Here is a 48,862-nt window from a genome sequence, read left to right on the forward strand (position 1 = left end):
TTCGCGTCATCGCGGCTTCGCGTGAACCCAGACGGTTCAGGCCGCCACCATCCCCAGCGCGTCCATCGCCCGCGCTGCGATACCGATCGAGCGCTTGCGCGCCTCATGGTCGAAGATCGAGCTGACCACCATCACCTCATCGACCCTGGTCCGCTCGACGAAGGCGGCGAGCTGGCGCTCCACGGTCGCGGGCGAGCCGATCGCCGAACAGGACAGGACGTGGTCGAGGATCGCCGACCCCTGCGCGCCCAGGCTGTCGCGATAGCCGGGGACGGGTGGGGGCAGCTTGCCCGGGCGGCCGGTGCGCAGCGCGACAAAGGCCTGTTGCTGCGAGCTGGCGAGCAGTTCGGCGTCCGCATCGGTGTCGGCGGCGAAGACGTTAAAGCCCGCCATCGCATGAGGCTTGTCGAGCACCGCCGACGGCCGGAAGTCGCGGCGGTAGATGGCCAGCGCATCGTCCAGCGCATCGGGCGCGAAGTGCGACGCAAAGGCATAAGGCAGGCCCAAAGCGGCGGCGAGCTGCGCGCCATAAAGGCTCGACCCGAGAATCCACATTTGCGGACGCGCGCCCGCGCCCGGCGTGGCGACGATGCCCGTCTGGCCATCATCGGCGAAATAGCTTTGCAGCTCCATCACGTCGCGCGGGAAGGCGTTGGGGTCGCTGTCCAGCGTCCGGCGCAGCGCGCGCGCGACGCGCTGGTCCGACCCCGGCGCACGGCCGAGGCCCAGGTCGATACGCCCGGGGAACAGCGCGTCGAGCGTCCCGAACTGCTCGGCGATGGTCAGCGGCGCATGGTTGGGCAGCATGATGCCGCCCGCGCCGATGCGAATGGTCTTGGTCGCCTGCCCGACATGCGCCAGCACGACGGCGGTCGCGGCAGAGGCGATGCCCGCCATGCCGTGATGCTCGGCGGTCCAGTAACGCTGATAGCCGACCGCCTCGGCATGGGCGGCAAGGTCGGCGGCGTTCGCCAGCGCCTGGGCCACGGTGCCGCCTTCGATGACGGGCACCAGATCGAGCAGGGAATAACGTGTCATGCCAGAGAGATGGGGACGCCCATCTCCGCTCGCCAGCCAAATCCGGGTATCAGAAGGTCAAGCCATACTTCATCGCCACGCCGCGTTCGGGCGGCAGGGCCGCGATATGCCCCGGATCGCGCCGCCAGAAGAGATGCGTCGACAGCTCGCCTGCACCGACCATTACCCCGTGCCGTGCCTCGACCAGCAATTCGCGGCCTCCGGGGGCCAGCGACAGCCGGTCGGTGGTCCAGCCGTCGACCGACGAACGGGTATAATCCCAATGCGTCGGGAAACGCAGGTCGAGCCCGCCGCTGTCCACCCGCAGCGGCTGCGACACGCGCAGGTCGAACCGGTCGTGACCGAACAGGCCGTTCTTGCCCGCCTCGACCGACCAGGACCGGCTTTGCAACAGGCCGCCGCCCAGGTCGCCCTGCGCCCGCGTCCAACCGCTGCGCCAACGGGCGCCCAGGGTCCAGCCCCCCGAGTTCCGCCAGCGCGCGGCGGCATCAGCGAACCAGCTGACGCCCCGCGCCTGGCCCAGCGCACCGCCGAACCAGCCGCCCAGCACGGTCGAACGCTCCGCCAGCCGGGTCATGCCCAACGTCGCGGCGACATCGCCGATCCGCCGGTCGAGCGTCACCGCGCTCTGGTCGTAACGCGGTGGCGCGGTGCCGGGCATGGTGGCGGCGAAACGCCCGCTCTCGGCCATCACGCTCACGCCGATCCTGCCGACCATGTGCCGCATCGCGACCGAGGCGGTGGCGGCGCGGTCGACGCCGAAGCCCGGATCGGTCAGCAGAAAGGCCGCGCCCGCCTGTCCGGTCCAGCCCGCGACCATCGCATCGCCGCCGCTGGCGAAACCGACGCCGATGGCGGTGGCGGGGGTCAGGCTCTGGGTGACGCTGCCTGCGACGATTCGGCGGCCCGGTGCGGCTGCGTCGGCGGGCAGGGTAGAGCGCAGCCGTGCCTCGCTGGGCATCTGCATCGCACTGGTCAGCGCGACCGAGCGGGTGCCGTCGCTGACCACCGCGCCCTCGATCCGGCCGAGCAGCGCGGGCGATAGCATCGCGCGCGGCGATGCCCGGGCGATCGTGCCGGACAGGTCGAGCGTATAGGCGCGGGCATAACCGTCGAGCGCGACCAGCCCCACGCGCCCCGTCCGTGCATCGCCCATGGCGGGGGACAGTCGCGCATTGATGCCCATGGCGATCGCGTTGCCGGTCCCCGCCACGCTCATCGCGCCGACCGGCTGGAACGCGGCGGTCAGGTCCAGCGTGCCGCGCCCGTACACATCGTCGATACCGGTCGCACCGGTATCGCGCGCGGTGCGCAGCAACAGGTCGGCGATCTGCGCGCCGGTCAGGTTGGGAAAGGCCTGGGCGAGCAGGGCGGCCGCGCCGCTGATCTGGGGCGCGGCGAAGGACGTGCCCGACCAGAGATAGCGCGCGCCGGTCTCATCGGGGGCCTCCACCCGCTCGCCCAGCGCGCTGAGATAATGCGCGGCCGACTGTCCGGCGCGGTTGCTGAACGACGAGATGGTGCCCGTCTGTCCGACCGATCCGGCGATGATCACCTGTCCGCGCGCGACGGCGGCATCGTTGGCGATCTGCGCCATCAGCGTGGGGTTGGATTCGCTTTCGTTTCCGGCCGCGATCACGATGATCATGCCCGCCGCCGTCGCCCGTCCGATCGCGGCCAGCAGCGCGGCGGGCGGCGTGTCGTTGGAGCCCAGCGAGATGTTGACGATCCGCGCGCCCGCCACGCGGGCGGTGTCCAGTCCGCGCGCGATCGCGTCGGAGGAAAAGGAGCAGCTGCCGCCCAGCCCGTTGCCCGAGGTACTGCCGGTGCAACTGCCCGGCTGGTCGGCGCGCAGGATCAACAGCGTCGAGTCGAAGGCGACACCCTGTGCCAGGTCGCCACCCCGCCCGCCTGCGGCGGTGAAGGCGACGGCGGTGCCGTGCCCGTCCTCGTCGCCCGTGCCCCGCGAACCTGCGACATCGGCCGAGGCGCTGGACACCCGGCCGTTGAACAGGCCGGTGCGCGTGTCCAGACCCGAATCGATGATGCCCAGCGTGACGCCCGCGCCCGTCGCCCCGCGCTGATAGGCGGCCAGCGCGTTCATTGCCACCGCGCCCTTGGTCGCCCGGTATCCGGCGGTGTCGTAATTCTGGCTGGGCGTCGCGCTGCTCGTCGGAGAGGGCGTGGGCGTCGGGGTCGTTCCCGTGGAGGGCGGCGTCGGCGTCGACTGGATACCGCCGCCCGCCCCGCCACAGGCGCTCAGCGTGACACCGGCACAGGCCATCATCAGTCCGATACGGACGATGCGTCCCGCTCCCCCTGTCCCACGCCCGATCAACCCGTCCCCCTATCCCGCTTCTATCCTTGTCATAGAGGGGGTTGTGGCGGCTGCGAAAGCGCGATTTGATCAGGCTCTGACCGGCTTCGGGACGGTCGACCGATGGTAGAATCGGGGTGTGTGGGCCTGCTGCCCGGGCTTGCGACGGGCAGCCCCCGCGCCTACACGCTGGCCGCGATGCTGCCCGCTCTTGCCCATATCGACGCCTGGATCTTCGATCTGGACAATACGCTCTATCCGGCGAGCGCCAATCTGTTCGCGCATATCGACCGGCGCATGACCGCTTTCATCGGCGACCTGCTGGGCGTCGACCGCGACGAGGCGTTCCGCATCCAGAAGAGCTATTTCCACGCGCACGGCACCACGCTGGCCGGGCTGATGGCCGAGCATCAGGTCGATCCTGCCGCCTTTCTCGACTATGTCCACGATATCGAGATGGACGTGCTGGAAGAGGACGCGCCGCTCGCCGCCGCCATCGCGAAGCTGCCGGGGCGCAAGCTGGTCTTCACCAATGGCGACAAGCCCTATGCGTTGAAGGTGCTCGACCGGCTGGGCCTGGGCGGGCAGTTCGAGGCGGTGCACGACATCCATGCGATGGGCTTGGTGCCCAAGCCGCAGCCGTCCGCCTATGCGGGGCTCTGTTCGGCGTTCGACATCGATCCGACCCGCGCGATCTTCTTCGAGGACATGGCGCGCAACCTGGCACCGGCCAAGGCGATCGGGATGACGACCGTATGGGTCGACAACGGCTCCGAACAGGGGCCGGAGGGCGCCCGCGAGCATATCGATTACACCGTCCACGCGCTGACGCCGTGGCTGATCAGCATATTGGAGGAATGACCATGAGCCAGGACCTCGCCGCCACCATCGACGCCGCCTGGGACAACCGGGCCGAACTGACCTTCGCGACGCAAGGGTCGGAGCGGATCGCCGTCGACCGCGCGCTGGCGCTGCTCGACCGGGGCGAGGCGCGCGTCGCCGAGCCGGACGGGAAGGGCGGCTGGACCGTCAACCAGTGGCTGAAGAAGGCGGTCCTCCTGTCGTTCCGCCTGAACGACAATGTGCTGATCGACAATGGCCCGGGCGCAGGCCACTGGTTCGACAAGGTGCCGTCGAAGTTCAGCGGCTGGTCGGAAGCCGACTTCCGCGCCGCCGGTTTCCGCGCGGTCCCGGGCTCGGTCGTGCGGCGCGGCGCGCATGTCGCCAAGGGCGCGATCCTGATGCCGAGCTTCGTGAACATCGGCGCCTATGTCGGTGAGGGCACGATGGTCGACACCTGGGCGACGGTGGGCAGCTGCGCGCAGATCGGCAAGAACGTCCACCTGTCCGGCGGTGCCGGCATCGGCGGCGTGCTCGAGCCGCTGCAGGCCGATCCGGTCATCATCGAGGACGGCGCCTTCATTGGCGCGCGCGCCGAGGTAGCCGAGGGCGTGCGCGTCGGCGAGGGCGCGGTGCTGTCGATGGGTGTGTATCTGGGTGCCTCGACCAAGATCATCGACCGTGAGACGGGCGAAGTCTTCCGGGGCCATGTGCCGCCCTATTCGGTGGTGGTGCCCGGCACGACGCCATCGGTCGACGGCAAGCCGGGCCTCTACTGCGCGGTGATCGTCAAGCGCGTCGACGCACAGACCCGCTCGAAGACCAGCATCAACGACCTGCTGCGCGATTGATTCTTGGCACGCCCCTCCCGCAAGCGGGAGGGGATGGGGGAGGGCAGGGCCACGGGCGATGGTCTCTGCGAGATTCCGAGCCCTCCCCAAACCCCTCCCGTTTACGGGAGGGGCTTACAGTTCGTGGAACGGTATCCCTACAACCCCATCCGTTTCGCCAGCCACCGCGCGGCGGCCTCCGGGCTTTCCTTCGCCGCATCGTCGCGGTCCACCCGGTAGTTTGCCTCGCGCATCGCCTCGACCGGAATCCGGTTCAGCATCGGCCGTAACGCCGCCACGAACTTGGCATCCCCCGCGCGATCCTTCGCCAGCAACAGCACCGCGTCATACCCCGGGATCGCCCGCTTCGGATCGCTCAGCACCGTCAGCTTGTCCGCCGCGATCCGCCCGTCGGAGGAAAAGGCCGAGATCACATCCGCCCGTCCGCTGCCCAGCGCCCGGTACATGAAGGTCGGACTGTAGGGCGTCATGCCGGCGAACCGCAGGCCATAGGCATCACGCACCGCCGCCCATTCGGGTCGGTCGAGAAACTCTAAGTCGCTGCCCAGCTTCAATCGCGGTGCGACCTGCGCCAGATCGGTGAGCGACGTTACGCCCAGTCGCCGCGCCAGCGGTGCCTTCATCGCAAAGGCATAGGCATTCTCGAACCCCAGCGGCCCCAGCATCGCCACGTCGCGCGTCGCCGCCCAATCCTTGAGCGCAGCCAGCATCGCCGCGCGAGGCGGGGAGTCATGCCGGTGCATCGCGGTGGTCCACAGCGTGCCCGCATAATCGACATAGACATCGACCCGGCCCCCGGCCGTCGCCTCGAACGCCACGGTCGAGCCCAGCCCGTCGCGGTAACTGACATCGTAACCCGCTTGGCTGAGCCGGTCGCCGATCAGGCGCGCGAGGATATATTGCTCGGAAAAATTCTTCGCGCCGATCACCACCTGCGGCCGCGCCTCGCCGCCGCGTGGCCAGAGCGGCTGCGTCGCCAGCGCACAGCCCAGCGCCAGTGCGACCAGCCCACCGATCCACAGGGCCTTCCGCCGCGTCGCCAGCCCGCGCTCGATCAGCCCGATCAGCGCATCGACCGTGAGCGCCAGCAGGGCGGCGGCGAAACAGCCCGCCAGCACCAGCGCCCAGGCCTGGGTCTGGAGCCCGGCGAAGATCAGGTCGCCCAGGCTCGGCTGGCCCACCGTCGTCGATAGCGTGGCCGCGCCGATCGTCCAGACCGCCGCCGTGCGGATGCCCGCCGCCAGCACCGGCGCGACCAGCGGTGCCTCGACCAGCCGCAGCTTTTGGGTCCGCGTCATGCCCACCGCATCGGCGGCCTGAAGGACGGCCGGGTCGAGGCCCAGCAGTCCCGTCACCCCGTTCCGCAGGATCGGCAGCAGCGCATAAAGCGTCAGCGCCAGCAGCGAGGGCAGGAAGCCCAAAGCCGGTATCCCACCTCCGACCCATCCCGACAGGGTGAGCAGCACCGGATAGAAGAGCGCCAGCAGCGCCAACGCCGGAATCGTCTGGATCAGGCTCGCGCATCCCAGCGCCACCCGCGACAAGCCCGGCCGCCGCGCGCAGGCAAAGGCCAGCGGCACCGCGATGACGATGCCGAGCAGCAGCGCAGCCATGCTGACCAGCACATGCTGGGCGAGCAGCGGCGGTACGCGGGCAAGGGCGTCGAGGAAGGCGCTCACCGGGCCAGCGCCGCCAGCCGCTCGGCCTGATGCCGGGGGACCGCCATCAGTGCCTGCGCGGCCTCACCGCCTTGCCCCGCGACCAGTTCGGCGGGGGTGGCATCGGCGACGATCCGTCCTGCTTCCATCACCAGTACACGGCTGGCAGTCAGCAGCGCTTCGGCCATGTCGTGCGTGACCAGCAGCGTGGTCAGGCCCAGCCGCTCGTGCAGTTCGACCAGCCGCCCCGCCACCGCATCGCGGGTGACCGGATCGAGCGCGCCCAGCGCCTCGTCGAGCAGCAGGATCGGCGGTTCGGTGGCGAGCGCACGGGCGATGGCCACCCGCTGGCGCTGGCCGCCCGACAGCGCCTCCGGCATCCGCTCGGCGACGTCGCGCGGCAGGTCGACCAGATCGAGGAGCTCGGCCACCCTACCTCCGACCTCTCGCCCGGCGATGCGCAGCCCGATCGCGATGTTCGCTGCGACCGTCATGTGCGGGAACAGGCCGTGTTGTTGAAAGACATAGCCGATCCGGCGGCGCAGTTCGTGAGCGGGCTCGGCGGTGATGTCCTGGCCGTCGATCAGGACACGGCCCTGATCGGGCTGTTCCAGCCGGTTGATCATGCGCAGCAGGGTCGATTTGCCCGAGCCCGATGCGCCGACCAGCGCGACGAAGTGGCCCTTTGCGATGGTCAGCGACACATCCTCCACCGCCGCGACCGTGGCATAGCGGCGGCTTATGCGATCGAGCGCGATCATGGGAACGTCGTGATTCACGCGTCCCCAACGCCGGATGGTCGCATTCCGCCTCACACCGTCATGTTTCGGGGCTATGCCTTGTCCGCGCCAGAGGATAAGGCGCGTAAAACACGTTCAACAAGGCGGCCGAAATGACCGCCAGGAGAGTAAGATGACCCAGACCGCCAGCCAGGTTCTCGACCGCGTCCTCGTCCTCGAAATGGTACGCGTGACCGAGGCGGCGGCGATCGCGGCCTCCACACTGGTCGGGCGCGGTGACGAGAAGGCGGCGGACGCGGCTGCGGTCGAGGCGATGCGCGCCGCGCTCAACGAACTCGACATGGACGGCACCGTGGTGATCGGCGAGGGTGAGCGCGACGAAGCTCCGATGCTGTTCATCGGCGAGAAGGTTGGCACCGGCAATGGGCCCGAGATCGACATCGCGCTCGATCCGCTGGAGGGCACGACGATCTGCGCCAAGGCGGGGCCGAACAGCCTGGCGGTGCTGGCGATCGCGGAAAAGGGCCATCTGCTGAACGCGCCCGACGTCTATATGGACAAGATCGCGGTCGGCCCGGGCTATCCGGCGGGTGTGATCGACCTGAATCGCAGCCCCAGCGACAATATCCGCGCCATCGCCGAGGCCAAGGGGGTGAAGCCCGGCGATATCACCGTCTGCGTGCTCGACCGGCCGCGGCACGAGGCGCTGATCGCCGAGTTGCGGGCGCTGGGTTGCGGCGTGGTGCTGATCGGCGACGGCGACGTGGCGGGGGTGATCGCCACCACCGACCCGGAGACGACGATCGACGCCTATATGGGGTCGGGCGGTGCGCCGGAGGGCGTGCTGGCCTGTGCCGCGCTGCGTTGCGTGGGCGGGCAGTTCAAGGGGCGGCTGCTGTTCCGCAACGATGCCGAGCGGGCCCGCGCGCACAAATGGGGCGTGACCGACCTCGACAAGCAATATGACCTGACCGAGTTGGCGCAGGGCGACTGTATCTTCGCCGCGACCGGGGTGACCGACGGCTCGCTGCTGGCGGGGGTGAAGCGCCATGCGAAGGTGATGACTACCGAGAGCGTCGTGATGCGCGCCTCGTCGGGCACGGTCCGCTGGGTGAAGGGGCAGCATCGCCTGTGATCCCGGCGCCGGTCCTTGCCGGGCTTCTGCTGCTCGCCGCGCTGGGGGGCGTGTGGTGGTTCCAGAAGGGCGATCTGGGTGAGTATCGACGCTTCTGCGCGCTGGACGACAGCCATTCGCGCCGGATGCGGTTCCGGCTTTGGCTGGCCCGGTCGGCGCTGGCGTTTCTGTTGCCGGTGCTGGTCGGGCTGGCGCTGCTCGGCCGGGTGGGGGCCTGGGCGGTGATGCCGGGCGAGTTCGCGGCGGCGGCGGGCGTGATGCCGTCGATCTTCGACGATGATGGCGCGCTGTCGTCGTTGCTGATCGGTGGTGCTACGGGTGGGCTGGTCGCCGGGGCGCTGATCGCCCGTTTTCGGCGGCGCAAGCCGATCGGCAATGTTTCGGCGCTGCTGCCACGCGAGCGGCGCGAGGTGAAATATGCGCTGGCGCTGAGCGTGACGGCCGGGGTGACCGAGGAGGCGTTCTTCCGCCTCTATCTGCCGCTGCTGGTCGCGATGCTGACCGGGCAGGCGTGGATCGGCTTTGCCGCGTCGCTGATCCTGTTCGGGGCGATGCACCGTTATCAGGGCTGGGCCGGGGTACTGGCCACCACCGCGCTGGGGGCGGTGATGACCGGCCTTTACCTGATGACTGGCAGCCTGTGGGTGGTGATGCTGGTCCACACGCTGGTCGACGTAAACGGGCTGGTCGTCCTGCCGTTGACCAATGGGGTGCTCAAGAAGTGATCTCTTTCCCCGGCGAAGGCCGGGGCCCAGTTCCTGCAAATCCGCGTGTGCCGAGACGTTGAGGGGGAGGCAGATGCCCGACATCCTAGATAGCGCACTGCAACTGGGCCCCGGCCTTCGCCGGGGAGTCGGGCGTAAAGAAGACGTCAGTTCTTCAGTCGCCAGCCGGTGCGGAAGATCCAGCCGATCCAGGCCAGGCACGCCAGCAGGAACAGCGCCGTCACGCCCAGGCTGACCCCCGGCGTCACGTCCGAGGTGCCGAAGAAGGTCCAGCGGAAGCCGTTGATCAGATACACGACCGGGTTGAACAGCGTCACCGTCCGCCACGGCTCGGGCAGGATCTTCACCGAGTAGAAGGCACCGCCCAGAAAGGTGAGGGGGGTGACGATCAGCAGCGGGATCACCTGCAACTGTTCGAACCCCCGCGCCCAGATGCCGATCGCGAAGCCAAACAGCGAGAAGGTGGTCGCGACCAGCAACAGGTAGAAGACCATCGCGACCGGGTGCAGGATCGACAGGTCGACGAACAGATAGGCGGTGGCGAGGATGACGAGCCCGATCACCATCGACTTGCTCGCCGCGGCGCCGACATAGCCGAGCACCGTCTCGATCGGCGACAGCGGTGCGGACAATATCTCGTACATGGTCCCGGTGAATTTGGGCATGTAGATGCCCAGGCTGGCGTTCAGGATGCTCTCCGAGAAGATGGAGAGCAGCATGAGGCCCGGCACGATGAACGCACCATAGGGCACGCCCGAGACCTGGTTCATCGCCGATCCGATCGCGGTGCCGAACACCACGAAATAGAGCGTCGTGGTGATGACCGGCACCATCAGGCTGGTCCACACCGTCCGCCGGAACCGCGCCATCTCGAAACGATAGATCGACCAGATGCCATGCAGGTTCATGCGCGTGTCCCCTCGACCAGATCGACGAAGATATCCTCCAGCGAGGATTTATAGGTTTCCAGATCGTTGAACCCGATATCCAGATCGCCCAGCTTGCGCAGCAGCGAGGGGATGCCGGTCCGCTCCGCGCGCGCGTCAAAGATGTAGCGCAGGCGCTTGCCCTCATCCTCCAGCGACAGGTTCCATTCGGCCAGTTCGGACGGGATCGTCGCCATCGGCTCGGCCAGGGTCAGCACCATCTCGCGCTTGCCGAGCTTCTTCATCATCTCGGCCTTTTCCTCGACCAGGAGCAGCTGGCCCTTGGCGATCACGCCCACCCGATCGGCCATCTCCTCGGCCTCCTCGATATAGTGCGTGGTCAGGATGATGGTGACGCCCCGCTCGCGCAAGGCATGGACCAGTTTCCACATGTCGCGGCGCAGCTCGACATCGACACCCGCCGTCGGTTCGTCGAGGAAGAGGAGATCGGGTTCGTGGGACAGCGCCTTGGCGATCAGCACGCGGCGCTTCATGCCGCCCGACAGTTCCATCAGCTTGGCATGACGCTTGTCCCACAGCGACAGGTCGCGCAGCACCTGTTCGATATAGGCCGGGTTGGGCGCACGACCGAACAGGCCCCGGCTGAAATTCACCGTGTCGATGACCCGCTCGAACATGTCCACGGACAGTTCCTGCGGCACCAGCCCGACCTTGCGCCGCGCGGTCTTATAGTCGCGCAGGGCGTCATGCCCGTCGACCCGGATGGTCCCGGCCGAGGGCGTGACGATGCCGCACACGATCGAGATCAGCGTCGTTTTCCCTGCGCCATTCGGCCCCAGCAACGCGAAGATTTCGCCGCGCCGGATGGTCAGGTCGACCGGCTGAAGCGCGGTGACGCCGCCCTTATAGGTCTTCGTCACGCCCTCGACGGACAGGATCGGGTCGGTCATGCGGCAGTCCCCCGTATTTGGCCCCCGTAGGAAGACCGCCGCTTTATCAACCGTTTCGGGCGGCGGCGATGGCCTTTTGCAACTCTTCGAGCGGCAACGCACCCGACAGGATACGGTTGCCGACGATCCAGCTGGGCGTACCGGTCAGGCCCAGCCGCCCGGCGGCTTCCAGGTTGCGGCGGATTTCGGCATCGGCCTGGGGCTGGAACGCCGCCATCTTGCTGATGTCGACGCCCGCCTTGGCGGCGGCGGCGGCGATGGTCGCGTCGCTGACCGGACCGCCCGCATACAGCGCGTCGTGGAAGGCGGCGAACTTGCCCTGCGAGGCGGCGAGCAGGCTGGCGCGCGCCGCCGCCTTGCTCGACGGCGCCAGGATCGGCAGCTCGCGATAGACGATACGCAGCTTGGGATCGGCCTGGGTCAGTTGCTTGAGCAGGGGCAGGCTGGCGCGGCAATAGCCGCAATTATAGTCGTAGAATTCGACCAGCGTGACATCGCCCTTGGGGTTGCCGGTATAGGCATTGCCGAACGGCTTGGTCAGGTCGCCGCCGATCGCCGCCACCGCCTTGCCCTGTTCGCGATCCTGCAACCGCTGCATGGCCTCGGGGATCACTTCCGGGTGGCCGAGCAGATAGGCGCGCACGCTGTCGCCCGATGCGCCGCCGGGCGTGACCATCGGGGCCAGCGCCAGCGCGGTGCCGCCGCCGACCAGGCCGCCCAGGACCGCGACGGCGGCCAATGTTTTCATGCCCATTAGCGGTGCTTCTTCTTCTTGGAACTGGCGGAGTCGGCAGAGGTCATGGCGATATCCTGCGCCCGAATCCATTCGGACGTATTGGGGGTGAGATTGGCCATCGCATAGCGGGCACTCTGGATGGCGGTACGGTCGTCGCCCATCATGCTCGCCCGCTCGGCGGTGGCGAGCGCGGCGCGTGGCGTGTCGCCCAGCTGTTCATAGGCGGTGCCCAGTTGGACCCAGGCAAAGGGATTGTCCTCGTCGCGCTGGACCGCGACCTTCAAGATCTTCACCGCCTCGGGCAGGTTGCGCTTATCCTCGGTCGCGATCAGCGCATGGCCGAAGGTGGTGGCGATCAGCGCGTTCTGGCCCGACCCCATGGTCGCGGCGCGTAAAGGCGCGAGCGCCTCCTGCGGCTTGCCCGACTCGAGCAGGATCTGCCCCTCGATCTCCTGGAAATACGGGTCCTTGGGATCGCGCGCGATCAGGGCAGCGGCCTCCGCCTCGGCTTTGTCGGGATAGCCGCCCTTATGATAGGCATAGGCGCGCGCGTAATGCGCGTACACGCTCTGGTCGCTGTCGGGATATTTGTTGAGCGTCTGCTCGGGCGGCGAGACATAGCCGAGCAGCTTGGCCTTCACGCGCAGAAAGCGTTCCTGGAGCTTGGCGTCGACCGGCTTGTTCCACGCGGGCGAGGCCTTCAGATCGTCGGTCAGCGACTGGATACGCACCGCCGACAGTGGATGGGTCTGCGCGAACGGATCGATGTTCGTATAGCCGTAGCGATATTCCTGGTTCTGCAGCTTCTTGAAGAAGCTCAGCATGCCCTTGCCGGTGACCCCGGCGGTGGTCAGATAGCGGGCGCCCGCCGCGTCGGCGGCCGATTCCTGGTTGCGACTGAACGCCAGGACGTTGCTCATCGCCGCCTGCTGGCCCGCTGCCATCATGCCCATGCCCGCCGCGCCGCCACCCAGGGCCACGGTGGCCAGCCCCAGCACCATCGACAGCAGCTGCATCTTCATCGCAGGCTTCATGGCCTGTTCGCTCAGCACCACATGGCCGTCGGCGATATGGCCCAGCTCGTGCGCGACGACGCCTTGCACCTCGTTCACATTCTCAGCCGCCTGGAGCAGGCCCGAATGGACATAGACGATCTGCCCGCCCGCGACGAAGGCGTTGATCGAATCGTCGTTGATCAGGACGATCTTCACATCGTGCGGATTTAGCCCAGCCGCCTTGATGATTGGCGCGGACATGTCGGCGAACAGCGCCTCGGTCTCTGCATCGCGCAGGATCGACTGCGCGGCGGCCGGCTGCGCCCAGAGGACGGCCGTGGCGGCGAAGGCTGCGATCAGACGCTTCATGATACCTCTATCGTCGGGTCGGCTTCGCGACACAACCGGCTTTGCAGTTCAGGACAGGATGGGCAGGCTGTGCCACGACATGGCTGAACGCCGGGCGAACGGGAGGGGGCGCACATGATGATGGGGACGTTCGACAGGCCGCCGGTGTTCCCGATGCCGGACCTGCCGCGCTGCGTGGTGCCGGGCGAAGGGCCGGTGGTCGGCCGGATGGTGGATCTGCCCCCCTCGGTACGGGCCGCATTGGTGGGCAGCGTCGGGCACCCCATTGCTGAGGCGGGCGGCCCATTCAATCCGTCCGATATCGTGCGCGATGGAACGCCCCGTTCGCGCTTCCTGCGGGCCTATCGCGTGCGCGATCGCTGGATCGTGTGGATCGAACAGGGCGGAATTGGGCATGGCTTTCGCGTGTTGGCCTTTCGCGATGGAGCGCATCGCACAAGCGTGGGCCTGCCGGTCTCCCATAAGCCCGGACAGAGCCTGTGTGCGGCATCGCGGGTGCTCGTGGCGGATCGTCGCAAGAGCGGCTGAGCTTCATTCGCCCCGTTCCGGCGACCGCGTTCCTGGGCGGTGAGGGGCATGATGGTCGAAGCCGGTAAACCTCTTGGGCGGTGACACCCCTCCGTCCGACCTGACGGCCTGCCATCTCCCCTGCCAGGGGAGGAACGGGGCGGAGCGGGCTATCCACGAGATTATTCCCGAAAACGCAAAACGCCCTCCTTCCGCTGGGGAAGGAGGGCGTTCTCACATCGGCTGTAACGGGTGTCAGGCGCCGAAGGTGCGCTGCCACCAGCCGCGACGCGGGGTTTCGGTCGAGCCGCTTTCCTCGGTCGCTTCCTCCGCAGGGGCGGGTTCGGCGGCGGGGGTTTCCTCGACGACCGGCTCTGCCGCTGCCTTCGGCGCGGGCTTCTTGCGAACGCGCTTGGGCTTGGCCGGAGCTTCCGCCTCGGCTTCGGCCGCAGGGGTTGCTTCCTCGGCGGCCGGTTCGGCGACGACCTTCGGTGCGGCCTTCTTGCGAACGCGCTTCGGCTTGGCCGGAGCCTCGGCCTCAACTGCAGGAGCTTCGGCAGCGGGCGCTTCCTCGGTCACCGGCGTCTCGACCGTCTCGGTCACGACCGGCGCGGCCTTGCGAGCGCGCGGACGGCGGCGGGTCTTGGGCGCTTCGGCTTCGGCTTCGACCTCGGCGATGACCAGCGGTGTGGTGACCGGCGCGGCGTCGCCCGCCTCGATCGGTTCGGCGATGGTCAGCGGCTCATCCGCCGCGTCGTCCGAAGCGTCCTCGGCCGCAGCCTCGATCGCGTCGTTCGTGCCGCCCTCGTTCCGGCGACCGCCACGGCGACCGCGACGTCCGCGACGGCGGCGACCGCCTTCGCGCGGCTCCGATTCGGTCGCGTCGACCGGCTCGGCGGCCTCGTCCTCAGCTTGCTCGTCGGCGTCCTCGGCGTCCGCCTCTTCGGCGTGCTCGGCATGGTCCTCGCCTTCGCCATGCTCGCCCTCGGCACCACCACGGTTGCGGCGGCCACGGCGGCGACGACGGCGCTTGCGGCCACCACCTTCGCCTTCTTCGCGCGACTCGCGGGGAGCAGCGGCTTCGGTCGCGGCCTCTTCGGCCTCTTCCTCGTCCTCTTCTTCCTCGATCTCGTCGATCAGATCGTCCTCATCCTCCTCGACGGGCAGCAGCATGTCGATCTTGGGCGCATAGGCGGGCGGCGGGCCCGAGGCCTCGACGGTCATGCGCGCCCCCTCTTCCTCGCGGTCGGGGATGATCTCGACGGTCACGCCATAGCGATCTTCGATCTCGGCGATGTCGGCACGCTTGCGGTTCAGGACGTAGACGGCCGCTTCCTGGCTGGCGCGCAGCGTCAGGATCGAGCCGCGACCGCGTGCGGCCTCGTCCTCGATCAGGCGTAGCGCCGACAGGCCCGACGACGAAGCGGTGCGGACCAGGCCGGTGCCCTCGCAATGCGGGCAGGGGCGGGTGGACGCTTCCAGAACGCCGGTGCGCAGGCGCTGGCGGCTCATTTCCATCAGGCCGAAGGACGAGATGCGGCCGACCTGGATGCGGGCGCGATCGTTCTTCAGCGCCTCCTTCATCGCCTTCTCGACCTTCCGGACATTGGAGTTGTTGTCCATGTCGATGAAGTCGATGACGACGAGGCCCGCCATGTCGCGCAGACGCAGCTGGCGCGCGATTTCCTGCGCGGCTTCCAGGTTGGTCGCGGTCGCGGTCTGCTCGATATTATGCTCGCGGGTCGAACGGCCCGAGTTAATGTCGATCGATACGAGCGCTTCGGTCGGGTTGATGACCAGATAGCCGCCCGACTTCAGCTGGACCACCGGATTGTACATCGCGGCCAGCTGGTCCTCGACATGCGCGCGCTGGAACAGCGGCACGGCATCGGCATATTGCTTCACCCGGCGGGCGTGCGCAGGCATCAGCAGGCGCATGAAGTCCTTCGCCTGGCGATAGCCTTCCTCGCCCTCGACGATCACTTCCTCGATCTCGCGATTATAGATGTCGCGGATCGCGCGCTTGATCAGGTCGCTGTCGCCATAGATCAGCGCAGGCGCCGACGAGTGCAGCGTCTTTTCGCGGATGCCGTCCCACAGGCGGGCGAGATAGTCGAAGTCGCGCTTGATCTCGGTCTTGGTCCGCTGAAGACCCGCGGTGCGGACGATGCAGCCCATGGTAGAGGGCAGCTGCATGTCGGCCATGATCGACTTCAGCCGCTTGCGGTCGGCCGCGTTCGAGATCTTCCGGCTGATGCCGCCGCCATGCGACGTGTTGGGCATCAGCACGCAGTAGCGGCCCGCCAGCGACAGGTACGTGGTCAGCGCCGCGCCCTTGTTGCCGCGCTCTTCCTTGACGATCTGGACCAGCAGCACCTGGCGGCGATGGATGACGTCCTGGATCTTGTAGCGACGGCGCAGATTCTGGCGACGCTGGCGCAGCGCCTCGACCTGGTCGTCGTTGACGGTCGACTTGCGCGGGCGCGGCGCGGCCTCGCCATCCTCGTCGTCATGATGGTCGTCGGCGTGGTCGTCATGATCGTCGCCGTCGTGATCGTCATCATCCTCGGCGTCGAGCTCGGCGCGCAGCGCGGCCTCTTCGGCAGCGTGTTCGGCCTCTTCGCGGAGCAGGGCTTCGCGATCTTCCTTCGGGATCTGGTAATAGTCGGGATGGATTTCCGAAAAGGCCAGGAAGCCGTGACGGTTGCCGCCGTAATCGACGAACGCCGCCTGCAGCGACGGTTCGACGCGGGTCACCTTGGCGAGGTAGATATTGCCCTTGAGCTGCTTGCGCTCGGCCGACTCGAAGTCGAATTCCTCGATCCGGTTACCCTTGACGACGGCCACCCGGGTCTCTTCCCGGTGGCGTGCGTCGATCAGCATACGCGTGGTCATTATGAAGTCTCCACGCGCGCGCCGGGCCCAGTGGCAGCCGTCGCGCGCGGTAAATAGGATGGGCGGCGGCGCGGGGCGCCGGTCCGCTGGAAATAACGGAAAGCGTGCCGCTCTCAGCCGCAGCACCGGCAACGGGGCCGGTGCGGACCCACGACACCGCGATCCCACCGGCAAAGGCCGGTCGGTCAGCGGGGTGGATCATATGCGTCATGCGAGCGTCAACCTGGTTGGCCCGGGCGCGAATGGTGTCGCAGTCCCGTTCCTTGGAAGTGGCCCCGCCCCGATCGGTTGGGAGAGGTTGATCGGGGCCGGGGTCCGCTGTTGTGCTAGCATCATCGGAACGTTTGCGCAACAGGCGGAAAACTGCCGATTTCGTCGGCAAAAAAATGCCGAATTTTGTGTTAACCAATGGCTGAAAGCCCTGCGTCAGCTAGCGGCTTCTATCCCGGACCCGTCGATCGGAAGATCGCCAAAAAGGGTTTGGGTACGATGGCTTTTCGCTGGACCAGCGGCAGGCCGGCACGGCATATCCCCCGTGTCGTGCTGATGCTGTTCGCTTTTCTGTTCGGGCTGTTCGCGCCGGTCAGTGCGCTGGCCGCGACGGTGCAGAGGGTCGTGGTGCGCGGTGCGCAACTGATCATCCGCTTCGATTCGCCCGTGAAGCGCGCGCGCAGCGTCATGCTGAACGAGCCGCGCCGCGTGGCGATCGACGTGACCGGCGCGTCGCCCGGCTCCAGCACGGTCCGCCAGGGCACGGTGCGCGGCCTGACCCAGACGCTGGTCAAGCCCGGCGTCACCCGCTTGACCTTCTCGCTGGCGCAGGATGCGACGATCTTCGACGGCGGATTCGACGATGACGCGCGGCAGCTCTCGCTGACGCTGAAGCCGGTGCGCCGGGGCTATACCCAGGCGAGCTTTGCGGGCGGGCTCGACTTCTTTCCATTCCATTTCCAGCGCAAGCCCGCCTATACCCTGACCGTCCCCGTGCCGAGCCCCGCGCGCGCCCTGCCGCTGCCGCGCGTGAAGGGGGCGGACAACCGTCCGCTGGTGGTGATCGATGCGGGTCATGGCGGCGTCGACCCCGGCGCGATCAACCCGGTCACGGGCCTGCGCGAAAAGGATGTGACGCTGGCCATCGCCAAGGCGATCCGCGACACGCTGGTCGCCAGCGGCCGGGTGCGCGCCGCGCTGACCCGCGAGGACGATCGCTATATCCTCCACCGCGAGCGTTACGGCATCGCGCGGCGGCTGCACGCCGACCTGTTCATCTCGATCCACTGCGACAGTGCGGGCGCGGGCGAGGCACGGGGGGCCACCGCCTATACCCTGTCCGACGTCGCCTCCGACAAGGAAGCCGCACGGCTGGCCGCGCGCGAGAACAAGGCGGACGTGATCGCGGGCGTCGATCTGGGCGGCAACAGCGACGTCTCGACGATCCTGATCGACCTGACCCAGCGCGAGACGATGAATGACTCGGCCAGCTTCGCGCGCCTGCTGGGTCGCGAGGCACAGCCGCTGATCCCGGTCAAGCCGGTCTTCCACCGCATGGCCTCGCTGATGGTGCTGAAGGCCCCCGACATGCCGTCGATCCTGTTCGAGACGGGCTATATCTCGAACATGCAGGACGCGGCGTTCCTGAGCAGCAAGGACGGCCAGGAGCGGATTGCGAAAGCGGTATTGCAGGCGGTCGAGGTGCATTTCGCGCGACGGATGGCGTCGCGGTAGGGGAGGTGAACAACGTCCTGACGGTGATGTTCCGCACGCGTCTTTCCATCGCATTTTGTCGATTATTGCCTTAGAAAGTTGCTGGCGGATTAGCTGTTGACCGTCCGGTAGTCGTCGACAATATTGGCGCCTGCGGCCAAGTTGTCGTGCGATCGGTGTCGAGGAGAGGCGATGTCGAACCGGCAGAAAACCGAAATTCTCGGCAGACTTGGGTGGTCTTTCTCCACCAAAGGCAGGACTGGTCCTATCCGCTTCATGGCGGTGACGCTCGCTATGGTCGTCGTCGTCAGCTTGGTCGTCTGGGGCTTTGTGGCTCTTAACGCGGCGACCTACCCGATACTCGGCGCATTGGCGGGCGGGGCGCTCGCCAAGCTGTTCGCCGAAGCAGGGCGCCGATGTCATGATCTGGGGCGCAGGGCGATGCTTGGCGCGGTAGTCCTTATCGGTGCGCTGGGCGCAGTCCTTTCTATTCTCTCGCTCCTGATCGTGGGTGCGGCGGCCATCGGCATTGGCGTGGTCGTCGCGCTTGTGTTCGTGATCACGTTTCTCCGCCCGGGGCAGTCCGGCGCGAATTCCCATGGCGCGCCGCCACCGGGGCCATTGCAGGTCAGCAGGCCGGACGCCGGGCCAATGGATCGTGGCAGTTTGGTCTGGGCGGGCTTATCGATCCTGGGCTGTGCTGCGATGGGCCTGGCCATCCAGACGACGACCGATAGCATTCGTGCCGATCGCGAAAGTCGCTATGCCTTTCGATAGGGTCGCCCGCTGTCGTAAGGGTGATGGAGGGATGACGGCTGAGCCGTCGACTCAAGGGGACCGGCATCTATGGTCTTTAGTCGCACCGTCCTTGTCCTGGTGGTCGGCCTCGCAGCCTGTGGGCAGGGTGCTGTCCAGGTCGATGTGTCCGGCACGGCGCAGGACGTGCGGTTCGCCGCCATCACTGCGGAGGACGGGGGCAAGGCGTGTGTGGAACGCCTGAGTGTGACGCCTTCGGAACCCGAAGCTGCCGACCCGGTGTGGCAGGTCACGGCCGTCGATCCGACCCGGTGTATCGCGACGCTGCGTTATGGTGAGCCGACCGATCGCTTCGCTCAAGCCCGACCGGCCACGCCGCTTCGCCGTGGCATATCCTATCGCGTACGGGTATCCGGTGCAGGTTTTAGCGTAGTTCGGGACTTTCGCATCACACCGAACGCGGTGGTCATGCAGGACTGAACGACGCGCATGTCTGGCCGTACCCGACGGATCGGCGTAATGGCAGCCGGATGATCCGTGTCTGTGCTCTTTACCGTTTCGCATCCTTCCCCGATCCCGCCTTACTCCGCGAGCCGCTGCTCGCCGTCGCCGAGGCGAACGGCATTCGCGGCACGCTCCTACTCGCCAACGAGGGGATTAACGGCACGGTGGCGGGTCGCCATGACGCGATCGAGGCGCTGCTAGACCATATCCGCACGCTACCCGGTTGCGCCGACCTGGACTATAAGGACTCGACCGCCGAGGTGATGCCGTTCCACCGGATGAAGGTGCGGCTGAAGCGCGAGATCGTGTCGATGGGCGTGGACGGCATCGACCCGACCCGTGAAGTCGGGACCTATGTCGCGGGCGAGGCATGGAATGCGCTGATCGCCGATCCCGACACGCTGCTGATCGACACGCGCAACGATTATGAGGTGGCGATCGGCACGTTCGACGGCGCGGTCGATCCGGGGACCAAGAGCTTCCGCGACTTTCCGAACTGGTTCCGCGAGCATCGCGACGAACTGATGGCGGGCAAGTCGAAGGTCGCGATGTTCTGTACCGGTGGCATACGCTGCGAAAAGGCGACGGCGTTCCTGAAGGCGGAAGGGGTGGCGGACGTCTTCCACCTCGACGGCGGCATCCTGAAATATCTGGAGACGATGCCGGAGGAACAGAGTCGCTGGAACGGCGAATGCTTCGTCTTCGATGCGCGCGTGGCGGTGGGGCATGGGCTGGCGCCGGGGAGCCACGGGCTGTGCCATGGCTGCCGGATGCCGGTCGGGCCGGAGGAGCGTGCCTCGCCGCTCTATGTCGAGGGGGTGAGCTGCCCCGCCTGCCACGGCACGCGCGACGCGGAGCGGCTGGCCGCCTATGCCGAGCGGCACCGGCAGGAGCGGCTGGCGGCGGCGCGCGGAGAGGCGCATGTCGGCGCGCGCTTCCCCGTGCAGGACGAAAGCCGCGACGAACCGCGCGAGCCCTGACGCGCAAACCATCCCCAGGCGGGTGGCAAGCCGGGGCGAACCTGCTACACGAGCCTTCGCAACGTCATGGCCCTCACACCCTCCACCTCGCCCGATACCCCCGAAACGCCGCGTCGTCCGCTCTGGCGCCGCTGGTGGGTCCGGCTGTTCGCTGCGCTCGCGCTGCTGCTGGCGATCGCGGCGGGCGTGTTCTGGTTCGTCTTCATGCGCGACCTGCCCTCCGTCGATGCGCTTAAGGCCTATGAGCCGCCCTTGCCCACCCATGTGCGCGGCAATGACGGCACGCCGATCCAATCCTATGCGCGCGAACGCCGGGTCGAACTGTCGTTCAACGAATATCCGCCGCTGCTCGTCCGCGCCTTCCTGGCGGCCGAGGACAAGAGCTTCTTCGAGCATGGCGGCGTCGATTATCCGGGCCTGGCGGGCGCGGTCCTCGACTATGCTAAGAAATGGGGCACCGGGCGGCGCGCGCGCGGCGGATCGACCATCACCCAGCAGGTCGCCAAGAACCTGCTGATCGGCGATGCCTATTCGCCCACCCGCAAGGTCAAGGAGGCGATCCTCGCCTATAAGATCGAGGATACGCTGACCAAGCAGCAGATCCTGGAGCTGTATCTCAACCAGATCGCGCTGGGGCGCAATGCCTTTGGTGTCGAGGCGGCGGCCCATGCCTATTTCGACAAGGAACTGAACGAGCTGACGCTCGGCCAGATGGCCTATCTGGCGCTGCTGCCCAAGGGGCCCGCCAATTACGACCCCATCCGCCATCCCGACCGCGCGCTGGAGCGCCGGGCCTATGTGCTGCGCGAGATGCTGGCGAACAACTTCATCACCCGCGCGCAATATGACGCGGCGATGGCCGAGCCGCTGGGCACGGTGCTGCGCCGCACGCCCAAATATGCACAGGTGGGCGGCTATTTCGTCGAGGAGCTGCGCCGCCAGCTGATCAAGCGCTACGGCGAAAAGGCGGAGAGCGGGCCGAACAGCGTTTATGACGGCGGCCTGTGGGTGCGCAGCTCGCTCGACACGCGGCTGCAGGATCTGGCGGCCGAAGCCTTGCGGGATGGCCTGGTCCGGTTCGAGGGCGGGCGCGGTTGGTCCGGGCCGATCCGGCACGAGGATATCGACGGCGACAATTGGCAGCAGGCGCTGCTCAACACCAATATCGGGCTCGACTATCGCGACTGGCGCGCCGGCATCGTCACCGCCAAGGACGCGGGCGAGGCGACGATCGGCTTCGCCAATGGCCGCACCGGCATCCTGCCGCGTGGGTTGGCCCAGATGCCGCGCCGGGGCACGGCGGCCACCGCGTTCAGCGCGCTGAAGGTCGGCGACATCATCGCCGTCTCGCCGGAGGGAAGCCAGTTCGCGCTTCGCTCGGTCCCGCGCATCTCGGGTGGCTTCGTGGTCGAGGAGCCCGCGACGGGCCGCGTGCTGGCGATGCAGGGCGGCTTCGACGCCCGGCTTCAGGCGTTCAACCGCGCGACCCAGGCCGAGCGTCAGCCGGGCTCGACGATCAAGCCGATCGTCTATTCCGCCGCGCTCGACCATGGCATGACGCCCGCCTCGATCATCGTCGACGGGCCCTTCTGTATCGACCAGGGCGCGGGGCTGGGCACCAAATGCTTCCGTAACTTCGGCAATTCCGCCGGAGCGGGGCCCCACACCATGCGCTGGGGCATCGAGCAGTCGCGCAACCTGATGACGGTGCGCACGGCATCGACCGTCGGCATGAAGAATGTCGTGGCGATGATCAAGCAGATGGGGATCGGCGATTTCCCGCCCTATCTCGCCTATGCGCTGGGCGCGGGCGAGACGACGGTGAGCCAGATGGTCAACGCCTATGCGATCCTGGCCAATAACGGGCGCGGCGGCGACCCGACGCTGATCGACTTCGTGCAGGACCGGCATGGCAAGGTGATCTGGCCGGAGAACTGGCACGCCTGCGACCGGTGCAATGCCGCCGATTATGACGGCAAGCCGATGCCCCGCCCGATCAGTCGCCAGCGCCAGGTGATGGACGCGATGACTGCGTACCAGATGGTCCACATTACCGAGGGCGTGGTCCAGCGCGGCACGGCCACAGGCCTGCGCGACCTGAACCGGCCGATGTTCGGCAAGACCGGCACCAATAACGGCCCGACCGATGTCTGGTTCGTCGGCGGTACGCCGCAATTCGTCGGCGGCCTCTATATCGGCTATGACACGCCGCGCTCGCTGGGCGGCTATGCGCAAGGTGGGACGATCGCGGTGCCGATCTTCCACCAGTTCGCCCAAAAGGCCTATGAGGGGCTGGACAAGCTGCCCTTCCGCGCCGCCTCCGGCATCCGCATGGTGCGCATTGACCGGGCGAGCGGACGGCCGGTCTATGGCACCTTTCCGACTGGCGACGATCCCAAGCCCGCCGTGATCTGGGAAGCGTTCAAGCCGGAAAGCGAGCCACGCCGCCGCGCCCGCCGTGCCGAGGCGGCGAGCCCAGCGCCCGCGACGCCCGCCGGTCCGGCCAAGCCCGCGGCCCCACGCGACAGCGATTTCTTGCAAAGGGAAGGCGGAATCTACTAGCCCGCTTTCCAGATTGAATTTTTCCTTGGCCCCGCCGGGCGGAGGCACGACCGAATTTTTGGAGAATCCCCATGCGCGCTGAAGCGCAGGCTCATGTCGATACGATCAACGAAGCCCTGGAGCTGCTGCGCCGCTTCCTCGACTGGGACCGCGCGCTGCGGCGTCTGGACGAGCTGAACGCGCGCGTCGAGGACCAGGCGCTGTGGAACGATCCCAAGCAGGCCCAGGCCGTGATGCGCGAGCGTCGCCGCCTGGACGAGGCCATCACCGCCACCCGCGCCATCGAGAACGAGCTGTCGGGCACGGTCGAGCTGATCGAGCTGGCCGAGATGGAGGGCGACGAGGAGCTGGAGAAGGAGGCCGTCACCAGCCTGGGCGACCTGGCCAAGCGGGCCGAGGCCGACAAGGTCAAGGCACTGCTGGCCGGGGAAGCCGACGCCAACGACACCTATCTCGAAATCAACGCGGGCGCGGGCGGCACCGAAAGCCAGGACTGGGCCGGGATGCTCCAGCGCATGTACACGCGCTGGGCCGAGCGGCACGGCATGAAGGTCGAACTGATCGACTATCATGCGGGCGAGCAGGCCGGGATCAAGTCGGCGACCCTGCTGGTCAAGGGCGAGAATGCGTACGGCTATGCCAAGGTCGAATCGGGCGTGCACCGGCTGGTGCGGATCAGCCCCTACGACTCGGCCGCGCGTCGCCACACCAGCTTTTCGTCCGTGTGGGTCTATCCGGTGATCGACGACAATATCGAGGTCGAGATCAACGAGAGCGAGCTGCGCATCGATACTTATCGCGCCAGCGGTGCAGGTGGTCAGCACATCAACACCACCGACTCGGCGGTGCGTATCACCCACTTGCCCACCGGCATCGTGGTGCAGTGCCAGAACCAGCGCTCGCAGCATAAGAACAAGGCCGAGGCCTATAACCAGCTGCGCGCCCGCCTGTACGAGCGCGAACTGGCCGAGCGTGAGGCGGCGGCCAATGCGCAGAATGCGACCAAGACCGATATCGGCTGGGGCCACCAGATCCGCTCCTATGTCCTCCAGCCCTATCAGCTGGTGAAGGACCTGCGCACCGGGGTCACCTCGACCGCGCCGGGCGATGTGCTGGACGGCGATCTCGACGCCTTCATGGCCGCGGCCTTGTCGCAGCGCGTGACCGGTGAAGCGGTCGCCGTGGAAGATGTCGATTAAGATGCGCATGCGGGGGGCACGGGCCATCCTGGCGGCGACGCTCGCCATCGCGCTGGGGGGCGCGATCTCGGCGTGCGACGGATCGAAGCCGCTCATCCCGCACAAGGATGAGGAGGAGGAAAAGATCGGTCCCTTCCCGGCGGCCGATCGCCCGGTCGCCCATGTCGTGTCCGCCCGCTGGTCGAACGAGGACGAGCGCGATCGCCTGCGCGAGGCGGATCAGGTCATGGACCGGGCGGAAATCCGGCCCGGCATGACGGTCGCCGATATCGGCGCGGGCGAGGGTTATTACACCGTCCGCCTGGCGCAGCGTGTCGGCAAGAACGGTCGCGTGCTGGCCGAGGATATCGTCGCCGCCTGGCGTGACCAACTGGCCGAGCGTGTCTCGCGCGAGCGGCTGGACAATGTCAGCGTCCGCCTGGGACTGCCCGCCGATCCCAAGCTGCCGCCCAACAGCTTCGACCGGGTGCTCATGGTGCATATGTATCATGAGATCGCGCAGCCCTATGAGTTCCTCTGGCGGCTGTTCCCTGCGCTGAAGCCCGACGGGCTGGTCGTGGTGGTCGACGCCAACCGCCGCACCCGCGCGCACGGCACGCCCCCCGCGCTCCTGAAATGCGAGTTCGCGGCGGTCGGCTTCACCCAGGTATCGATCCAGAACATGCCCTCGGCGGGCGGTTATCTGGCGACCTTCCGCGCCACCGGCCCGCGCCCCGAGCCCAACGCGATCCGGCCGTGCCGGATGAAGGATAATTAGGCAGGCCATGGCGGGCAACGCGCCCGTCGTCCCTTCTTCTCGAGCTGCATGGCCGGGTAATCGATGAAAAGTCGTCACGGCGGTGACGGACTTGAAACATGACAGCTTTGTCATGCATTGATCCGGTGTCGGCTCCCGACGGGGTCGGCAGGCCATCGGCCAGAATAGGCCGAGGCACCGCAAGAAGGAGATGACCATGCATATGCTTTTGATGGCCGGGCTGGCACTCGGCGCGGCGGCCGCTTCCGAGGGCGCGTTGGAGCACCAGGTACAGCTGGATCACCATTCGGGGCCCGTCGCGGTCCGTTACAGCGCGGATGTCGGCGTGACCCACAAGCAGATCGGCGCGGTGACCACCGGCGGTCGCCCCTCGACGCTGCGCTGCCTGTGGAGCGCGAACGTCACCGTGCACCGAGAGGCGCGCGGGGCCACCGGCACTTCCCTGATGCGCAGCGCCGCGCGGGACGGCGTGATCGAGGGCAGTCGTCCGGGCTGGTGCACCACCCAGCGCGCCGCGATCGCCCAGGAGGTAGCCGCCCGTCGCGACGCGGTGCAGGAGCATCTCCAGGCGGTGGCGCAGGAGGATCATGGTCTGCTCCGCTCCGAGCTGGACAGACTGCATAGCGAGACGCGTACCGGATGAAAGATAGCAAGTTGATGTTGGGCGCCCTGCTGGGCGTCATCCTGGCCACGCCGGTCTTCGCGCAGGAGCAGCGGCCCGCCATCGGGGTCGAGTTGAACAGCGACGAGAATCGCCGAGGACTGAGCTGGAGCGGGGGGCGGGTATCGCCCTCCGCCGATATCTTCGCGACGAGCGGTCCGTTCGAGGCGAGCGGCCGGATCGTCGCGTTGCGCGAGTCGGAGCGGCATGGCGGTGCCGGGGTGGTCGGCGACCTGACCCTGGGGGCCAGCACGATGGTTGGCCTGGTCACGGTGCGTGGGCGGGTGACCGGCCATCTGTTCGGCGGCGCGGGCTTCAACGCCGATTATGTCGAGCTGGGCGGTTCGGCCGCCTATACGCTGGGTCCGGTGCAGCTGGATGCCGGAGCCGACTACGCCCCGTCGCAAAGCGCGATCGGCGGCGACAATCTCTATCTTCATGCGGGGGCGCAGAGCGGCATTCCTGGCACCCCCTGGACCGTTCTCGCCGGGATCGGCCGATCGACCGGCAAGACCGACGATCCGTTCCGCGCCGCGCGGCTGCGTCCCGGCGGCGACTATACCGACTGGCGGCTGGGCGTGGAGCATGTGACCGGGCCGGTGACGCTGGGCCTGGACTATGTCGGCACCGATGTGTCGGAACGCGCGGCCTCGGCCTTTATGCTCGCCGATGCACGGCATTCGGGCGACCGGATCGTCGGACGAGTGCGGTTCAGCTTCTGAGCCGCGGGCCGGTGCCGCGAAACGGGCCTTCAGCCCGTTTCTAAAACGCTTTTCAGACCAGCCCCATCTCGCGCAGGCTGAGCACCGCACTGCCCGCCAGGATCAGGTGATCGAGCAGCGTTAGGTCCAGCGCGCCCAGCCCCTGCGCCAGCCTTCGGGTCAGTGACAGGTCGGCGGGGCTGGGGCGGGGATCGCCATCGGGGTGGTTGTGCGCGATCATCACTGCGCTGGCCGAGAAGAACAGGGCATCGCGGACGATGCGCGTCATGGGGACGGCCACGGCGTCGGTCACCCCTGCGACATGACGCAAGCCCAACAACATCCGTTCCGAACCCAGATAGGCGATGCCCAGCGTCTCCCGCTCGGCTTCCTTCAGCCCCGCGAACAGCCGAAGCGCGTCGCGGCGCGTCTGGATACGGGGAACAGGAAGGGGATAAGCCAACACCCCAGGGTCCTGACGCCAGGATATGACCGATGCACGTCGCACTGGCTTCATTCCCGACAGGATTGCTTGGCGGCGGGCGCGCGTGGCGCTAGGCCGGTGGCCATGCGGCAATATCTCGACCTCATGGACCGGGTGCTGACCCAGGGCGTCCGCCAGATGGATCGGACCGGCACGGGCACGCTGTCGGTCTTCGGCCATCAGATGCGATTCGATCTGGCGAAGGGCTTCCCTGTCCTGACCACCAAGAAGCTCCACCTGCGCTCGATCATCGTCGAGCTGTTGTGGTTCCTGCGCGGCGACACCAATGTCCGCTGGCTGCAGGACCGCCGGGTGAGCATCTGGGACGAGTGGGCCGATGAGACGGGCGATCTCGGCCCCGTCTATGGCAAGCAGTGGCGCGACTGGGCGACGGCCGATGGCCGTCATATCGACCAGATCGCCGAGCTGGTGGAGCAGATCCGCACCCAGCCCGCCTCGCGCCGCCAGATCGTGTCGGCCTGGAACCCCGGCGACCTGCACGCCATGGCGCTGGCGCCCTGCCACTGCCTGTTCCAGACCCATGTCGCCAATGGCCGCCTGTCGCTGCAGCTCTATCAGCGGTCGGCCGACATCTTTCTGGGCGTGCCGTTCAACATCGCCTCCTATGCGCTGCTGACCCATATGCTGGCGCAGCAATGCGATCTGGAGGTGGGCGAGTTCATCTGGACCGGCGGCGACTGCCACCTGTACCTGAACCATCTGGAGCAGGCGCAGACCCAGTTGGGGCGTGAGCCCGGCGCGTTGCCGCGTCTGGAAATCCTGCGTCGTCCGGCGGCGATCGATGCCTATGAGCCGGAAGATTTCGTGCTGCACGACTATGTGGCGCAACCGCATATCAAGGCGCCGGTCGCGATATGATCGTCCTGATCCTGGCGCGCGCGCGCAACGGCGTGATCGGCCGCGATGGCGGACTGCCCTGGCACCTGCCCGCCGATCTGAAGCGGTTCAAGGCGGTGACAATGGGGCGGCCGATGATCATGGGCCGCAAGACCTTCGACAGCTTTCCCGCGCCGCTGCCCGGACGACGGCATATCGTGCTGACGCGCGACCGCGCATGGCAGGCGGCGGGGGCCGAGGTCGCGTACGATGTGGCCGATGCACTCGCCCTGGCGGGGGACGGCGATGTCTTCGTGATCGGCGGCGCGGAGATCTTCGACCTGTTCCGCGATCGGGCCGATCGTATCGAGCTGACCGAGATCGACTGCGATGCAGAGGGCGACACCATCGTCGCGCCCTTTGCTGGCTGGTGCGAAGTTGATCGCCAGTCCCATCCTGCTGTGGACGGTCGGCCGGGCTATTCATTTGTGACGTTACTGCGCAAACAGAAAGATAATGTGGTTAAGGCCGGTTAACGACGTCCCGAAAATTTTGTCCCGCGCCCGTCTTCATTCGCGATCCGAACGGCCTTAGGCTGGCGGCAACGACGAAATGCGGTCCGTGTCCCGCATTCATCTTGGGGATGGATCAGGCATCATGGTCATGGACTGGGATAGCGACGGGCGTATGCGGCCGGAAACCGATCCTCCCGGCCTGTTCGACGCCAGCCGCGAGGCCTTGTCGTTCCTCGACCAGCACAGCCTTCCGCGCACCACCGACAGCTATGCCCTGGCGTTGCAGGCGGTCCTGCACCCTTATGGTCCCCTGGGACTGGAAGTGGCGCAGCGGACCGATGGCGGCGTCCGCCTGACCGACGAGGATGTGCGGAGCCTGATGCCGCTGGTCCGCCAGCATGAGATGGCCGAGCGGCATGAGGACCGCACCCGGATGGAGCGCAAACTGGGCGAGCAGGCGGAGCGGCTGGAATCGCTGACCGCCGATGCGCGCCAGATCACCGGCGGCTTCACCAGCGAGTTCGCGGCCCTGTCCCATGCGCGCAGCGGCGGCAACGACATGGGGCCCGATTCGGGCGCGGTCGCACTGCTGCTGGAACAGTTGATCGCGCGCATCGCCCGGACCGAGCGCGATCTGGAAGAGCTGGCGGGTCATGTCGCCGCGCTGCGCACGCGCATCGACTCGGTGTCACAAAGCGACGATGTCGACCCGCTGATCGGCGTCATGAGCCGGACCGGCGCGCGCGCCCTGATCGAGGGGCTGGCCAGCGACCCGCATGGCTATGTCATCGCGACGTGCAGCGTCGACGATCTGGAGGGGATCAACGAACGTTATGGGCGGTCGGTCGCCGACAATGTCCTGCGCGCCTTTGTCGCCACGCTGCGCCAAAGTTGCGAGGGGGCGGAGATCATCCGGTGGCAGGGCAATCTGTTCGTCGTCGTGCTGCGTGGTCGTCCGCTGTCGATGGTGGCGGGCATGATAGAGGATGCGCGCGGTGCGATGCAGGCCCGGACGCTGCGCCTGCGCGGTTCGGGCGCGCCGATCGGCGTGGTCACCCTGTCAGGCGGGGTCGCGGTCGGCGTCGGCGTGGTGATGGAGCAAACCTTCCACAAGGCCGAATCGCTGCGCGCGCTGGCGGTCGAGGGGAGTGGCAACCGCGTGTTGTCGCGCGCCTAGCCAATTTGGCGCGGCCTGTTATAGCGCGCGGCCATGCAGCGTGTTGACGGCGCGGGGGCGATCCCCGCGCATCTGGCGGGCGGTATCGTCGCGCTGGGCAATTTCGACGGTTTTCATCTGGGGCATCAGGCGGTGGTCGGTGCCGCGGTGGCGCGTGCGCGGGCGGAGGGACGCCCCGCGCTGGTGGCGACCTTCGATCCGCATCCGATCCGCTATTTCAAGCCCGATGCCGCCCCCTTTCGCCTGACCACGCTTGACCAGCGCGAGCAGTTGTTCGCGGCGGCCGGGGTGGATGCGATGATCGTGTTCGGCTTCGACGCCGAACTGGCCGCCTTGTCGGCGGAAGCGTTCGTCGAGCAGCGGCTGCTGGCGGCCCTGAAGGTCGGCGGGGTGGTGACGGGCGAGGACTTCACCTTCGGCCGCGCGCGCAGCGGCGATGTCAACGCGTTGCGTGCCTGGGGGAGGGCCCGTGGCTTTTCCACCGATGCGGTCGCGCCCGTCAGGCTGGACGGCGAGACCATCTCGTCCAGCCGGATTCGCGCCGCCCTGATCGCGGGCGATGCGGAAACGGCGGCGCGGCTGCTGACCCGGCCCTATGCGATCGAGGGCGTGGTGCAGCATGGCGACAAGCTGGGCCGCACGATCGGCTATCCGACCGCCAATCTCGACATGGGCGAATATTTGCGTCCCGCCTATGGCATCTATGCGGTGCGTGGGCGGCTGGACGACGGCCGTGTTTTAAACGGGGCGGCCAATCTGGGAATCCGCCCCAGCTTCGATCCGCCCAAGGAATTGCTGGAGCCGCATTTCTTTGATTTCGCGGGCGATCTTTATGGGCGAACCGTGTCGGTCGAGTTGATCGACTATCTGCGGCCCGAGGCGAAGTTCGATACGCTGGACGCACTGGTCACGCAGATGGACGCGGATTGTGCCCGGGCGCGCCAGATACTTTCGTCGCATAATCCGGCATGACGTGTTAACCTAAAGGCGCTAAGGGCCTGTCCCCTATGAGCGACGCGCCCGATTACCGCGACACCGTCTTCCTGCCGAAGACCGATTTCCCCATGAAGGCGGGACTTGCCGCCAAGGAACCGGCGATTCTGGATCGCTGGGCCAAGATGGGGCTGTACGACCGCCTGCGCCGCGAGCGCGCCGGGCGCGAGCGGTTCATTCTGCATGACGGCCCGCCTTATGCGAATGGCGACATTCACATGGGCCATGCGCTCAACAAGGTGCTGAAGGACATCATCGTCCGTTCGCAGACCCTGCTGGGCAAGGACGCGCCCTATGTCCCCGGCTGGGACTGTCACGGCCTGCCGATCGAGTGGAAGGTCGAGGAGGCGTATCGCGCCAAGAAGCTGAACAAGGACGAGGTGCCCGTTGCGCAGTTCCGCGCCGAGTGCCGCGCCTATGCCGATACCTGGGTGGGCACGCAAAAGGCGCAGTTCGAGCGGCTGGGCGTGATGGGCGACTGGGCCAATCCGTACCTGACCATGACCTATGACGCCGAGGCGGTGATCGCGGGCGAGCTGCTGAAGTTCGCCGAATCGGGTCAGCTCTATCGCGGCGCCAAGCCGGTCATGTGGTCACCAGTCGAAAAGACCGCGCTGGCCGAGGCTGAGGTCGAATATGAAGACATCGTCTCGACCCAGATCGATGTCGGGTTCGAGGTCGCATCCTGCCCCGAATATCCCGATCTGGTCGGCGCGCTGGCGGTCATCTGGACCACCACCCCCTGGACGATCCCGGTCAACCAGGCGCTGAGCTATGGCGAGGCGATCGACTATCTGCATTTCGAGTGCGACGGCCGTCGCTATCTGGTCGCAGAGCCTTTGCTGCCCGCCTTTACCAAGCGCACCGGCATTTCGATGAAGGGCTTCCTGGCACTGGCCAAGGGGCCGGTGCTGGAGGGTGCGACCGCGCTCCACCCGATGCACAAGCTGGGCGGTTTCTTCGCCAAGCCCCGTCCGTTCCTGCCGGGCGAGTTCGTTACCACCGACGCCGGTACGGGCCTGGTCCATATGGCCCCCGATCACGGCGAGGACGACTTCCTGCTGTGCAAGGCGCATGGCATCGATCCGGTCTTCGCGGTGCAGGGCGACGGCACCTATCGCGCCGACTGGGCGTGGTTGGGCGGCCAGGGCAGCGTCATCAACAAGAAGTTCGTCGCCGCCGAGGGGCCGATCTGTTCGGACCTGCGCGAGGTTGGCGCGCTGCTGTCCGCCTCGGACGATTTCCAGCACAGCTATCCGCATAGCTGGCGGTCCAAGGCCAAGGTCATCTTCCGCGCCACGCCGCAATGGTTCATCCCGATGGACCGCGCCGACACTTCGCTGATCCCCGATCTGGCGATGGCCAATGTCGACCCGATCTCGGGCGTGACGCCGCTGCTCACCGTGCCGCTGGGCAATGGCGCGACGCTGCGCCAGACCGCGCTGGACGCGATCGAGCGCACCCGCTGGGTGCCCGAGCGCAGCCGCAACCGCATCCGTTCGATGGTGGAGGGCCGTCCCGACTGGGTCATCAGCCGCCAGCGCGCCTGGGGCGTGCCGATCGCGCTCTATGTGAACCGCCAGACCGGCGAATATCTGGCCGACAAGGCGGTCAATGCCCGCATCCTCGACGCTTTCCGCGCGGGCGGGGCGGATGCGTGGTTCACCGCCGATCACCAGGCGCTGCTGGGTGCCGATTATAACCTGGCCGATTACGAGCCGGTCAACGACATCCTCGACGTGTGGTTCGACTCCGGCTCGACCCATGCCTTCGTGATCGAGGCGCGCTATGGCGAGGGCACGCGCGCGAACCTGTATCTGGAGGGCTCGGACCAGCATCGCGGCTGGTTCCAGTCGTCGCTGCTCGAATCCTGCGGCACGCGCGGCCGCGCGCCGTACGATGCGGTGCTGACCCACGGCTTCGCGCTGGACGGGCAAGGGCGCAAGATGTCCAAGTCGCTGGGCAATGTCGTCGATCCGCTGAAGATCATCGGCGAGTCGGGGGCCGACATCCTGCGCATCTGGACCGCCTCGACCGACTATTTCGAGGATGTCCGCATCGGCAAGGAGGTGCTCGCCACCGCCTCGGACAGCTATCGCAAGCTGCGCAACACCTTCCGCTACATGCTCGGCGCGCTCGACGGGTTTACGGAAGAAGAGCGCATCTCGTTCGATGCGATGCCCGAGCTGGAGCGCTATGTCCTTGCCCGTCTGACCGCGCTCGACACCGAGCTGCGCCGGGCGGCGGACGCCTATGAGTTCAACCGCTATCTGCGCGCGCTGACCGATTTCGCGAACGAGGACCTGTCGGCCTTCTTTTTCGATATCCGCAAGGACTCGCTCTATTGCGACGCCGCGACCGATCCGAAGCGTCGTAGCTATCGCACCGTGCTCGACATCCTGTTCCATGCGCTGGTCCGCTATGCCGCGCCGATCCTGTGCTTCACCGCCGAGGAAGTGTGGCAGTCGCGCTTCCCGTCGGAGGATGGCTCGGTCCATCTGCTCGAATGGCCGGAACTGCCGCAGCTGGGCGAGGACGAGGCGCTGATGGCGCGCTGGACCGAGATTCGCGGCCTTCGTGCGCAGGTGACCGAGGCGATCGAGCCGCTGCGCCGCGAAAAGACCGTGCGTTCGTCCAACGAGGCCGAGGTGACCGTGCCGTCGCTGCCGCTCGAACCCCATGCACTGGCCGAGGCGTTCATCGTCGCCGATGTCAGCGTGGCTGATACGGTTACGGTCACGCGTACCGGGCATCACAAATGCGGCCGCTGCTGGCGTCACCTGCCCGACGTGACGGCGGATGGTGAGCTTTGCGGGCGCTGCGCGGAGGTGGTGGCGCATGGCTAAGTTTCCCCGCCTCGGCCTGCTGACGGCGTTGGCGTTGTTTCTGCTCGACCAGGTCATCAAATGGGCGATCACGGGTCCCAGCGGGCTTCGCGCGCTGGGGGACGTTCGCGAAATCGCCCCGATCTTCAACCTGCGTTTCGTGCCCAATTACGGCATCTCGCTGGGCCTGCTGACCGCCGACAGCAACGCGTCGCGTTGGGCGCTGGTGGCGATGACCGGCGCGATCGCCTTGGCGGTGGCCTTCTGGATGACGCGCGAGCGCAATCCGGTCGACCAGGTCGCGCTGGGCTGTGTGCTCGGCGGCGCGCTGGGCAATATCCTCGACCGGGTGCGCTTCGGTTATGTCGTCGACTTCGCCGATCTGCACTTCGGCGAGTGGCGTCCCTTTTTGGTCTTCAATGTCGCTGACGCAGCGATTACGATAGGCGTTCTGGTTCTGCTGGCGCGCGCGCTTCTCGTGCGCGACCGGCCCGCTCCCGTGGAGAAGAGCAATGCGTAAGTTGGTGCCCGTCATCGCAGGTCTGTCCTGCGCCGCGTTGCTGACGGGATGTGGGGCCGGGCGTGGCCTGGACCGGGCGCGTCCCGACGAATTCGCCGTCGCGCGCCAGCCCTCGCTGATCATCCCGCCCGATTTCGCGCTGGTGCCGCCCCAGCCGGGTGCCGCCCCCGTCCAGGCGCGCAGCGGCCAGCAGCAGACGCTGGATGCGCTGTTCGGCGGTCAGGCGGCGCGCAGCCAGTCGGAATATGGCCTGGTGCAGAACGCCGGGGCCGACAATGCCGATGTGGGCATCCGCTCGTCGGTCGGCGACCCCGGTACGAATGTCGTCGACAAGGGCGCGACCACCCGCGACATCGTCGCCGCCCCCGAAGGCGACGGCCAGGACGCGCGCGCGACCACCAAGTAAGCGTTCGTTTCGTTTGGAAAGGGGCCGGGGGCGGGAACGCCTGTCCGGCCCTTTTTCATTCCCATTCCTCCTGGCAAGGGGGGGACCAGCGAAGCTGGTGGATGGGGCGAGCGGCAAATGCCGTCATTTGCGGCGCTTCCCCTCCGTCAGGGCTTCGCCCTGCCACCTCCCCTGGCAGGGAAGGAATTCAGGACGCCGGAACCGGCGCCCCACCTTCGCCGCCCAGGCCACCGGGCGCGGGCGGCCCCATGTTGAAGCGCACCCGGTCGATGCAGCCGGTATAGCCCTGGTCGCTGGTCGGCAGGCGGGCGGCGCGGATCATCGCGATCGCCTGGGTCCCGAAATCGGCTGAGGGCTGGGCATCGACCACCGTCCAGTTGCCCGTCTCGCCCCAGGGGGCCACGTCATAGCGGATCACCGCCCAGCCCTCGATCGAGCGGCGGCGATAGGGCTCGGGAAAGCGCAGCTGCGGCGGGACGGCCCAGCCATGCTGGTCGGGGCAGTGGCCCGCGCCCTTGGTTTCGCGGATCGCCTCGGGCATGTCGGGGGCGGGCAGCTTGGCCGCGTTGCGCCAATAGGGATAGAGGCAACCCTTGCGCGCGCCCTTGGTGAAGCGCGACTCGCGCATCGCCTTCAGGCCGGCGGCATCGAGCGTCCGGTTGCCCGTGCCGGTCAGGACGGTCGGCGCGCGTACCTTGCCCGACGCGTCCACATCATAGCGGATCATCGTCCAGTCACGTACGCCGGGTGTCGCCGGGATGGTCGCGAAATCGGGATAATGCCGCTCCAGCGGCTGAGGCTGCGGCGGGTCCTGGCAATCTCCGGCCGCGTCGCGAATCCGCTTCCACCCTTCCTCGGGCAGGCGGCCCGACAGGGGATGGACGGTGTAGGACATCAACTCGGGCGCGTCCGCTTCGGCCATGGTGCTGCTGCGCATCGTGTAGGTGATGCTGCAGTCCTGATGCGGCGCGCGCTCGGCGAAGCGGCTGGCCGTCAGCGCGGGCGCGACATCGTCGGAATAGGGCACGAAGTCGGTGCCGCCCCGGCCGATCGACATCGGTCGGCCGGTGGCGTCGATCGCAAAGCGGATCGTGATGCTGCGCGCGCCGTTCCCGCCCGCCCAGCCCAGCTGGTTCCAAGGCCGTCGCACCGTCGATGGCCCGGCCAGCACCGCGCCGTCGCACCGGACCTCGCCGGGGCTCCATTGGATCAGGACGCGGGGGTTGGAGACCGAAATAATGGGCGGCGGAACATGGGCTTTGGGGGACTGGGCGGCGCCGGACGCCGTCACCAGGCCGAACGAGGCGATCAGGGCAGGGGCGGAGGGAAGGAACCGGATCATCGCGCGCTCCATGGGACGCGGCCGACAAGGGCCACCGCCATGGCGGGCCCGGACCGATCCGGGGCGCAGACTATGGGCTGCCGGGGTGCGAGGCGAGGGGGATTTTCACCCTTAATCCCGAAACCAAGAAAAAAGGGCGGCACCGCGATCGGCACCGCCCTTCTCCCCCCAAGAAACGCTCTCGCTGTCGATCAGAAGGCCGCGGTCAGTGAGAAGACCACCGTCGCATCCGAGATCGAGGCGCCCCCCGGCGTCTGATATTGCGAGAAGTTCGGCTGGATATAAGCCGCCTTCGCCTTGGTGATATCGGTGTCGACATAGGACACGTTGAACGTCAGGTTCTTGTGAACCGCGACATCCGCGCCCAGCGACCAGTCCCAATAGCTGCCGGTCGGGGCCAGGCTGGTGCCGTTGGGGCCCAGGCCCGGATTGCCCTTGGAATAGCCGATATGCGCCTTGGCGGTGATCGGCGTGTGCGGGATGGCGGCCGCGCCGTCGCCGGTCAGATAGATGTTATCCCAACGCTGGCCCCGGCTGTACGAGGTGTTGGAGAAGTTGCCGAGCGAGGTTTGCTTGGGCGCGTAATAGGCTCCTGCGGTCAGTGTCGCCGGACCCGCCGTGCCCGACAGGCGACCGAAGAATTCGACCACATCGCTTTCCGACGCGCCGCCCGGATAGGTGTACCAGGTCACGCCCGCATCGACGGTCGCGGTGCCATAGGTGTGCTTGTACCCGGCGATGCCGTCCAGCTCCATATTCGCGCCGCCGAACGTGCCCCAGCCCGCCAGGTTCGACGCGAAGGTGCCGATATAGAAGCCGCTTTCATGCGAAACGGTCATCGCGACCTGGACGGCGGCGTTCTTGTTGGTCTGCGACACGCCGCGCAGGCGATAGTCGGTCAGGACCGCGGCGCTGCCGCTGACGGTGATCGCCGAAGGCGCGGCGGTTTCGGAACCGCTGTCCTGCGCAAAGGCGGGAGTCGCGGCGACCAGCGAGAGGCCGCCAAGGAGGATCGTGGAGAAGCGCATCGTTTCCCTTCCAAACCGGAAATTCGATGTTCTCACCTGCAACCTCGCCCAGGTGCGGCCTCTATGTGTCGGGTGAAACCCGGCGGACCGTCTGCCGTAGCGAGGTCTGGAAGATTGGCAGGCGGTGGTGCACTGCACAAGCATAATCTAACATCCGGTGATGCCATGATGACGCGATGTTGCGCGAATAACACAGATCAGGCATCGAGATTCTCATGTCGCACCCCCGTGGGCAGCGACCGGATATGGATGTCGCGCTGGGGATAGGGCAGGCCGATGCCATGCTCCTTGAACAGGAACCACAGGCGGTTGAGCACGTCGGAACGGACATTGCCGACGCCGCTTTCCGGGTCGCTGATCCACGCCAATATCTCGTGCTGGAGCGCATAGTCGCCAAAGCTCATCAGCCAGACGGTCGGCTTGGGGCTTTTCAGGACGCGCGGTGATTCGCGCGCGGCGCGCAGCATCAGTTCCTGCGCCAGCTTCAGGTCGTTGTCATAGGCGATGGACACGGGAATGCGGACGCGGACGTTGCGGTCGGAATAGGACCAGTTCTCCACCTCCTGCGTCATCAGATTCTCGTTGGGAATCAGATGCTCCTTGCCATCGCGGGTGATGATCGAGACGGCGCGTACGCCGATCTTGTTCACCCAGCCGATCTCATTCTGGAGCGCGATGACGTCGCCCGGCTTGATCGAGCGGTCCATCAACAGGATGATCCCCGCGATCAGGTTGCCGATCGTCTTCTGCAATCCGAAACCGATCGCCAGGCCGAAACCGCCCGAGAACAGCGCCAGGCTGGTCAGGTCGATCTCCAGCAGGTCCATCGCGAAGAAGAAGGCGAGGACGACGATGGCGATGCTGGCGAGTTTCTGCGCCAGCAGCTTCTGCGTCGGGTCCAGTCCGCGCGCATGGCCGATCCACTGCTCGGTGATCCGCGTGACGGCGCGGGTGACGGCGAGGATCGCGACCACCGTGACCAGCATCGTCACCAGCAGCATGACCGAGAATCGCCGCGACCCGACGGTGAAGCCGATCTGCTCGGCCAAGCGGCTGACCGGCTCCAGCCCACCGATCTCGCGGCTGAACAACGCCACGAAACACACGATCGCAAAGACCCAGGCCAACCAGCGCGGCAGGTTGAGCCCACGCAAGAGCTGGAACCCCGCCCGCGCCACCGACGCGCCCAGCGCCAGCCCGATCGGCACGCCCGCCAGCGAGTCCCAGGGCCAGATCGCACCCAGCGTCATCAGCAGGAAGGCGGCGGTGCCATGCCGGGTGATCGCGCAGATGCGGGCGTGCAGCGCCTCGCCTTTCGCGATGGCGAAGCGCTGCACCATCGCGGCGATGGGCGGGCCGAGCTTGCGCCCCGCGACGACGCCGCCCGCCAGCATCGCCAGCGTCAGGACCGAGGCGACCGCCGCCTCCATGGCTTCGGCGCGGGTCGGCAGTTCGATGCCGCTCGCCTGAAGCCATTCGAACAGGGTCATCCGCGCGCTGCCCGGAAGCGGGCCAGCCCCCGGTCGAGATCGGCGATCAGGTCGTCCGTGTCTTCCAGCCCGATCTGGAGCCGGATCAGCGGCCCGGCGAATTCGCGCCTCGTCACGCTGCGATAGCGATGCGGGTCGGCGGGGATGGCCAGGCTCTCATACCCGCCCCAGCTGAAGCCGAGGCCGAAATGCGCCAGCCCATCGAGCATCGCGGTACGCGCGGCGTCGTTGCCGCCGTCGAGTACGAAGGCGAACAGTCCGCTCGACCCCAGGAAATCGCGCGCAAAGACCTCATGGCCGGGGCAGGAGGGAAGGGCGGGGTGAAGCACCTGCGCTACGCCCGGCTGTTCGGCCAGCCACTTGGCGATGGTCAGCGCGCTCTGCTGATGCTGGGCAAGGCGAACGCCCATGGTGCGCAGCCCCCGGCTGCCCAGATAGGCGTCGTCGGGGCTGGCGACCTGGCCCAGCTGGAAACTCGTGTCGCGGAGCGCCGCCCAGTGCGAAGGCGCGGCGGTTACCGACCCCAGCATCGCGTCCGAATGGCCGACGATGTATTTGGTGCAGGCCAGCACCGTCAGGTCGACACCCTTGGCGATGGCGGGGAAGAACAGCGGCGTCGCCCAGGTGTTGTCGAGGATCGTCGTGATCCCACGCGCCTTGGCGATTTCGACGATGGCGGGAATATCCTGCACCTCGAACGTCAGCGAGCCGGGGCTTTCGAGGAAGATCGCGCGTGTGGCCGGGCCGATCAGCTCGGCAATGCCCGCCCCGACCAGCGGATCGTAGAAGCGCGTCGTGATCCCCATCCGCGCCAGCAGTCCGGTCGCCAGCCCCCGTGTCGGGTCATAGGCGCTGTCGACCAGCAGCAGTTCGTCACCCGGCGACAGGACCGACAGCAAGGCCGCTGCGATCGCCGCCACGCCCGAAGGATAGAGGAAGGTCGCCCCCGCCCCCGGCTCCAGGCTGGTCAGCGCATCGGCCAGCGACCATTGGGTGGGCAGACCCTTGCGACCGTAGAACAGCGTCTCGTGCAGATCGCCTGCACCGGTGGCGCGCATATGGGCGACATTATCGTACAGCACCGTCGAGCCGCGCCAGACGGGGACGTTGACCACGCCCTTGGTCCACTCGGGGCGACGGCCCGCCTGGACCAGACGGGTGGCGGGCTTGATGGGCAGGTCGTCGTCGGTCATCGTTTCAAGCGTCTTTCGCTTTGGGGGTGCTGGGGTCGGAGCCCCATTCGGTCCAGCTGCCGTCATAGACCGGCATCAGGCCGCCGATCCGCTCCGCCCCGAAGGCGAGGACGCAGGCGGTGATGCCAGAGCCACAGGTGGCGACCATCGGCTTGGCGGGATCGACCCCGGCGGCGGCGAATTCGGCGGCGATGGCGTCCGGGGATTTCCAGCGGCCATCGGCCTCGAACAGGCGGGAATAGGGCAGGTTGATCGCGCCGGGGATGTGGCCGGGCTCGACACCGGGGCGCGGTTCGGGCTCGGCCCCGGCGAAGCGGCCGGGCGAGCGGGCGTCGACGATCTGGGCATCGCCCGCCTCGACATGGGTGCGGACTTCGCGAAGGCTGCGCACGCGGGCCAGATCGGCTTGCGCGAGGAACAGGCCGGGGGCTTCGGGCGCGCCCGCCGGGCCGACCGTGACCGGGTGACCGGCGGCGCGCCAGGCCTCCAGCCCGCCATCGAGCAGCGCCACCGATGGCGCGCCGAACAGGCTGAGCAGCCACCAGACCCGCGCGGCGCTGTGCAGCGGTGAGCGGTCGTAGAGGATGATCCGGTCGGCATGGCCGACACCCGCCTCGCTCAGTGCATGGGCGAAATGCTCGGCCGGGGGCAACGTCATCGGCAGGTCGCTGTCGGGATCGGCGAGCACCCCCATCGGCAGGAAGCGGGCGCCGGGGATATGCCCGTCCTCGAAGCCGTGTCGGGCCCTGGTGCCGTCCGGGTCGTCGAGGAAATAGGTAACGTCGAGGATGCGCACGTCCGCCTCGCCTGCGATGGCGGCGAGCTCTTCCGGGGTGATGAGTGGCGGCATCTTGGGGCTCCTCGGTCGGTGGGTCCGTACCTAGGCGCGTTGGGGGCGGGGTCGCAAGCCAAGCTAAAGCCCCTCTCCCGGCAGGGGGAGGGGTTGGGGAGGGGCTAGGGCCACGGGCGATGGTCTCGGTGAGACGTCATGCCCTCCCCCATCCCCTCCCGTTTACGGGAGGGGAGCGGCTAAAGGTGAGCGCGGGGAACTACTCCAACCCCTTCAAATACCCCGCTGCCTGCGCCCGCACCGCCTTGCGGTCCGCCTCCGCCATCCGGTTCCAGTTCCGGTACGCCATCGCCATCCGCACATTCCCCTCGAACCGCTCTTCGTGCCGCGCGAGGAAGTCCCAATAGAGCGCGTTGAACGGGCAGGCGTCCTCGCCGACCCGCTGCTTCACGTCGTAGCGGCAGGACCCGCAATAATCCGACATGCGGTTGATATAGGCCCCGGACGACACGTACGGCTTGGACGCGATGATACCGCCATCGGCGAACTGGCTCATGCCGACGACATTGGGCAGCTCGACCCATTCATAGGCGTCGATATATATTTCCAGATACCAGCGATGCACCTCCGCCGGGTCGGCACCGATCCGGATGGCGTAATTGCCCGTCACCATCAGCCGCTGGATATGATGGGCATGCGCGGTGTCGAGCGTCTGGCCCAGCGCCTGCGCCATGCAGTGCATGTCGGTCTCGCCCGTCCAGTAGAAGCCGGGCAGTTTGCGATGCGCGTGCAGGAAGTTGCGCTCCACATAATCCGGCCCGACATGCCAATAGAGCCCGCGCACATATTCGCGCCAGCCGATGATCTGACGGATATAGCCCTCGACCGAGTTGAGGCTGGCGTTGCCGTCCTCGTATTCCCCCTCCGCCATCCGGCAGAGGTCGAGCGGGTCGAGCAGCCCCGAATTGATATAGGGCGACAGGACCGAGTGCCAGAGCTGGTGCTGGCCGGTCAGCATCGCGTCCTGATAGTCGCCGAACTTGGGCAGGCCATGCGCCATGAACGCTTCGGCCTGGGCTCGCGCGTCCTCGGCGGTGACGGCATAGGCGAAGCCGTCGAGCGAGCCGGGATGATTGTCGAACCGTCCGGCGACGAGCTTCAGCACGTCGCGGGTGATCGCATCGGGCACGAACGTCAGCGGCTCTGGCGGCGTGTCCTTCTTGGGCGCGGGCTTGCGGTTGTCGGCATCGTAATTCCACTTGCCGCCCTCGGGCTTGTCGCCCTTCATCAACAGGCCGGTCTTGCGGCGCATCAGGCGGTAGAAGAACTCCATGCGGAGTTCCTTGCGATCCTTCGCCCAGTCCTCGAACTCGGCCTGGCTGGCGATGAAGCGGGTGTCGGGGCGGATGTCGACGGGGATGCCAAACATCGTCTCCCATGCCTCCAGCATGGCGGCGACCCGCCATTCGCCCGCCTGGGTCACGACGATGCGTTCGGGATCGTGCCGTTCGACCGCGCGCGCCACCTCGCCGGTAAAGCTGCCCGCATTGTCGGGGTCGTCCAGCTTGACGTAGTCGACCGTCCAGCCCGCCTTCTTCAAGGCCTCGGCATGGTGGCGCATGGCGGACAGGATATAGGCGATCTTGGCCTTATGGTGGCGGACGTAACCCGTCTCGTCCTCGACCTCCATCATCAGCAGGATCGTGCGCCTGGGGTCCGCGCCCTCCAGCGATGACAGATTCATCGACAATTGGTCGCCGAGAATGGGGATCAGCGTTGGCGATTGGGGCATGATTATCCTACATAGCCTTCATGAAGCATCTCGGCCAGACCAGCGCGCTGCCCGCTTCCCCGGAAGAGGCGGTGCTCGATTATGTTCCCAACCCCCGTCCCGGACGGACCTATCTGGTCCGGTTCGCGGCACCCGAGTTCACCTCGCTGTGCCCGGTGACCGGACAGCCCGACTTCGCACACCTCGTCATCGACTATTTGCCCGGCGAGACGATCGTCGAGTCGAAGTCGCTGAAGCTGTTCTTGGGCAGCTTCCGCAATCATGCCGGTTTCCACGAGGATTGCACCGTCGGCATCGGCGAGCGATTGTTCGAGGAAATGAAGCCCGTTTGGCTGCGTATCGGCGGATACTGGTATCCGCGCGGTGGCATCCCGATCGACGTGTTCTGGCAATCGTCCGCGCCACCGGCCGATCTTTGGCTGCCGGATCAGGGGGTTGCGGGCTATCGCGGTCGCGGGTGAAAGCCTCCTAACGTCTCATTCATCCCTATATGAAACAGTGGAAATGTTTGAAGTCGATCATGTGTCGCGGTAATTCCGACTCATGATCGGCATCTTCGTGATGCGCGTAGGGAACAGGCTTGTGCAGAAGATCGTCAAATTTTTCGCGATGATGGCGGCGACGCTCGTCGGTCTGGGTGCGGCGGGCACCGCGAGCGCCAGCCCGACCATCCTGATCAACGATGCCAATGGCAGCCTGGTGTCCTATGACACGGCGACCAAGACCAGCACCGTGCTGGGCAAGACCGGCACCACGATGTTCGACATCGCGCTTAACAATGGGGGCGATCTGTTCGGCGTGGATGGCGGTTCGCTGTTCAAGATCTCGCAATCGACCGGCGCGAGCACGATGCTGGGTTCGCTGGGTTCGTTCGTCAATGGTCTGGTCTTCGGGGCGGACGGCACGCTTTTCGGCTCGGGCGACAACAATCTGTACAAGATCAACACGACCAATGGTCAGGCCAGCCTGGTCGGCTCGATGGGCGCGCTGCAGTCTTCGGGCGATCTCGCCTTCTTCAAGGGGCAGCTCTACCTCGCCAGCAATCTCGGCCTGGCCGTGGTCGACCCGACCACTGCCGCGACCCGTCTGATCGGCGGCACGCCCGATATCTTCGGCCTGGCCTCGACCGGTGACACGCTGTTCGGCGTCAAGGGCACGACGATCTACAATATCGACCCGACGACTGGCCTGGGCATCGGCGTGGCCTCCTATAGCGGCAGCGGTGCTTATGGTGCGGCGTCGGTGCCGGTCGCGGTGCCCGAGCCTGCGACCTGGGCGATGATGATGCTGGGCTTGGTGCTGGTGGGCTTTGTCCTGCGCCGCCGCGGCCATGCGCCGCGCGCCGCCATCGCCTGATCCCGTCACCCGACGTGGAAAAGCGACCGGTCGCCCGAAAGGGCGGCCGGTTTTTTCATGGGGTATCGCCAATTCTCGCTTGGATAAGGATTTCGCAACCGCTTTAGCGGCAGGAACGACGAGACGGGGCTGGCGATCGGCTCATCGTCGGGCGGGATCGTGCAAAGGCGGCCCTGCCGGTTCGTGATGGAGTGTTCGCGTGAAACATCTGCTCTGGAGCGCCTTTCCTCTTGCCGCGCTGGCGCTGTCCGGCTGCCAGTCCAAGTCCGACGGCCAGTCGGTCGCGACCGTCGATGGCCAGGCCATATCGACGCAAGGACTGGACGCCGAACTGGTGGATGCGCCGCCGGGTATCGATCGCCTCGCCTATCGCAAGACGATCCTGCCGCAATTGGTCGACCGCACCCTGCTGGCCCACGCCGCGCAGAAGATGGGACTCGACAAGACTCCCGAATATGCCGCCCGGCGCGAACGACAGGAGCAGAAGCTGCTGGTCGAGATGCTGGCCGAAAAGCTGGCCAACGCCGTGCCCGTGCCGACCGTCCAGGCGGTCGACGCCTATATCGCGGCGCACCCCTATGAGTTCGCGCAGCGGCAGAAATTCTATGTCGACCAGATTCGCTTCGCTCAACCGGCGAGCACCGAGGCGCTGCTGTCGCTCGGCCAGTATAAGACGCTGGACGCGCTGGCCGACGGGCTGACCCGCAATGCTACGCCCTTCAGCCGCGATCATGTCCTGATCGACTCGGCGTTCCTCGAACCCGCCGTCGCGGCGCAGGTCGCCAAACAGCCTTTGGCCGATCCGATCTTCCTGCCGTACAAGGGCGTCTATACCGCCAATGCGATCATCCAGCGGATGCCGACGCCGATCGCGGGCAATGTCGCACGCGGGCTGGCGGGCGAAATCCTGCGACGCAAGGCGATCGCCGATGCGATGGGCCAGACGCTGCAAAAGGCGCGCAAGGACGCCAGCATCACCTATCAGCCAGGCTATAAGCCCGACGGCAAGGCCCCCGCCGCCAGCAAGGCGATCCAAGACGCCACCGACCGCGCCCCCGGCGGGGCGGCGGCCTCATCGGGCGCGGGCGGGTAAGCCGCGCGCCCGAGGGACGATCAGCGCCCCGACAGGATCTGGAGATCGGTGTAGAGGAACTCACCGGTCGAACACATCACCTGCACCATCGGGGAGTCGGTCTTCAGCGGAAAGCTTTTCGTGTCGTCGCCGATCGTGACGACGACTTGGCGACCGTCATAGCTCAGGCGAAAGGGCTGAGCGACACCAAGCTTGTCGGTGACGCTGTGGGGCAGCATGTCGTCATCCCGCCCATTCGCCGTGAAGCCCGACATCTGGACGGGCAGGGGTTTGGTCCCCGGCGTCTTGGCATCCATGGCGAGCGCCACCAGTGTGAGACCGGCATAGCTCTCGGGCGATTGGCCGGCCGGTGTGGCGGAGGCGATCGTCAGCTTGGTGGACGGGATATAGGTCTTGTGCTCGGCCAGCGTATTTAGCTGGACCTTGCCGGTCACGATGAACGGCACCGACTCTACCGGCAGGTTCAATTCCGAAAAATGCCCCGGCGCGCTGTCGCAGTCATAGCTGATGCCCTTGGCATGGCTGGCCACGGCAAGCGAGCCCAAGGCCAATCCCAGTACGGCGCGGCCTATGATCGATCGCCACATCTGTCCCTCTCCCCCTACGAGGCCGATGATCCCGGCCCCGTCCCCTCGCGTGATAGCTTGGGCATGATATCGTTGCCATAGCGTCATGACGGCGGTGGCGAGGGAACAAGGTTTCGATCGCCTATTGTCCATCACGACCTCTTGCGGTTGCGGTGCAGCAAATATGTAATACGGTTTGCAACCTTCCCGGGTCAGGCGGGTTGACCTGCTGGCGAGAAAGATCGGCGGACCCGTCACTTTCCTCGCGCCTGCAAGGACATGCGATATGGTGGATGCGAACGGAACCGTGATCGAACGACTGGCGCTCATTGGAAATTTCCTGCCGCGTCAGTGCGGGCTCGCAACCTTCACCACCGATGTCCATTCCGCGCTGCGCAACCGTTTCCCGGAAATCGCCGTCGACGTCTATGCGATGGACGATCATCCCGGCCGCTACGCCTATCCCCCGGCGGTGACCGCCTCCATTCCGCAGCATGAGCGGTCCGCCTATCTCGACACCGCCCGCCGGATCGAGGCGAGCGGCGCGCAGGCCATCTGGGTCCAGCATGAGTATGGCATCTATGGCGGCGCAGCGGGCGAGCATCTGCTCGCGCTCCTCGACCGCACCACGCTGCCCGTGATCGCGACACTGCACACCGTGCTGGAAAAGCCCTCCGCGGACGAACGCCGCGTGATGGAAGGGCTGCTGCGGCGCTGCGCCCGCATCATCGTCATGGCCGAGAAGGGCCGCGACATCCTGCAGCGCGTCTATGGGGCCGATCCGCGTCAGATCGCGATGATCCCGCACGGCGTTCCCGATCGCGCGCTAATGTCGCCCGAGGCGCTGAAGCCACGCTTCAACTGGGAAGGGCGCAAGGTTGTGCTGACCTTCGGCCTGCTCGCCCCGAACAAGGGGATCGAGACGATCATCGAGGCGCTGCCCGCCGTCGCCGCGAACCATCCCGAGCTGCTCTATGTCGTGCTGGGCGCGACTCACCCCAATCTGATCGCGCATGAGGGTGAGGCGTATCGCGACCGGCTGAAGGCGCTGGCCGACACGCTGGGCGTATCCGGCAATGTCGCTTTCGTGGACTCGTTCGTCGAGCATGAGGAACTGCTCGACTATCTACAGGCCGCCGACATCTACGCGACGCCCTATTCCAACCCCGCCCAGATCACGAGCGGCACGCTGTCCTATGCGGTCGGTGTCGGCAAGGCGGTGGTATCCACTCCCTATGTCCATGCGACCGAGATTTTGGACGACGACCACGGCGTGCTGGTGCCGTTCGGCGATGTCGGGGCCTTTGCCCGCGAGATCGACCGGCTGCTGTCGGACGAGACGGCGCGCAACCGCCTGTCCGCCCGCGCCTATGCGCGCGGTCGCACCATGATCTGGCCTCGCCTGGCCGAAGCCGCGATCGAGCAATTCGCCACCGCCATCACCGCCCGCCCGCGCCGGATCGGCAGCGCCCCCCAGGCGTCGATCAAGCCGCTTGCGCCTGATCTGGCCGCTGTCGAGCGCATGAGCGATTCGACCGGCATGTTGCAGCATGCCATCTATTCGGTGCCCGACCGCCGCCATGGCTATTGCATCGACGACAATGCGCGCGCGCTGATCTTCATGACCCAGGCGCCGGATATCGATCCGGTGACGCGGGACAAGTGGACGACCATCTACGCCTCGTTCCTGCAATATGCCTGGAATCCGGAAGAGCGTCGCTATCGCAACTTCATGCGCTTCGACCGTAGCTGGTGCGAGGAGGTGGGGTCCGAGGACTCCAACGGCCGCACCCTCTGGGCATTGGGCGTGACCGCGCGCGACGCGCAGCAGGGCAAGCATCGCGACTGGGCCCAGATGTGGTTCGACGCCACCGCCTCGCTGGCGCTCGATCTGGGTTCGCTGCGGGCGCAGGCCTTTGCCATGCTGGGCGCGGCGGCCATGTTGGAAGCGCGGCCGGGGCATCAGCTGGCGCGCGCCATCCTCGAAAAGCTCCCCCCGCTGCACCTCGCTTTGCTGGAAGAGGCCCGGCGCCCGGAATGGCAGTGGTTCGAGATCGTGCTGGCCTATGACAATGCTCGCGTACCGCAGGCGCTGATCGAGGCGGGGCGTGCGCTGGGTCGGCAGGACTTGATCGATTGCGGCATCGCGACGCTGGAATGGATCGTCGCCAAACAGACCTCGCCCGAAGGCCGTTTCCGTGCGGTCGGCAGCGAGAGCTTCGGTCGCCCCTATGCCGAACCCTTGCAGTTCGACCAGCAGCCGCTGGAGGCGCATGCGACGGTGGAGGCATGCCGTTCGGCCTATCTCGCCACCGCCGATGCGCGCTGGATCGCTGAGGGGGAACGGGCCTATGGCTGGTTCCTGGGTGCCAATGACCTCGACCTGCCGTTGGCGACCGCGCATGACGGCGGCTGTTTCGATGGTCTGATGCCGACCGGGCTCAACCGGAACCAGGGTGCGGAGTCGATTCTGGCCCTGCAGCTCGCCAATTGCGCCATCGCAAGTCTTTGCCAATCCGCCTCATCCATGGCAGGAGCCGAACGTCATATCGCCTGATGCGGGATCGCATGGGGGGTGTGACGAGCGTTTTGGGTAACATGGCGAGACAGTAGCGCGATGGATTTGTTTAACCACCGGCTGCGGCTTCATGCCGATCCTTCGCGTGTCGTGGTACGACCGTTTCACATCGCCTGGGGCGGCGGCAACGGCGCGCCGCCGAGCCGCACCGAGCGTCTGGTCGGTGAGGTGCTGGCCATGTCGCCGCAGGAAGCGCGGGACCAGCTGGAAACCGTGCTGAAGGATTTCGAGGCACGGCACTGGCAGACGCGCCGCGTCTTCATGACCCGCTATGACCAGATCGAAGATTTGTTGAAGCTCGACGGATCGAAGATCGGTGATGAGAAGCGCCAGCTGATCGGGGCGTATTTCTGTCACGAGTACAGCTATGCCGCCGCCGCGCTGATGAACCCCTCGGCGGTGCCGCATTTCGACCAGACCGGCATCCAGCCGGGGTCGCAGCGTATCCTGATGTCGATGCGCGCGGTGGGCGAGGGGCATATTTCCTCGGTGGCCTTTCGCGAGGGCATCATCAACGATCAGAACCAGCTGCGCCTCGCGCCCGAGCCGCCATTCGCGACGGCGACCGACGTGCATGGCTGGGGCGACGATACGATGCCCAATGGGCCGATCACGGTGCACCGCCACCGCGACTCGACCTTGTCGGGCACGGTCATCTTCCCGATCACCCAGGCCCAGTCCAAGGGGCTGGAAGACATGCGGATCGTCCAGTTCACGCATGATGACGGCGCGCTGGAATGGATCGGCACCTACACGGCCTATGACGGTGCAGGCATTCAGTCCGAACTGATGCGCACCCGCGATTTCCGCTCGTTCGACCTGGTGCCGATGACCGGTTCGGCGGCGCGTAACAAGGGCATGGCGCTGTTCCCGCGCAAGGTGGCGGGCCAATATATGATGATCGGGCGGCAGGACGGTGAAAACCTTTTCCTGCTCAAGTCCGACTCGCTGACCCACTGGGACGAGGGCGAGAAGATCCTGACGCCTGTTTTCCCCTGGGAGCTGGTGCAGATCGGCAATTGCGGCCCGCCCATCGAGGTGGATGAAGGTTGGCTGATGCTGACCCACGGCGTCGGCGCGATGCGCAAATATTCTATCGGCGCGGCGCTGCTCGACAAGAACGATCCGTCCAAGGTGCTGGGCCGCACCAAGCAGCCGATCCTCGCTGCCAAGGATCAGGATCGCGAGGGTTATGTGCCCAACGTCGTCTATTCCTGCGGCGCGATCCGACACGGCGACTCGCTGTTCCTGCCTTATGGCATCGCGGACAGCTCGATCGGCTTTGCGTTCGTGAAGATCAGCGAGTTGCTGGCCGCCATGTAACGGCCTAGCGGCGCCCCTCTATTCCTCCCCTGCAAGGGGAGGGGGACCATGCAAAGCATGGTGGAGGGGTGTCCCCCTATCGAAAGC

Annotated in this window: 43 protein-coding genes; 26 read left to right on the forward strand and 17 right to left on the reverse strand. The window is 66.9% G+C overall.

The annotated features are described in order from the left end of the window. Positions 1-36: 36 nt before the first annotated feature. The gene (locus SSA01S_RS11825; protein ID WP_061780505.1) at positions 37-1,038 is read right to left on the reverse strand and encodes an LLM class flavin-dependent oxidoreductase; all 1,002 of its coding nucleotides are present in this window, start codon (positions 1,036-1,038) and stop codon (positions 37-39) included. A 49-nt stretch (positions 1,039-1,087) separates the two neighbouring features. Next, the gene (locus tag SSA01S_RS11830; protein ID WP_061780506.1) at positions 1,088-3,325 is read right to left on the reverse strand and encodes a S8 family peptidase; all 2,238 of its coding nucleotides are present in this window, start codon (positions 3,323-3,325) and stop codon (positions 1,088-1,090) included. Positions 3,326-3,553: 228 nt separating this feature from the next. On the opposite strand from SSA01S_RS11830, the gene SSA01S_RS11835 reads away from it, so the two are divergent. Beyond that, the gene (locus tag SSA01S_RS11835) at positions 3,554-4,216 is read left to right on the forward strand and encodes a pyrimidine 5'-nucleotidase (protein ID WP_061780542.1); all 663 of its coding nucleotides are present in this window, start codon (positions 3,554-3,556) and stop codon (positions 4,214-4,216) included. A 2-nt stretch (positions 4,217-4,218) separates the two neighbouring features. Next, positions 4,219-5,046: a 2,3,4,5-tetrahydropyridine-2,6-dicarboxylate N-succinyltransferase gene (gene dapD, locus SSA01S_RS11840; RefSeq protein ID WP_061780507.1), complete on the forward strand. Its 828-nt coding sequence runs from the start codon at positions 4,219-4,221 to the stop codon at positions 5,044-5,046. A gap of 137 nt (positions 5,047-5,183) precedes the next feature. Here dapD and SSA01S_RS11845 read toward each other — a convergent pair whose 3' ends face one another. Together SSA01S_RS11845 and SSA01S_RS11850 are read right to left on the reverse strand one after the other, a co-directional pair. Then, positions 5,184-6,725, reverse strand: coding sequence for a glycine betaine ABC transporter substrate-binding protein (locus tag SSA01S_RS11845; RefSeq protein ID WP_061780508.1), 1,542 nt, complete (start codon positions 6,723-6,725; stop codon positions 5,184-5,186). Further along, on the reverse strand, positions 6,722-7,465 hold the full coding sequence (locus SSA01S_RS11850; RefSeq protein ID WP_061780509.1) for an ATP-binding cassette domain-containing protein: 744 nt from the start codon (positions 7,463-7,465) through the stop codon (positions 6,722-6,724). The genes SSA01S_RS11845 and SSA01S_RS11850 overlap by 4 nt, the downstream gene beginning before the upstream one ends. Positions 7,466-7,616: 151 nt before the next feature. Here SSA01S_RS11850 and glpX point away from each other — a divergent pair, with 151 nt between their 5' ends. Next, entirely contained in the window at positions 7,617-8,579 is a 963-nt protein-coding gene (glpX, locus tag SSA01S_RS11855; protein ID WP_061780510.1) for a class II fructose-bisphosphatase, read from the forward strand. Next, the gene (locus tag SSA01S_RS11860) at positions 8,576-9,304 is read left to right on the forward strand and encodes a CPBP family intramembrane glutamic endopeptidase (protein ID WP_061780511.1); all 729 of its coding nucleotides are present in this window, start codon (positions 8,576-8,578) and stop codon (positions 9,302-9,304) included. The genes glpX and SSA01S_RS11860 overlap by 4 nt, the downstream gene beginning before the upstream one ends. A gap of 146 nt (positions 9,305-9,450) precedes the next feature. Here the strand turns inward: SSA01S_RS11860 and SSA01S_RS11865 are convergent, their stop codons facing one another. The 4 genes from SSA01S_RS11865 to SSA01S_RS11880 are packed head-to-tail and all read right to left on the reverse strand — an operon-like array spanning position 9,451 to position 13,241. Next, on the reverse strand, positions 9,451-10,212 hold the full coding sequence (locus SSA01S_RS11865; protein ID WP_058715390.1) for an ABC transporter permease: 762 nt from the start codon (positions 10,210-10,212) through the stop codon (positions 9,451-9,453). Further along, a complete protein-coding gene (locus tag SSA01S_RS11870) occupies positions 10,209-11,141 on the reverse strand; it encodes an ABC transporter ATP-binding protein (protein ID WP_061780512.1) in 933 nt (310 codons plus the stop codon). Before SSA01S_RS11870 ends, SSA01S_RS11865 begins: the two co-directional genes overlap by 4 nt. 46 nt (positions 11,142-11,187) lie before the next feature. Beyond that, positions 11,188-11,895 (reverse strand): DsbA family protein, encoded by a 708-nt coding sequence (locus SSA01S_RS11875; protein WP_061780513.1) that lies wholly within the window; start codon positions 11,893-11,895, stop codon positions 11,188-11,190. Then, on the reverse strand, positions 11,895-13,241 hold the full coding sequence (locus tag SSA01S_RS11880) for a M48 family metalloprotease (RefSeq protein ID WP_061780514.1): 1,347 nt from the start codon (positions 13,239-13,241) through the stop codon (positions 11,895-11,897). Before SSA01S_RS11880 ends, SSA01S_RS11875 begins: the two co-directional genes overlap by 1 nt. A gap of 114 nt (positions 13,242-13,355) precedes the next feature. Here SSA01S_RS11880 and SSA01S_RS11885 point away from each other — a divergent pair, with 114 nt between their 5' ends. Then, on the forward strand, positions 13,356-13,769 hold the full coding sequence (locus SSA01S_RS11885; protein WP_061780515.1) for a hypothetical protein: 414 nt from the start codon (positions 13,356-13,358) through the stop codon (positions 13,767-13,769). A 234-nt stretch (positions 13,770-14,003) separates the two neighbouring features. On the opposite strand, the gene SSA01S_RS11890 is transcribed toward SSA01S_RS11885, so the two are convergent. After that, entirely contained in the window at positions 14,004-16,643 is a 2,640-nt protein-coding gene (locus SSA01S_RS11890; protein WP_240954637.1) for an Rne/Rng family ribonuclease, read from the reverse strand. 489 nt (positions 16,644-17,132) lie between these two features. On the opposite strand from SSA01S_RS11890, the gene SSA01S_RS11895 reads away from it, so the two are divergent. The 9 genes from SSA01S_RS11895 (at position 17,133) to SSA01S_RS11935 (ending at position 26,488) form a co-directional block, all read left to right on the forward strand. Next, positions 17,133-18,368, forward strand: coding sequence for an N-acetylmuramoyl-L-alanine amidase (locus SSA01S_RS11895; protein WP_061780516.1), 1,236 nt, complete (start codon positions 17,133-17,135; stop codon positions 18,366-18,368). A 171-nt stretch (positions 18,369-18,539) separates the two neighbouring features. Then, complete coding sequence (locus tag SSA01S_RS11900) at positions 18,540-19,124, forward strand: DUF805 domain-containing protein (RefSeq protein WP_061780517.1); 585 nt, start codon at positions 18,540-18,542, stop codon at positions 19,122-19,124. A 69-nt stretch (positions 19,125-19,193) separates the two neighbouring features. Continuing rightward, positions 19,194-19,583, forward strand: a complete 390-nt coding sequence (locus SSA01S_RS11905) for a hypothetical protein (RefSeq protein ID WP_061780518.1) — start codon at positions 19,194-19,196, stop codon at positions 19,581-19,583. A gap of 50 nt (positions 19,584-19,633) precedes the next feature. After that, positions 19,634-20,587: an oxygen-dependent tRNA uridine(34) hydroxylase TrhO gene (gene trhO / locus SSA01S_RS11910; RefSeq protein ID WP_061780519.1), complete on the forward strand. Its 954-nt coding sequence runs from the start codon at positions 19,634-19,636 to the stop codon at positions 20,585-20,587. Positions 20,588-20,653: 66 nt separating this feature from the next. Beyond that, positions 20,654-23,149 (forward strand): penicillin-binding protein 1A, encoded by a 2,496-nt coding sequence (locus SSA01S_RS11915; protein WP_061780520.1) that lies wholly within the window; start codon positions 20,654-20,656, stop codon positions 23,147-23,149. A 71-nt stretch (positions 23,150-23,220) separates the two neighbouring features. Next, positions 23,221-24,348, forward strand: a complete 1,128-nt coding sequence (gene prfB, locus SSA01S_RS11920) for a peptide chain release factor 2 (RefSeq protein ID WP_061780521.1) — start codon at positions 23,221-23,223, stop codon at positions 24,346-24,348. A 7-nt stretch (positions 24,349-24,355) separates the two neighbouring features. After that, positions 24,356-25,105 carry a class I SAM-dependent methyltransferase gene (locus tag SSA01S_RS11925; RefSeq protein ID WP_240954636.1) on the forward strand — a complete coding sequence of 250 codons (750 nt, stop codon included), beginning with the start codon at positions 24,356-24,358 and terminating at the stop codon, positions 25,103-25,105. A 196-nt stretch (positions 25,106-25,301) separates the two neighbouring features. After that, positions 25,302-25,748: a hypothetical protein gene (locus SSA01S_RS11930; RefSeq protein ID WP_156477772.1), complete on the forward strand. Its 447-nt coding sequence runs from the start codon at positions 25,302-25,304 to the stop codon at positions 25,746-25,748. A gap of 14 nt (positions 25,749-25,762) precedes the next feature. Continuing rightward, complete coding sequence (locus SSA01S_RS11935) at positions 25,763-26,488, forward strand: TorF family putative porin (protein ID WP_240954635.1); 726 nt, start codon at positions 25,763-25,765, stop codon at positions 26,486-26,488. 52 nt (positions 26,489-26,540) lie between these two features. On the opposite strand, the gene SSA01S_RS11940 is transcribed toward SSA01S_RS11935, so the two are convergent. Continuing rightward, entirely contained in the window at positions 26,541-26,930 is a 390-nt protein-coding gene (locus tag SSA01S_RS11940; protein WP_061780525.1) for a JAB domain-containing protein, read from the reverse strand. A 105-nt stretch (positions 26,931-27,035) separates the two neighbouring features. Between SSA01S_RS11940 and SSA01S_RS11945 the strand changes: the two genes are divergently transcribed. The 7 genes from SSA01S_RS11945 to SSA01S_RS11975 all read left to right on the forward strand — a co-directional run bounded on the left by SSA01S_RS11945 (position 27,036) and on the right by SSA01S_RS11975 (position 34,224). Further along, complete coding sequence (locus tag SSA01S_RS11945; RefSeq protein ID WP_061780526.1) at positions 27,036-27,830, forward strand: thymidylate synthase; 795 nt, start codon at positions 27,036-27,038, stop codon at positions 27,828-27,830. Then, positions 27,827-28,324, forward strand: coding sequence for a dihydrofolate reductase (locus SSA01S_RS11950; RefSeq protein ID WP_061780527.1), 498 nt, complete (start codon positions 27,827-27,829; stop codon positions 28,322-28,324). The genes SSA01S_RS11945 and SSA01S_RS11950 overlap by 4 nt, the downstream gene beginning before the upstream one ends. A 121-nt stretch (positions 28,325-28,445) precedes the next feature. Further along, positions 28,446-29,480, forward strand: coding sequence for a GGDEF domain-containing protein (locus tag SSA01S_RS11955; protein WP_061780528.1), 1,035 nt, complete (start codon positions 28,446-28,448; stop codon positions 29,478-29,480). A gap of 33 nt (positions 29,481-29,513) precedes the next feature. Continuing rightward, positions 29,514-30,452 (forward strand): bifunctional riboflavin kinase/FAD synthetase, encoded by a 939-nt coding sequence (locus SSA01S_RS11960; RefSeq protein ID WP_061780529.1) that lies wholly within the window; start codon positions 29,514-29,516, stop codon positions 30,450-30,452. A gap of 35 nt (positions 30,453-30,487) precedes the next feature. Further along, entirely contained in the window at positions 30,488-33,319 is a 2,832-nt protein-coding gene (gene ileS / locus SSA01S_RS11965) for an isoleucine--tRNA ligase (protein WP_061780530.1), read from the forward strand. Beyond that, positions 33,312-33,818, forward strand: a complete 507-nt coding sequence (gene lspA / locus SSA01S_RS11970) for a signal peptidase II (RefSeq protein WP_058716218.1) — start codon at positions 33,312-33,314, stop codon at positions 33,816-33,818. Before ileS ends, lspA begins: the two co-directional genes overlap by 8 nt. Beyond that, positions 33,811-34,224: a DUF3035 domain-containing protein gene (locus SSA01S_RS11975; protein WP_061780531.1), complete on the forward strand. Its 414-nt coding sequence runs from the start codon at positions 33,811-33,813 to the stop codon at positions 34,222-34,224. The genes lspA and SSA01S_RS11975 overlap by 8 nt, the downstream gene beginning before the upstream one ends. A 187-nt stretch (positions 34,225-34,411) precedes the next feature. On the opposite strand, the gene SSA01S_RS11980 is transcribed toward SSA01S_RS11975, so the two are convergent. The 6 genes from SSA01S_RS11980 to SSA01S_RS12005 all read right to left on the reverse strand — a co-directional run bounded on the left by SSA01S_RS11980 (position 34,412) and on the right by SSA01S_RS12005 (position 41,859). Next, a complete protein-coding gene (locus SSA01S_RS11980) occupies positions 34,412-35,566 on the reverse strand; it encodes an energy transducer TonB (RefSeq protein ID WP_082795062.1) in 1,155 nt (384 codons plus the stop codon). A gap of 191 nt (positions 35,567-35,757) precedes the next feature. After that, entirely contained in the window at positions 35,758-36,594 is an 837-nt protein-coding gene (locus SSA01S_RS11985; protein WP_061780532.1) for a TorF family putative porin, read from the reverse strand. A 197-nt stretch (positions 36,595-36,791) separates the two neighbouring features. Then, the gene (locus SSA01S_RS11990) at positions 36,792-38,084 is read right to left on the reverse strand and encodes a mechanosensitive ion channel family protein (RefSeq protein ID WP_061780533.1); all 1,293 of its coding nucleotides are present in this window, start codon (positions 38,082-38,084) and stop codon (positions 36,792-36,794) included. Then, the gene (metC, locus tag SSA01S_RS11995) at positions 38,081-39,277 is read right to left on the reverse strand and encodes a cystathionine beta-lyase (protein ID WP_061780534.1); all 1,197 of its coding nucleotides are present in this window, start codon (positions 39,275-39,277) and stop codon (positions 38,081-38,083) included. The genes SSA01S_RS11990 and metC overlap by 4 nt, the downstream gene beginning before the upstream one ends. Before the next feature lie 4 nt (positions 39,278-39,281). After that, complete coding sequence (locus SSA01S_RS12000) at positions 39,282-40,127, reverse strand: sulfurtransferase (RefSeq protein ID WP_061780535.1); 846 nt, start codon at positions 40,125-40,127, stop codon at positions 39,282-39,284. Positions 40,128-40,326: 199 nt separating this feature from the next. After that, a complete protein-coding gene (locus tag SSA01S_RS12005) occupies positions 40,327-41,859 on the reverse strand; it encodes a cryptochrome/photolyase family protein (RefSeq protein ID WP_061780536.1) in 1,533 nt (510 codons plus the stop codon). A 20-nt stretch (positions 41,860-41,879) separates the two neighbouring features. On the opposite strand from SSA01S_RS12005, the gene queF reads away from it, so the two are divergent. The 3 genes from queF to SSA01S_RS12020 all read left to right on the forward strand — a co-directional run bounded on the left by queF (position 41,880) and on the right by SSA01S_RS12020 (position 44,308). Continuing rightward, positions 41,880-42,320, forward strand: a complete 441-nt coding sequence (gene queF / locus SSA01S_RS12010) for a preQ(1) synthase (protein WP_061780537.1) — start codon at positions 41,880-41,882, stop codon at positions 42,318-42,320. Between the two features lie 121 nt (positions 42,321-42,441). After that, positions 42,442-43,215, forward strand: a complete 774-nt coding sequence (locus SSA01S_RS12015) for a PEPxxWA-CTERM sorting domain-containing protein (RefSeq protein WP_167348914.1) — start codon at positions 42,442-42,444, stop codon at positions 43,213-43,215. Positions 43,216-43,414: 199 nt separating this feature from the next. Next, entirely contained in the window at positions 43,415-44,308 is an 894-nt protein-coding gene (locus SSA01S_RS12020) for a hypothetical protein (protein WP_061780539.1), read from the forward strand. Between the two features lie 20 nt (positions 44,309-44,328). Here SSA01S_RS12020 and SSA01S_RS12025 read toward each other — a convergent pair whose 3' ends face one another. Beyond that, complete coding sequence (locus SSA01S_RS12025) at positions 44,329-44,895, reverse strand: hypothetical protein (RefSeq protein WP_061780540.1); 567 nt, start codon at positions 44,893-44,895, stop codon at positions 44,329-44,331. A 265-nt stretch (positions 44,896-45,160) separates the two neighbouring features. Between SSA01S_RS12025 and SSA01S_RS12030 the strand changes: the two genes are divergently transcribed. After that, entirely contained in the window at positions 45,161-47,431 is a 2,271-nt protein-coding gene (locus tag SSA01S_RS12030; protein WP_061780541.1) for a glycosyltransferase family 4 protein, read from the forward strand. 60 nt (positions 47,432-47,491) lie between these two features. Then, positions 47,492-48,775: a glycoside hydrolase family 130 protein gene (locus SSA01S_RS12035; protein WP_058716964.1), complete on the forward strand. Its 1,284-nt coding sequence runs from the start codon at positions 47,492-47,494 to the stop codon at positions 48,773-48,775. Positions 48,776-48,862 lie beyond the last annotated feature (87 nt).

This window comes from Sphingomonas sanguinis NBRC 13937, assembly GCF_001591005.1.
GTDB lineage: Bacteria > Pseudomonadota > Alphaproteobacteria > Sphingomonadales > Sphingomonadaceae > Sphingomonas > Sphingomonas sanguinis.

Bases quoted from the DNA above. Each gene is read 5' to 3' on its own strand.
- glpX (WP_061780510.1), top strand. From the start codon at position 7,617: ATGACCCAGACCGCCAGCCAGGTTCTCGACCGCGTCCTCGTCCTCGAA.
- SSA01S_RS11980 (WP_082795062.1), bottom strand. From the start codon at position 35,566: ATGATCCGGTTCCTTCCCTCCGCCCCTGCCCTGATCGCCTCGTTCGGC.
- SSA01S_RS12030 (WP_061780541.1), top strand. From the start codon at position 45,161: ATGGTGGATGCGAACGGAACCGTGATCGAACGACTGGCGCTCATTGGA.
- SSA01S_RS11955 (WP_061780528.1), top strand. From the start codon at position 28,446: ATGGTCATGGACTGGGATAGCGACGGGCGTATGCGGCCGGAAACCGAT.
- SSA01S_RS11835 (WP_061780542.1), top strand. From the start codon at position 3,554: ATGCTGCCCGCTCTTGCCCATATCGACGCCTGGATCTTCGATCTGGAC.
- SSA01S_RS11880 (WP_061780514.1), bottom strand. From the start codon at position 13,241: ATGAAGCGTCTGATCGCAGCCTTCGCCGCCACGGCCGTCCTCTGGGCG.
- SSA01S_RS11830 (WP_061780506.1), bottom strand. From the start codon at position 3,325: ATGATGGCCTGTGCCGGTGTCACGCTGAGCGCCTGTGGCGGGGCGGGC.
- SSA01S_RS11875 (WP_061780513.1), bottom strand. From the start codon at position 11,895: ATGGGCATGAAAACATTGGCCGCCGTCGCGGTCCTGGGCGGCCTGGTC.
- SSA01S_RS11915 (WP_061780520.1), top strand. From the start codon at position 20,654: ATGGCCCTCACACCCTCCACCTCGCCCGATACCCCCGAAACGCCGCGT.
- SSA01S_RS11900 (WP_061780517.1), top strand. From the start codon at position 18,540: ATGTCGAACCGGCAGAAAACCGAAATTCTCGGCAGACTTGGGTGGTCT.
- SSA01S_RS11865 (WP_058715390.1), bottom strand. From the start codon at position 10,212: ATGAACCTGCATGGCATCTGGTCGATCTATCGTTTCGAGATGGCGCGG.
- SSA01S_RS11975 (WP_061780531.1), top strand. From the start codon at position 33,811: ATGCGTAAGTTGGTGCCCGTCATCGCAGGTCTGTCCTGCGCCGCGTTG.
- trhO (WP_061780519.1), top strand. From the start codon at position 19,634: ATGATCCGTGTCTGTGCTCTTTACCGTTTCGCATCCTTCCCCGATCCC.
- queF (WP_061780537.1), top strand. From the start codon at position 41,880: ATGAAGCATCTCGGCCAGACCAGCGCGCTGCCCGCTTCCCCGGAAGAG.
- dapD (WP_061780507.1), top strand. From the start codon at position 4,219: ATGAGCCAGGACCTCGCCGCCACCATCGACGCCGCCTGGGACAACCGG.
- SSA01S_RS11925 (WP_240954636.1), top strand. From the start codon at position 24,356: ATGCGGGGGGCACGGGCCATCCTGGCGGCGACGCTCGCCATCGCGCTG.
- SSA01S_RS11825 (WP_061780505.1), bottom strand. From the start codon at position 1,038: ATGACACGTTATTCCCTGCTCGATCTGGTGCCCGTCATCGAAGGCGGC.
- lspA (WP_058716218.1), top strand. From the start codon at position 33,312: ATGGCTAAGTTTCCCCGCCTCGGCCTGCTGACGGCGTTGGCGTTGTTT.
- SSA01S_RS12005 (WP_061780536.1), bottom strand. From the start codon at position 41,859: ATGCCCCAATCGCCAACGCTGATCCCCATTCTCGGCGACCAATTGTCG.
- ileS (WP_061780530.1), top strand. From the start codon at position 30,488: ATGAGCGACGCGCCCGATTACCGCGACACCGTCTTCCTGCCGAAGACC.
- SSA01S_RS11985 (WP_061780532.1), bottom strand. From the start codon at position 36,594: ATGCGCTTCTCCACGATCCTCCTTGGCGGCCTCTCGCTGGTCGCCGCG.
- SSA01S_RS12025 (WP_061780540.1), bottom strand. From the start codon at position 44,895: ATGTGGCGATCGATCATAGGCCGCGCCGTACTGGGATTGGCCTTGGGC.
- SSA01S_RS11885 (WP_061780515.1), top strand. From the start codon at position 13,356: ATGATGATGGGGACGTTCGACAGGCCGCCGGTGTTCCCGATGCCGGAC.
- SSA01S_RS11930 (WP_156477772.1), top strand. From the start codon at position 25,302: ATGCATATGCTTTTGATGGCCGGGCTGGCACTCGGCGCGGCGGCCGCT.
- SSA01S_RS11890 (WP_240954637.1), bottom strand. From the start codon at position 16,643: ATGACCACGCGTATGCTGATCGACGCACGCCACCGGGAAGAGACCCGG.
- SSA01S_RS11990 (WP_061780533.1), bottom strand. From the start codon at position 38,084: ATGACCCTGTTCGAATGGCTTCAGGCGAGCGGCATCGAACTGCCGACC.
- SSA01S_RS11895 (WP_061780516.1), top strand. From the start codon at position 17,133: ATGGCTTTTCGCTGGACCAGCGGCAGGCCGGCACGGCATATCCCCCGT.
- SSA01S_RS11850 (WP_061780509.1), bottom strand. From the start codon at position 7,465: ATGATCGCGCTCGATCGCATAAGCCGCCGCTATGCCACGGTCGCGGCG.
- SSA01S_RS11950 (WP_061780527.1), top strand. From the start codon at position 27,827: ATGATCGTCCTGATCCTGGCGCGCGCGCGCAACGGCGTGATCGGCCGC.
- SSA01S_RS12035 (WP_058716964.1), top strand. From the start codon at position 47,492: ATGGATTTGTTTAACCACCGGCTGCGGCTTCATGCCGATCCTTCGCGT.
- SSA01S_RS11945 (WP_061780526.1), top strand. From the start codon at position 27,036: ATGCGGCAATATCTCGACCTCATGGACCGGGTGCTGACCCAGGGCGTC.
- SSA01S_RS11870 (WP_061780512.1), bottom strand. From the start codon at position 11,141: ATGACCGACCCGATCCTGTCCGTCGAGGGCGTGACGAAGACCTATAAG.
- SSA01S_RS11905 (WP_061780518.1), top strand. From the start codon at position 19,194: ATGGTCTTTAGTCGCACCGTCCTTGTCCTGGTGGTCGGCCTCGCAGCC.
- prfB (WP_061780521.1), top strand. From the start codon at position 23,221: ATGCGCGCTGAAGCGCAGGCTCATGTCGATACGATCAACGAAGCCCTG.
- SSA01S_RS11960 (WP_061780529.1), top strand. From the start codon at position 29,514: ATGCAGCGTGTTGACGGCGCGGGGGCGATCCCCGCGCATCTGGCGGGC.
- SSA01S_RS12000 (WP_061780535.1), bottom strand. From the start codon at position 40,127: ATGCCGCCACTCATCACCCCGGAAGAGCTCGCCGCCATCGCAGGCGAG.
- SSA01S_RS11935 (WP_240954635.1), top strand. From the start codon at position 25,763: ATGTTGGGCGCCCTGCTGGGCGTCATCCTGGCCACGCCGGTCTTCGCG.
- metC (WP_061780534.1), bottom strand. From the start codon at position 39,277: ATGACCGACGACGACCTGCCCATCAAGCCCGCCACCCGTCTGGTCCAG.